Origin of the sequence: Paenibacillus sacheonensis, assembly GCF_009909195.1 — a bacterium.
Lineage (GTDB): Bacteria > Bacillota > Bacilli > Paenibacillales > Paenibacillaceae > Paenibacillus_Z > Paenibacillus_Z sacheonensis.
Window position 1 is genome coordinate 1 of record NZ_JAAAMU010000028.1, and the last position, 57,671, is coordinate 57,671.

At 51.9% G+C, this 57,671-nt stretch carries 49 protein-coding genes and 1 pseudogene (1 of these 50 running past the window's edge); 39 read left to right on the forward strand and 11 right to left on the reverse strand.

Going from position 1 to position 57,671, the window contains the following annotated elements; genetic code table 11:
- The first annotated feature begins 320 nt into the window (after positions 1-320).
- The 3 genes from GT003_RS29760 to GT003_RS29770 all read left to right on the forward strand — a co-directional run bounded on the left by GT003_RS29760 (position 321) and on the right by GT003_RS29770 (position 4,022).
- Positions 321-1,451, forward strand: a complete 1,131-nt coding sequence (locus GT003_RS29760) for a substrate-binding domain-containing protein (protein WP_161704894.1) — start codon at positions 321-323, stop codon at positions 1,449-1,451.
- Positions 1,452-1,587: 136 nt separating this feature from the next.
- Complete coding sequence (gene araD / locus GT003_RS29765) at positions 1,588-2,283, forward strand: L-ribulose-5-phosphate 4-epimerase (RefSeq protein ID WP_161704896.1); 696 nt, start codon at positions 1,588-1,590, stop codon at positions 2,281-2,283.
- Between the two features lie 62 nt (positions 2,284-2,345).
- Entirely contained in the window at positions 2,346-4,022 is a 1,677-nt protein-coding gene (locus tag GT003_RS29770; protein ID WP_161704899.1) for a ribulokinase, read from the forward strand.
- 207 nt (positions 4,023-4,229) lie between these two features.
- Here the strand turns inward: GT003_RS29770 and GT003_RS29775 are convergent, their stop codons facing one another.
- Positions 4,230-4,592 carry a hypothetical protein gene (locus GT003_RS29775; protein WP_170312386.1) on the reverse strand — a complete coding sequence of 121 codons (363 nt, stop codon included), beginning with the start codon at positions 4,590-4,592 and terminating at the stop codon, positions 4,230-4,232.
- Between the two features lie 602 nt (positions 4,593-5,194).
- On the opposite strand from GT003_RS29775, the gene GT003_RS29785 reads away from it, so the two are divergent.
- Entirely contained in the window at positions 5,195-6,049 is an 855-nt protein-coding gene (locus GT003_RS29785; RefSeq protein WP_161704905.1) for an alpha/beta fold hydrolase, read from the forward strand.
- 189 nt (positions 6,050-6,238) lie between these two features.
- On the opposite strand, the gene GT003_RS29790 is transcribed toward GT003_RS29785, so the two are convergent.
- From GT003_RS29790 to GT003_RS29800, 3 genes are all read right to left on the reverse strand, one after another.
- Positions 6,239-6,700 carry a hypothetical protein gene (locus tag GT003_RS29790; protein ID WP_161704907.1) on the reverse strand — a complete coding sequence of 154 codons (462 nt, stop codon included), beginning with the start codon at positions 6,698-6,700 and terminating at the stop codon, positions 6,239-6,241.
- Positions 6,701-6,910: 210 nt separating this feature from the next.
- Entirely contained in the window at positions 6,911-9,124 is a 2,214-nt protein-coding gene (locus GT003_RS29795) for a methyl-accepting chemotaxis protein (RefSeq protein ID WP_161704909.1), read from the reverse strand.
- Between the two features lie 201 nt (positions 9,125-9,325).
- The gene (locus tag GT003_RS29800) at positions 9,326-9,934 is read right to left on the reverse strand and encodes a superoxide dismutase (RefSeq protein ID WP_161704911.1); all 609 of its coding nucleotides are present in this window, start codon (positions 9,932-9,934) and stop codon (positions 9,326-9,328) included.
- Positions 9,935-10,162: 228 nt separating this feature from the next.
- Here GT003_RS29800 and rfbC point away from each other — a divergent pair, with 228 nt between their 5' ends.
- The 3 genes from rfbC to rfbD are packed head-to-tail and all read left to right on the forward strand — an operon-like array spanning position 10,163 to position 12,620.
- Positions 10,163-10,720 (forward strand): dTDP-4-dehydrorhamnose 3,5-epimerase, encoded by a 558-nt coding sequence (rfbC, locus tag GT003_RS29805; RefSeq protein ID WP_161704913.1) that lies wholly within the window; start codon positions 10,163-10,165, stop codon positions 10,718-10,720.
- Between the two features lie 8 nt (positions 10,721-10,728).
- Positions 10,729-11,763, forward strand: coding sequence for a dTDP-glucose 4,6-dehydratase (gene rfbB, locus GT003_RS29810; RefSeq protein WP_161704915.1), 1,035 nt, complete (start codon positions 10,729-10,731; stop codon positions 11,761-11,763).
- Positions 11,760-12,620 (forward strand): dTDP-4-dehydrorhamnose reductase, encoded by an 861-nt coding sequence (gene rfbD, locus GT003_RS29815; RefSeq protein ID WP_239566048.1) that lies wholly within the window; start codon positions 11,760-11,762, stop codon positions 12,618-12,620. The genes rfbB and rfbD overlap by 4 nt, the downstream gene beginning before the upstream one ends.
- 162 nt (positions 12,621-12,782) lie before the next feature.
- Here rfbD and GT003_RS29820 read toward each other — a convergent pair whose 3' ends face one another.
- Positions 12,783-14,309 (reverse strand): S-layer homology domain-containing protein, encoded by a 1,527-nt coding sequence (locus GT003_RS29820; RefSeq protein WP_161704917.1) that lies wholly within the window; start codon positions 14,307-14,309, stop codon positions 12,783-12,785.
- A gap of 181 nt (positions 14,310-14,490) precedes the next feature.
- Positions 14,491-16,923 carry an O-antigen ligase family protein gene (locus GT003_RS29825; RefSeq protein ID WP_161704919.1) on the reverse strand — a complete coding sequence of 811 codons (2,433 nt, stop codon included), beginning with the start codon at positions 16,921-16,923 and terminating at the stop codon, positions 14,491-14,493.
- A gap of 367 nt (positions 16,924-17,290) precedes the next feature.
- On the opposite strand from GT003_RS29825, the gene GT003_RS29830 reads away from it, so the two are divergent.
- The 18 genes from GT003_RS29830 to folE all read left to right on the forward strand — a co-directional run bounded on the left by GT003_RS29830 (position 17,291) and on the right by folE (position 36,629).
- The gene (locus tag GT003_RS29830; protein WP_161704921.1) at positions 17,291-18,067 is read left to right on the forward strand and encodes an ABC transporter permease; all 777 of its coding nucleotides are present in this window, start codon (positions 17,291-17,293) and stop codon (positions 18,065-18,067) included.
- A 17-nt stretch (positions 18,068-18,084) separates the two neighbouring features.
- Positions 18,085-18,822 (forward strand): ABC transporter ATP-binding protein, encoded by a 738-nt coding sequence (locus tag GT003_RS29835; protein WP_338046004.1) that lies wholly within the window; start codon positions 18,085-18,087, stop codon positions 18,820-18,822.
- Positions 18,823-18,864: 42 nt separating this feature from the next.
- Entirely contained in the window at positions 18,865-20,907 is a 2,043-nt protein-coding gene (locus tag GT003_RS29840; protein WP_161704923.1) for an HAD family hydrolase, read from the forward strand.
- A 20-nt stretch (positions 20,908-20,927) separates the two neighbouring features.
- Positions 20,928-23,039 (forward strand): hypothetical protein, encoded by a 2,112-nt coding sequence (locus tag GT003_RS29845; protein WP_161704925.1) that lies wholly within the window; start codon positions 20,928-20,930, stop codon positions 23,037-23,039.
- A gap of 20 nt (positions 23,040-23,059) precedes the next feature.
- Positions 23,060-24,766, forward strand: a complete 1,707-nt coding sequence (locus GT003_RS29850; RefSeq protein WP_161704927.1) for a polysialyltransferase family glycosyltransferase — start codon at positions 23,060-23,062, stop codon at positions 24,764-24,766.
- Between the two features lie 26 nt (positions 24,767-24,792).
- Positions 24,793-25,542 (forward strand): 3-deoxy-manno-octulosonate cytidylyltransferase, encoded by a 750-nt coding sequence (kdsB, locus tag GT003_RS29855; RefSeq protein ID WP_161704929.1) that lies wholly within the window; start codon positions 24,793-24,795, stop codon positions 25,540-25,542.
- Positions 25,539-27,134: an aldolase catalytic domain-containing protein gene (locus GT003_RS29860; protein WP_161704931.1), complete on the forward strand. Its 1,596-nt coding sequence runs from the start codon at positions 25,539-25,541 to the stop codon at positions 27,132-27,134. The genes kdsB and GT003_RS29860 overlap by 4 nt, the downstream gene beginning before the upstream one ends.
- A 27-nt stretch (positions 27,135-27,161) precedes the next feature.
- Positions 27,162-27,854: an inositol monophosphatase family protein gene (locus GT003_RS29865; RefSeq protein WP_161704933.1), complete on the forward strand. Its 693-nt coding sequence runs from the start codon at positions 27,162-27,164 to the stop codon at positions 27,852-27,854.
- 246 nt (positions 27,855-28,100) lie between these two features.
- Positions 28,101-29,039: a glycosyltransferase gene (locus tag GT003_RS29870; protein WP_161704935.1), complete on the forward strand. Its 939-nt coding sequence runs from the start codon at positions 28,101-28,103 to the stop codon at positions 29,037-29,039.
- Positions 29,040-29,135: 96 nt separating this feature from the next.
- Positions 29,136-30,542, forward strand: coding sequence for an undecaprenyl-phosphate glucose phosphotransferase (locus GT003_RS29875; RefSeq protein WP_161704937.1), 1,407 nt, complete (start codon positions 29,136-29,138; stop codon positions 30,540-30,542).
- On the forward strand, positions 30,532-31,509 hold the full coding sequence (locus GT003_RS29880) for a glycosyltransferase family 2 protein (RefSeq protein WP_161704939.1): 978 nt from the start codon (positions 30,532-30,534) through the stop codon (positions 31,507-31,509). Before GT003_RS29875 ends, GT003_RS29880 begins: the two co-directional genes overlap by 11 nt.
- A gap of 112 nt (positions 31,510-31,621) precedes the next feature.
- Positions 31,622-32,113 carry a hypothetical protein gene (locus GT003_RS29885; protein WP_161704941.1) on the forward strand — a complete coding sequence of 164 codons (492 nt, stop codon included), beginning with the start codon at positions 31,622-31,624 and terminating at the stop codon, positions 32,111-32,113.
- A gap of 236 nt (positions 32,114-32,349) precedes the next feature.
- On the forward strand, positions 32,350-32,883 hold the full coding sequence (locus tag GT003_RS29890) for a GNAT family N-acetyltransferase (RefSeq protein WP_420831472.1): 534 nt from the start codon (positions 32,350-32,352) through the stop codon (positions 32,881-32,883).
- Positions 32,884-33,077: 194 nt separating this feature from the next.
- The gene (locus GT003_RS29895; protein WP_161704943.1) at positions 33,078-33,629 is read left to right on the forward strand and encodes a DUF402 domain-containing protein; all 552 of its coding nucleotides are present in this window, start codon (positions 33,078-33,080) and stop codon (positions 33,627-33,629) included.
- A gap of 7 nt (positions 33,630-33,636) precedes the next feature.
- On the forward strand, positions 33,637-34,431 hold the full coding sequence (gene lepB / locus GT003_RS29900; RefSeq protein ID WP_239566049.1) for a signal peptidase I: 795 nt from the start codon (positions 33,637-33,639) through the stop codon (positions 34,429-34,431).
- A gap of 39 nt (positions 34,432-34,470) precedes the next feature.
- Positions 34,471-35,655, forward strand: a complete 1,185-nt coding sequence (queG, locus tag GT003_RS29905; RefSeq protein ID WP_161705011.1) for a tRNA epoxyqueuosine(34) reductase QueG — start codon at positions 34,471-34,473, stop codon at positions 35,653-35,655.
- Positions 35,656-35,766: 111 nt separating this feature from the next.
- On the forward strand, positions 35,767-35,991 hold the full coding sequence (locus GT003_RS29910; RefSeq protein ID WP_161704945.1) for a YneF family protein: 225 nt from the start codon (positions 35,767-35,769) through the stop codon (positions 35,989-35,991).
- 44 nt (positions 35,992-36,035) lie between these two features.
- Positions 36,036-36,629 (forward strand): GTP cyclohydrolase I FolE, encoded by a 594-nt coding sequence (gene folE / locus GT003_RS29915; RefSeq protein WP_161704947.1) that lies wholly within the window; start codon positions 36,036-36,038, stop codon positions 36,627-36,629.
- Positions 36,630-36,724: 95 nt separating this feature from the next.
- Here the strand turns inward: folE and GT003_RS29920 are convergent, their stop codons facing one another.
- Positions 36,725-37,891, reverse strand: coding sequence for an alpha/beta hydrolase (locus GT003_RS29920; protein WP_161704949.1), 1,167 nt, complete (start codon positions 37,889-37,891; stop codon positions 36,725-36,727).
- Positions 37,892-38,139: 248 nt separating this feature from the next.
- Between GT003_RS29920 and GT003_RS29925 the strand changes: the two genes are divergently transcribed.
- Complete coding sequence (locus tag GT003_RS29925) at positions 38,140-38,886, forward strand: IclR family transcriptional regulator (RefSeq protein ID WP_161704951.1); 747 nt, start codon at positions 38,140-38,142, stop codon at positions 38,884-38,886.
- A gap of 1,166 nt (positions 38,887-40,052) precedes the next feature.
- Here the strand turns inward: GT003_RS29925 and acnA are convergent.
- A complete protein-coding gene (acnA, locus tag GT003_RS29930) occupies positions 40,053-42,770 on the reverse strand; it encodes an aconitate hydratase AcnA (protein ID WP_161704953.1) in 2,718 nt (905 codons plus the stop codon).
- Positions 42,771-43,018: 248 nt separating this feature from the next.
- Between acnA and GT003_RS29935 the strand changes: the two genes are divergently transcribed.
- From GT003_RS29935 to GT003_RS29960, 6 genes are all read left to right on the forward strand, one after another.
- Complete coding sequence (locus GT003_RS29935) at positions 43,019-44,227, forward strand: amidase domain-containing protein (protein WP_338046005.1); 1,209 nt, start codon at positions 43,019-43,021, stop codon at positions 44,225-44,227.
- Between the two features lie 72 nt (positions 44,228-44,299).
- Positions 44,300-45,499, forward strand: a complete 1,200-nt coding sequence (locus GT003_RS29940; RefSeq protein ID WP_161704955.1) for a D-alanine--D-alanine ligase family protein — start codon at positions 44,300-44,302, stop codon at positions 45,497-45,499.
- Between the two features lie 109 nt (positions 45,500-45,608).
- Positions 45,609-45,926: a hypothetical protein gene (locus GT003_RS29945; RefSeq protein WP_161704957.1), complete on the forward strand. Its 318-nt coding sequence runs from the start codon at positions 45,609-45,611 to the stop codon at positions 45,924-45,926.
- Positions 45,923-46,927 (forward strand): UV DNA damage repair endonuclease UvsE, encoded by a 1,005-nt coding sequence (gene uvsE / locus GT003_RS29950; RefSeq protein WP_161704959.1) that lies wholly within the window; start codon positions 45,923-45,925, stop codon positions 46,925-46,927. Before GT003_RS29945 ends, uvsE begins: the two co-directional genes overlap by 4 nt.
- A gap of 160 nt (positions 46,928-47,087) precedes the next feature.
- Positions 47,088-47,858: an enoyl-ACP reductase FabI gene (fabI, locus tag GT003_RS29955; protein ID WP_161704961.1), complete on the forward strand. Its 771-nt coding sequence runs from the start codon at positions 47,088-47,090 to the stop codon at positions 47,856-47,858.
- 357 nt (positions 47,859-48,215) lie between these two features.
- A complete protein-coding gene (locus GT003_RS29960; RefSeq protein ID WP_161705015.1) occupies positions 48,216-48,365 on the forward strand; it encodes an anti-repressor SinI family protein in 150 nt (49 codons plus the stop codon).
- A 5-nt stretch (positions 48,366-48,370) separates the two neighbouring features.
- On the opposite strand, the gene GT003_RS29965 is transcribed toward GT003_RS29960, so the two are convergent.
- Positions 48,371-48,715, reverse strand: a complete 345-nt coding sequence (locus tag GT003_RS29965) for a helix-turn-helix domain-containing protein (RefSeq protein ID WP_161704963.1) — start codon at positions 48,713-48,715, stop codon at positions 48,371-48,373.
- Positions 48,716-49,257: 542 nt separating this feature from the next.
- On the opposite strand from GT003_RS29965, the gene GT003_RS29970 reads away from it, so the two are divergent.
- The 6 genes from GT003_RS29970 (at position 49,258) to GT003_RS29995 (ending at position 54,001) form a co-directional block, all read left to right on the forward strand.
- Positions 49,258-50,436 carry a hypothetical protein gene (locus GT003_RS29970; RefSeq protein ID WP_161704965.1) on the forward strand — a complete coding sequence of 393 codons (1,179 nt, stop codon included), beginning with the start codon at positions 49,258-49,260 and terminating at the stop codon, positions 50,434-50,436.
- Positions 50,411-50,992, forward strand: coding sequence for a signal peptidase I SipW (sipW, locus tag GT003_RS29975; RefSeq protein ID WP_161704967.1), 582 nt, complete (start codon positions 50,411-50,413; stop codon positions 50,990-50,992). Before GT003_RS29970 ends, sipW begins: the two co-directional genes overlap by 26 nt.
- Positions 50,993-51,082: 90 nt before the next feature.
- Complete coding sequence (locus GT003_RS29980; protein ID WP_161704969.1) at positions 51,083-51,691, forward strand: TasA family protein; 609 nt, start codon at positions 51,083-51,085, stop codon at positions 51,689-51,691.
- Between the two features lie 253 nt (positions 51,692-51,944).
- Positions 51,945-52,787, forward strand: coding sequence for an inositol monophosphatase family protein (locus GT003_RS29985; RefSeq protein WP_161704971.1), 843 nt, complete (start codon positions 51,945-51,947; stop codon positions 52,785-52,787).
- Between the two features lie 99 nt (positions 52,788-52,886).
- Positions 52,887-53,297, forward strand: a complete 411-nt coding sequence (locus GT003_RS29990) for a GntR family transcriptional regulator (protein WP_161704973.1) — start codon at positions 52,887-52,889, stop codon at positions 53,295-53,297.
- Positions 53,294-54,001: a DUF5808 domain-containing protein gene (locus tag GT003_RS29995; protein WP_161704976.1), complete on the forward strand. Its 708-nt coding sequence runs from the start codon at positions 53,294-53,296 to the stop codon at positions 53,999-54,001. The genes GT003_RS29990 and GT003_RS29995 overlap by 4 nt, the downstream gene beginning before the upstream one ends.
- A gap of 125 nt (positions 54,002-54,126) precedes the next feature.
- Here the strand turns inward: GT003_RS29995 and GT003_RS30000 are convergent, their stop codons facing one another.
- A complete protein-coding gene (locus GT003_RS30000; protein ID WP_161704978.1) occupies positions 54,127-55,446 on the reverse strand; it encodes a glutamate-1-semialdehyde 2,1-aminomutase in 1,320 nt (439 codons plus the stop codon).
- Positions 55,447-55,696: 250 nt separating this feature from the next.
- Complete coding sequence (locus GT003_RS30005) at positions 55,697-56,797, reverse strand: LCP family protein (RefSeq protein WP_161704980.1); 1,101 nt, start codon at positions 56,795-56,797, stop codon at positions 55,697-55,699.
- A 253-nt stretch (positions 56,798-57,050) separates the two neighbouring features.
- Between GT003_RS30005 and GT003_RS30010 the strand changes: the two are divergent.
- Positions 57,051-57,671 (forward strand): annotated as a pseudogene (locus GT003_RS30010) (ABC transporter ATP-binding protein) (its annotated part continues 408 nt past the right edge of the window); the annotation flags it as partial.

A 57,671-nucleotide genomic window follows, 5' to 3' on the forward strand; every position in this document is an offset into this window, starting at 1 on the left:
CTGCCAGAAAACCAATTTCCCCATTTGATACTTCTTCGAGAATAGCAAGTTTCTCCAAAGCACTATACTTTCCTAGAGACATAAAAAACTCCCCTAACGATAACAGGTTTTATTATTTCACCTGTCTACCGTATGGGGAGCATATCAGCTCATCCAGGGCTGCCGCTTTTTTGCATGCCGAATGTGCTTTCATTCGTGAACAAGGTGCAGTGCCGCTGCAGGCTGTACTCGCGATGGCGCCCGTATGTACGTACAAGTTGGGCGTGTGCTATACTACTTCCATACAAGTTAACGGAAAGCAAGAGAGAACGAGGTGCCGAGTGAAGGAACAGCCAACGCCCAAATATCAACAGTTGAAAGAAGAAATTATCTCCTGGATCGCCAAGGCGGAGTTCAAGCCCCATGACAAGCTTCCATCGGAGAACGAGATCGCCGGCCGATTCGGCTTCAGCCGCCAAACCGTCCGCCAGGCGCTCGGAGAATTGGAGTCGGAGGGCTGGCTGTATCGCTCCCAGGGCAAAGGGACGTTCGTCGCCGAAGCCGAGCGCAGCCCAAGCATGACGGAATCCCAGCAGAAGCTGACGGTCGGCGTGATGACGACGCACATCTCGGATTATATTTTCCCGAAAATCCTGCGCGGCGTCGAGTCCGCGCTGCGGCTTCGCGGTGCCAGAATGCTGCTCGCAAGCACGGATAACGAGAAGGAGCGCGAGCGGGAAAGCCTGGCTTCCATGCTGCTGCAGCAGCAGCTCGGCGGACTGATCATCGAGCCGACGAAGAGCGCGGAGGGGAATCCGAACCTGGACTATTTTCTGGCGCTCGAAGCGAGGAAAATTCCGTTCGTGATGCTCAACGGACGTTATAGCGATCTGGATGCGCCGTGCGTACGGGTGGACGACGAGCTGGGCGGTTACCGCGCGGCGGAGCATCTCGCGAAGCTGGGCCATCGGCGAATCGCCGGCTTCTTCAAGACGGATGATTTTCAAGGCGTCGACCGGATGCGCGGCTTCATGCGCTGCCTGCGGGAGCGGAAGCTGACGCTGCAGCCGGATTTTCTCGTCCGTTACGCGACGGAGGAGAAGCGGACGAAGCCGGCCGATGCGCTCGCGGAGCTGCTGCGGCGGGATTCGGCGGAGCGGCCGACGGCGATCGTCTGCTATAACGACGAGCTGGCCGTCCGTCTGCTGGACGTCGTCCGGTTGAATGGCATGGCGGTGCCGGCGGACCTGTCGATGGTCGGCTTTGACGACGCGAATTTGGCGACGGCGACGGAAGTGAAGCTGACGACGCTGGAGCATCCCAAGACAAGGATGGGCGAGGATGCCGTGGCGCTGCTCATGAAGCTGATGAACGAGCGGGGCGCCCGCGAGACGGCAGGAGACATCGTGTACGATCCGAAGATCATCGTTCGCCAATCGACGGCTCCGGTCGCGGAGACGGCGGTAAATTAAGGCGTGACACACTTGTACGTACAAGTTATAATGAAGACGAATATGAGGTTGCAACGGGGTTGCGGCGAGGGCTAGCGAGGGATGGAATCATTCCCGGCAGCGCCGGATCCCATGGATCGCGGAGAGGAGAATGCTTATGCTGGAATCGTTGAAGCAAGCCGTGTGGGAAGCCAATATGGACTTGCCCAAGCACGGCCTTGTTACTTTTACGTGGGGAAACGTAAGCGGGATCGACCGCGAAAGCGGCCTTGTCGCGATTAAGCCGAGCGGCGTGCCGTACGAGGAGCTTCAGGCGGAGCAAATCGTCATCGTCGATTTGGATGGGAATGTCGTGGAGGGCAGTTTGCGGCCGTCCTCGGATACGCCGACGCATGTCGCGCTGTACCGGGCATTCGAAGGCATCGGCGGCATCGTACACACGCACTCGCCATGGGCGACGAGCTGGGCGCAGGCCGGCCGGGCCATTCCGGCGCTGGGCACGACGCACGGGGACTATTTTTACGGTGAAATCCCCTGTACGCGTCCGATGACGGAGAGCGAGATCACGGGGGCTTACGAGCTCGAGACGGGGAACGTGCTCATCGAGACGTTCCGGGAGAGAGGCATCGATCCGAATCAAGTGCCTGCCGCGCTCGTCTACAGCCACGCGCCGTTCTGCTGGGGCAAGGATGCGCATAATGCGGTCCACAATGCCGTCGTGGTGGAAGAGGTGGCCAAAATGGCGCTTCATACGTTTCAATTGAATCCGAACGTGCAGCCGATGGACCAGCATCTGTTGGACCGTCACTACCTGCGCAAGCACGGGAAGAACGCCTATTACGGGCAAAAGTAAGCGATTGCAGGCAGAGCCGGCTGGCGCCGGTTCACGAATTCAAACTTGGAAGGAGCCTATTCATGACGCATAAATATGCGATTGGCGTGGATTACGGAACGGAATCCGGACGTGCGGTGCTGGTGCGCTTGTCCGACGGGGCGGAGATTGCGGAGCATGTGACGCCATACCGCCATAACGTCATCGACGAGCGTTTGCCCGAAAGCGGCTTGAAGCTGGAGCACGATTGGGCGCTGCAGCATCCGCGCGATTATATCGAGGTGCTGGAGCAGTCCGTTCCGGCCGTCGTACGGGAGTCCGGCATCGATCCGGTGGAGATCATCGGCCTAGGCATCGATTTCACGGCGTGCACGATGCTGCCGATCGACGAAGCGGGTCTGCCGCTTTGCTTCGATCCCGCCTATCGGGAGAACCCGCACAGCTGGGTAAAGTTATGGAAGCACCATGCGGCGCAGGACGAGGCCAATCGGATCAACGAAACGGCGGCGGCGCGCGGCGAAAGCTTCCTTCCCCGCTACGGCGGCAAAATCTCCTCCGAGTGGATGCTGGCGAAAGCGTGGCAGATTCTGAACGAGGCGCCGGACATCTATGAGACGGCCGATCAATTCGTCGAGGCGACGGATTGGGTCGTCAGCCAGATGACGGGCAACATCGTGCGCAATAGCTGCACGGCGGGCTACAAAGCCGTATGGCATAAACAGGACGGCTATCCGAACCGCGAATTCCTGAAGGCGCTCGATCCGAAGCTTGAAGATCTGGCGGAAACGAAGCTTCGCGGCGACGTGCTGCCGCTGGGAACCAAAGCCGGCGAGCTGACGACCGAGATGGCTGCCCGCATGGGGCTGGTTGCAGGGACGGCGATCGCCGTCGGCAACGTCGACGCGCATGCGGCCGTTCCGGCCGTCGGCGTCGTTACGCCGGGCAAGCTCGTCATGGCGATGGGCACGTCGATCTGCCATATGCTGCTTGGCTCAGAGGAGAAGCAGGTCGAAGGCATGTGCGGCGTCGTAGAGGACGGCATCATCCCGGGGTATTACGGTTATGAAGCGGGGCAATCGGCCGTTGGCGATATTTTCGCCTGGTACGTCGACGAAGCGGTTCCGGCGTACGCGGTCGAGGCCGCGAAGAGCGAAGGCCTCAACATTCATGAATGGCTGGAGAAGCATGCGTCGGAGCTGAACGTCGGCGAGTCCGGCCTGCTCGCGCTCGATTGGTGGAACGGCAACCGTTCCGTGCTCGTGGATACCGACTTGACGGGCATGATGCTCGGCTTGACGCTGCTCTCGAAGCCGCAGGAAGTGTACCGCGCCCTGCTGGAAGCGACGGCGTTCGGGACGCGCAAAATCGTCGATGCCTTCCATGGCAACGGCGTCGAGGTGAACGAGCTGTATGCCTGCGGCGGCTTGCCGCAGAAGAATCGCCTGCTGATGCAGATCTACGCCGACGTCACGAACCGCGAGATCAAAGTCGCTGCCTCCAAGCAGACGCCGGCGCTTGGCGCGGCCATGTTCGGCGCGGTTGCGGCCGGAGCTGCCAAAGGCGGTTATGACAACGTCGTGGACGCGGCCGCCGCAATGGGGCGCGTTCGCGAGGAGACGTTCAAGCCGATCCCGGCGAACGTTGCGGTCTACGAGAAGCTGTACGCGGAATACAATCTGCTTCACGATTATTTCGGCCGCGGCGCGAACGACGTGATGAAGCGCCTGAAAGCGATCAAGGAAGAAGCGAGCGCGCACTAGCGGCGAGGCTGGTTATGGAGCCGGAGCTGGGCTAATGAGCCGAAGCCGTGCTTAATTACCAAAGCGGTGATTAACAGACAAAGCAATGCTCTTATTGTCTTCATACCTGCTCCAATACAAATCGCCCGCAGCCATAATGGCTGCGGGCGATTTTTCATGCTTGATTAACGTGCTTGCGTCCGATATTGTTTCGGCATCGCGTGGACGTTATTGTTGCTCCTCTGCCTCAAGGCGCTGCAGCTGTTCGAAGTTGTTCTCGACCTGACCGGAGAGCGGAAGCGCGTCCTGCTCCTCGCCGCGCAGCACGCGCACGATCAGCTCCAAGCCGACGGAGTCGCCGTTTTGAATCGGCAGATTCAGCAGCGTGTGCGGAATCGGACGTCCGTTCAGGCGGAGAATGGCTTCCACGCTGCCTGTAACCGCGACGCCGCTCACGGAAATGATGCGGCCGTTATTGCTGATGCGGACGACGCCGGTAGAAATCAGCGCCTGGCCGACGCTCATGCCCGGGAAATGACGGACCGTGTACACATTCGTGACCCACGGGAAGAAGTTGCCGCCGTTGATCACGACCCTTACGAATCCGAAGCCAGGGAACGGCCCCGGACCGGGAATTGGGATCGGAATCGGAATCGGGAACGGACCTGGGAATGGTCCAGGGAACGGCGGAGGCGGTGGCGGGAAGCCGCCGGGACCGCCGGGGAAGCCAGGGCCGCCAGGGAAGCCAGGGCCGCCAGGGCCACCAGGGAAGCCAGGGCCGCCGGGGCTGCCAGGGAAGCCAGGGCCGCCGGGACCGCCAGGGAAGCCGGGACCGCCAGGGAAGCCAGGGCCGCCGGGACCGCCAGGGAAGCCGGGGCCACCGGGACCGCCAGGGGAGCCGGGACCACCGGGGGAGCCAGGGCCGCCGCCTGGTCCTCCAGGCATGCCGGGGAATAATCCCCGCGGTCCGTTGCAGCCGCAGTTTGCCTGCCGCTTATACCCAGCGGGCGCACCGGAAACATACGTGTAACGAGTCATGGATCGATCTCCTTTATTGACTTTCAAGGATAGGTGAATATCTCGGTTCAGCTTATGCGGCAGGAGCCTATCCGGTGTATCGTTTTCACAACTTCGAGGGCTATCCGTGCGGGAGGCGGTATACAAATAGGTATGGGCGAAAGGAGGCCGAAACGGTGGGCTTTTATATCGAAGTGGAACCGGGCGTGAAGCTGTTCGTCGAGGATACCGGCCAAGGAAGGCCGGTCGTCTTCATTCATGGCTGGCCGGTGAACCGCCGCATGTGGGAATATCAGATGAACGTCGTGCCCGTGGAAGGTTATCGCTGCATTCGGATCGATCTTCGAGGCTTCGGCGATTCCGACGCGCCGCTTCATGGGTTTACGTACAATCGAATGTCCGATGATATCCGCATCGTCGTGGAGGCGCTCGGCTTGCAAAACGCGACGCTTGTCGGCTTCTCGATGGGCGGCGCGGTCAGCATCCGGTACATGACGCGGCATGCCGGGCGCAGGATGCGAGGACTCGTTCTGGCGGCCGCCGCGGCACCGTCGATGACCAGGCATCCGGGCTACCCGCACGGCAAGCCTGCTGCTGAATATGATTCACTCCTACAAGGACTTCGCACCGACCGGCCGAAGACGACGGCGGATTTCGGCGCAGGCTTCTTCCATAACCCCGTCAGCGAACCGTTTCGCGATTGGTTTAACGGGCTTGGCTTCGAAGCGTCTTCTCAAGGCGCCATTCATGGCATGGAAGCGCTGCGCGACGAGGATTTGCGCGGCGACTTGGCGCTTATCCGCGTGCCGACGACGATATTGCACGGCAAGCTGGATATGATCGTCCCCTTCGAACTGGGAAAGCTGCAGCAGCAAGGGATCAAGAACTCCGTGCTGATCCCGTTTGAAGAAAGCAGCCACGGCTTGTTCTACGACGAGCGGGAAAAGTTCGACCGCGAGCTGCTGAAGGCGTTGAAGGCGCATGAGCCGCCGCCGACCTCACTTCCGCCAGCTCCCCTAACTAGCGGGTGATGCACGCTGGAAGAGGTAATCGTCCCAACGCTAAGTGGAGGGGCTTCTGAGGGGTTTTAACTACTTAGGAATGGATCAATTAGCGGTGCCTTGCATTAACAGGCTAGCACAGATTAGAGGAACCGACTTTAGACGGTTCCTCTTGTTGCATGCATTTGAATGTACTGTTCGTCGGCGATGATGCTCCTTTCACGGTCGATAGATGATGCCTCTTAAAATTTCCGCTCCCTTATTGGGAATGACGTAACCTTGTTCGCTGTTGGACGAATCGACCAGCAGTCCTTGCCTGCCATCCTCGTCGTCGATGTTCAGGACGAATTCCCGTTCATTTCCGCTTGCATAGTGGATGATCATCATGAAGTAGGCCCCGTAATCTAATACCCCAGGCATCTTTTTGCCCATATCAAGCGCAGATGTGAATGTCAGGATGACATCCGGCGATGTGAAGACCCTTTCTTCAAACGGCGGCTCACCCAACTGCATGCACAGCGGCGTGCAGGTCAGCTTAATGCTCGTGATGGAATCGGAAGCAACATGGATCCCTGCGGAACCGTTTTCCTTGTGTCCACAGCCGGCCATTCCGAAAACGAACAACATGACCGGTAATAAAAATAACGATTTGCGCCAAATACGCTCTATCTGCCAACTCACATTTATCTCATCCTTCTCTAAAATCCGACTATGAGGTCTTTGCATGCTTAGACGGCATAAACCGCCGCAAAGTTCCAAATAGGATGATCTTCCAAGCTTTGTCACCACATGCCCGGGCAGAACGCAAAAGACCGCAGAGCCTTTGCCCGGCGGTCTTCGGCATTGCCATATTTCACGAGTCTTGCAGGTCTGCCGACTCGCGTCTCCTTCCTACCGCCGCCGTGCCTCGCTCAGCCTGAACTGCCCGACGAGCTGCTGCAGGAATGCCGTAATCGCCTCGACATGGTTGGAGGTATGGCGGACATGATTGAAGTCGCCGAGCAGCTCCTGCACGTTGCCTTCCACCTCCGTGGAAATTCGGCGGTTTTGCTTGCTTACGAGGGCGATCTTCTCCATGATGGCGACGACCTCGTCGATGATCTGCGATTTCAGCGAGTCATCCTCGTGCGTGCCCCGCAGAATCTCCGATGCCGCCGAGACGAGCGCCGTACCTTCGGCTACGACTCGCGTGCCCTCGGCCATCGTAGCCGTTGCCCGCTGTGCGTTCACGTAGATATGCTGGACGATCCCATGCACCTCTTCCGTCGATCTGCGGGTGGAATCCGCCAGCTTCTTGATCTCGGAAGCGACGACGGCGAAGCCTTTACCCTGCTCGCCGACACGCGCCGCCTCGATGGAGGCATTGAGCGCCAGCAGATGGGTCTGCGACGAGATCTCTTCGATGACGCCCAGCACGCTGCGAATCTCACCCGTCGTTACCATGAACGCCTCGATGGATCGGTTCGTTTCGGATACGCGGTCCGCGATCTGCTCCATCTTGTCCCCGATGCGGACAAGCTCTCCCTGCGCGACGCCGATGTTTGCCGAGGCCTTGTCCTCCAGCTGCCGCAGCGTCTCCCGCATTTCGCCGGCGACGTCCTTCGCGATGTCGATATCTTTCAGCTGGCTGCGAATGCTGAGGATCATATCGTTGATTTTGCCGCTTACCCGTTCCGTCGTGCCCGCGGTGGCTCCGGTCGTCTCCAGCAGCACTCGCTGGTTGGTCAGCACGTCCGCGGAGGCCAGCTTCACCTGCAGCATGACGCCTTCCAAGGAATCGATCATGTTATTGATCCATTTGGCCAGCTCGCGCGTCTCGTCATTCGCGAACGATCCCGTGTCTAATCGCTGCGTCAGATCGCCTTTGCCTTCCGCATTGATCCGGATAAACCGATTCAGCCGCCGCATCTGGCGCGCCGTCTCGCGATTGCCGCCGCGGTCCAGCGACCAGACCATGGCGAGGCCGAACAGCAGATTGAAGACGCCGACGATCACGGCCCCGAGGACGGGCATGTCGTTCGTGAACATGAAATACGCCAAGAGGGTGCCGATCGCGCCCAAACCGGCCAGCCAGCCAAGCGAATGACGGAACTGCGTCCACCGGATGCTGCGGATCCGGTAAACTTCCTCCAAGTCGCCCTCGCACATCATGCCCCACACGTCCGGGCAATGCGGCAGCTGGAACGTAACGCCTTTGCCGATGACGGGGATGTGCCGGTAGTCGGAATAACCGGGGAAGGCGACGAAGAGGTTGCTGCCATTACGGATCGTGTTCGCTACGCCGGGATGCAGTTCTCCGGTCGCGGGATCGGTGAACATCAGCTCAAGCTCCGTATGCTCCTTGACGGATACCGTGCCCCAGTCCGTGGAGACGCCGTCCTTCAAATTCTCGCCGTGCGTGAAGGTACGGTCCTCGAACCGGCTGCGCGACAATGCGGTTCCGGGCGCGATCTCCATATGGAGCCGCGGCTTCGCCATGAATAAGTAATTGTCGCCGGAATCGGGATACACATGCCCGGATTCCCGTTGAATCAGATCGCCGATGACATCGTTCGGGACGCGTCCGCAGAGCGCGCCCTGCCACTCGCCGCCACGTACGATGGGAGAGATGAAGAGCAGCGTCATTTTGTCGTGAAAGGAAGACGTGCTGGGTCCGAGCTTCAGCGTCCAGGGATCGGCGTACGGGCCGAACAAGCATTTGCGAGCGTCTGCCGTGCCTTTCGCATAGGCAAGTCCAGAAGCAATCAAGCTGCCGGAGCCGTACTTCTCGCCTGTGTGGCGCATGTCAGTCGAGCAAGCTACTTTGCCTTCGCGGTCTAAAAGAAAGACTTCCGAGAAATCCGAAGCGCGTGCCCGCGTCTCGGCGAACATCTGAGCGAGCAGGGCACTCTCCGGCGTTTCGGCACCTGGACCGTTTTCCTGTGACATTTGCGTCAGCAGGCGGTCGAGATGATCCCAATATTCCGTCGTCCATGCGTGAAGCAGATCCATCCGCGTATCCGCGATTCCCTCGAAAATATCCGCGACATCCGCTTCCGTATCGGCATTGAGCTTATGCGACCACCAAAGCGGCAGCCCTTTCCGAAATCCGAGCCAATCAAACATCAGGCATCCCCCACCTTTAGTTATCCGTTATATGGAAGGAATTATAACATGAAAAGTTGGTGAAATGGAGACTTTTGTCGGATATATCGAGAATATAAGAAATAATGTTAGGTAATTAGACATAGATATGAAGAAAACAGCAAGCACAGCGCAAAAAAAGACCTCCGCGCCGCAGCGCGAAGGTCCTCTTCTCATTCATGCTTATTTAGCAGCGTCGTAGCGTTTGCCGACTTCTGCCCAGTTTACTACGTTCCAGAACGCCGCGATGTAGTCAGGGCGTTTGTTTTGGTATTTCAGGTAGTAAGCGTGCTCCCATACGTCCAGACCAAGAAGCGGCGTGTCGCCTTCCATGATCGGGCTGTCTTGGTTAGGCAGGCTGTATACTTTCAGTTTGCCGTTGCTGAGAGCAAGGAAAGCCCAGCCGCTGCCGAAGCGAGTAGTCGCTGCTTTAGCGAAGTCGGCTTTGAATTGCTCCAAACCGCCAAGCTCGCTCGCGATCGCGTCTGCAAGTGCGCCCGTAGGCTCGCCGCCGGCGTTTGGTCCGATCGTTTCCCAGAACAGGGAGTGGTTCGCGTGGCCGCCGCCGTTGTTGCGGACAGCCGTGCGGATCGCTTCAGGTACGCTGCCCAGATCGGCAATCAGATCTTGAACGGATTTGCTTTGCAGCTCGGGAGCGGATTCCAGAGCGGCATTCAGGTTCGTGACGTACGTGTTATGGTGACGGTCGTGGTGAATCATCATCGTCGTTTCGTCGATATGCGGTTCAAGAGCATTGTTTGCGTAAGGCAAAGCGGGCAGTTGGTGTGCCATTAGTCAAAAACCTCCTAAATAATATGTAGTCGAGATCATGTCCATTATCTCCGTTCCTGACCAATAAATCAACATTAATGTTTGTAAAGTCGGAATTGACATGGACTGTCTTCTAGCATGAACCATTCCACGGCTTCCCATACGGTAAAAATAGACTGGGCCAAGCTCGAAGCAAAGCGGCTCTCGTCGGAATATACATAAGTACTATCGTTGAAATGGGTGAGTCATGTGATTGTGTCCGATACGGGATTGCCCGGCGTGAAGGTGATCGAGCCCGCTTGCTTTCAGGATGAACGCGGATTTTTCATGGAGAGCTATAACCGCGATCAGCTGCTCGGGCATGGGATCGCGAACCTGTTCATTCAGGATAACCATTCCTTATCCGTGCTGCCCGGCACGCTGAGAGGGCTGCACTATCAGCTGGATCCGAGCGCGCAGACGAAGCTGGTCAGGGTCGTGGCAGGAAGCATCTTCGACGTCGCCGTCGATATTCGCCGCGGATCGCCGACATTCGGCCGTTGGGAAGGCTTCGCGCTGTCCGCATCTAATAAGAAGCAGCTGCTTGTCCCGCGAGGCTTCGCGCACGGTTTCGTTACGCTGGAGGCCAATACGGAAGTCTGCTATAAAGTCGACGCCGGTTATTCCCAATCGGATGATCGCGGCATCGCGTGGAACGATCCGGAGATCGGCATCGCGTGGCCGCTGGATCCGACGGTTTTATCGGCGAAGGATGCGAAGCATCCGCTGCTCCGCGATGCGGAGAACCATTTTACTTACTCGAGGTGAAGACAGCCGTGAAATTGTTGATTACGGGCGGAGCGGGCTTTATCGGAAGCAATTTCTTGCATTACATGCGAAAGGCGCATCCGGCCTATACGCTCCTGAACGCGGACGCGTTAACGTACGCAGGTAATTTAACCAATTTGGAAGGAATTGAATCCGTTCCGGACGGGAGCTATCGGTTCGTTCAGGGAGATATTCGGGACCGGGCTGCGATGGAGCCGCTCTTTCAAGCGGGCGTTGACGCCGTGATTAATTTCGCCGCGGAGTCTCATGTGGACCGGAGCATTGTGCAGCCGGATATCTTCGTGACGACGAACATCGTCGGTACGCAGACGCTGCTGGAGCTGGCAAGGGCGTACAAGGTCGATAAATTCGTTCAAATTTCGACCGACGAAGTGTACGGCACGCTTGGCGCTGCGGGTCTCTTCAGCGAGACGACGCCGTTGTCGCCGAACAGTCCGTATTCTGCGAGCAAGGCTTCGGCGGATCTGCTCGTGCGGGCGTATCACGAGACGTACGGCATGAACGTCAACATTACCCGCTGCTCCAACAATTACGGCCCGTATCAGTTTCCGGAAAAGCTGATTCCGCTTATGATCGCGCAGGCGCTGCAGGATAAGCCGCTGCCCGTATATGGCGACGGGCTGAACGTCCGCGACTGGCTTTATGTAGAAGATCATTGCAGTGCGATCGATCTAGTGCTGCACGGCGGAGCGCCAGGAGAAATCTACAACATCGGCGGGCGCAACGAACGGACGAATCTACAGGTTGTCGCGACGATTCTGGAAGCGCTCGGCAAGCCGGCTTCGCTTATTCGTCATGTGCCGGATCGGCTCGGGCATGACCGCCGTTACGCGATCGACGCGGACAAAATCCGCAAGGAGCTGGGCTGGCAGCCGCAATTTCCTTATGAGCGCGGAATCCGCGCGACGATCGAATGGTATGCGGGTCATGCCGAATGGATGGAGCGAATCGCGACAGGCACCTATCGGAGCATGAGCGCCGGCGGCGGTTCGAACGACAACAAGGAGTTGGAACAAACATGACAACAAGACCGATGCGTATCATTGTCACGGGAGCCGACGGTCAACTCGGCCGGGAGTTGGTACAATTGCCTGGACTGGCGGAGAAGAACATCCAAATCCTCGGATTCGGGCGGGGCGGCTTGGACGTGACGAGCCTGCAGAGCTGCCGCGAGGCCGTCAAGCGCTACCAGGCGGATGCCGTCATTCACTGCGCGGCTTATACGGCCGTCGACAAGGCGGAGGCGGAGCCGGATCTCGCGTACCGCATTAATGCGGAGGGCACGCGGAATATCGCGCTTGCAGCGCGAGAATTCGGCGCCAAGCTGATCTGCGTCAGCACGGATTACGTATTCGAAGGAACGGCTTCCCGGCCCTATAAAGAAAACGACGAGACGAATCCGCGTACGGTGTACGGCCGCACCAAGCTTGCCGGAGAGCAGGAAGCGCTGAAGGCGGGCGGCAAAGTATTCATCGTCCGCACGTCCTGGGTTTACGGCCGGTATGGTCGCAATTTCGTGCAAACCATCTCCGAGCTCATAAAGACAAAGGATGAAATCCAAGTCGTCATGGACCAAATCGGTTCGCCGACGTACACGCTGGACTTGGCGGAATTCCTCATTCAGCTCGCGCGGACGGAGGAATACGGCATCTATCATGCCTCCGGCAGCGGCGTATGCTCCTGGTTCCAGTTCGCGCAGGCTATAGTAGAAGAGATCGGCGCAAAGAACGTGAAGCTGCTTCCCTGCACGACGGCCGAGTTCCCTCGCCCTGCGCCGCGTCCAGCGTATTCGGTGCTGCAGCATGGCGAGATCCAGCGGAAGGGGCTGAAGGATCTACGTCATTGGCGAGCGGCATTGGCGGCGTATATGCAGGGGTAAACAGCTACTGGGGAGTGCGCTGTCCCGGAGCAGGAGAGAACGTCATGTCTATGGGCTGTATTTTCTTGCTTTAATATGAAAGCGTTTTAAATAACGGGTATAAAAAAAGCCCCCACCGAAGTGGAGGCTTTTTACTGGTTGTCGGGATTCAATAATGCAAGATTATTGAATGAAACCAACGTTACCGAGGAAGCGAGCGATCATTGTAGCTGCTTCAGCGCGGTTCGCATTAGCGTTACCCACTACCATAGTAGCGGTTTGGCCTTTAACGATACCTTCGCTTACGACAACTGCAACTTCGCCTTTCGCCCAGCCCAGGCTGTCAGCATCTTTAAAGCTTGCCAGTGCAGCGGATACTTGCGCATCCGTCAGCGTGACATCTTTACCCGCGAATTTGATAGCGCGAGCTACGATAGCAGACAGTTCTTTACGAGTGATGTTCGCGTTTGGTTTGAAAGTACCGTCTTCATAACCCGTGATCAGACCTGCGTTGACCGCCGTAGCGACCGTAGCAGCGTACCATTTGTTAGAAGCGACGTCTTTGAATTTAGAAGTCGAACCGGAGACTTCAAGTCCAAGTGCACGAACGACCAAAGCTGCAAACTCAGCGCGCGTAATGTTACGTTTCGGTTCGAATGCAGTAGCAGACGTACCTTTCACGATAAACTTACTTGCGAGAGCTTCAACATCTTTCTGTGCCCAGCTTCCAGCCAGATCCGCGAAGGATACGGCTTTCGTTTGGATAACAGTGTAGATGCTGTTGCCGTTACGCTTCAGCGTTGCAGTCGTTTTGTTATTCTCCGTTTTGAAAGTGGATGGCACGAATGTCACCTCACCCGTCGTCGGGTTGTACAAAACGCCTACAAGGCCTGTCGTATCGGCTGCAGCTTCATTCAGACCGATTGTACGCGTTACGTACTGGCCGAATGTCGTGATCTCTTGTTCTTTGGTTCCTGCCACTGCTACGACTTTGAAGTCGACAGCAGGTGCAACCTGAGTACCGCCAGCCTTCGTAACGGCTGCTGCGATTTTGTCGGCAGCGTCACCAGTTACTTTTTTCAATTCTACGCGAATGACTAGATCCTTCAGCTCAACCCCGAGGGATTTAGCCAGTTCTTCCAGTTTCAACGCAGCGATTGGCAGCGTGTAGGAAGTTCCATTTTCCAAAACGATGGTCAGGGACTTACCTTTCAGCAGGGCATCAGCAGGCAGCAAGACAACTTCGGATTTGGAATTCACCGTAGCGTCTGCGTTAGCATTGAACAAATTGATGAGAGCATCGCGGTTTACAGTACCGTCAGCGTTGATGACATCGATAGGGAAGAATCCACCACCGCCGCCATAGTAACCGGAAGAGTAATCATACGTCTCCGAAGTTACTGTGCCGTATTGCAGGTAGGTATCTTCAGAAATCGTAACTGGTGCGAAAGTGAAGATGCCGTCTTTGCCGGAGTATGTAGCTTGTACGTTCGAAAGAAGTCCCTTTGCACCGTAGACCCCGATCGTGATCGTATTAGCGCCGTTCAGAGCGTTATACTCATCATCCGTCAAAGTTACCGAACCCGAAATCGTATTCGACGAGAACGAAGTGTTAATCGTTGCAGCGAACGCGATAATAGGCGTGAATACGGAAACCAACATTGCAAAAACGAGAACTGCCGCTGTTTTGTTCTTGAGAAGCTTTTTCATGTTATGTTTTCACCTCCTTTCATTAGTAGATGATAACAATAGATGATAACGAAGTATGAAGAAATTAATAAGGTTAGTATATAATAGCTTATAATGACATGGTAGGTCAATAATTGTAAAAAAGAAGGTAAATTCCATTTAATTTGTCACAAATTAATGTTATTTCGTTCGAAAAACTTTATCATTTCTTTAACTTAGACTCGTAAACTTCTAATTTATCTCTCAATGCATGATCATCTTTTCCTTGCGCTTGCAGCGAATCCAAATAGATTCTCAGTGCTTGAGGTACAAATTGTTCCTTAAGTTCATGAGTAGTTAACGGTTTGATCAGATTGATAGCATCCGCATATTTTTTCTGTTCGTAATCGATTTGACCGATTGCTAAACGAATAAGAGGCGTCACACTGAAGTTTCTTCCTTGCAGCTGCTCTTTCGGCAAATCCTTCAAAAGATCAATGCCGTATAGGATTTTCTCATAGATTTCGCGCGCATGATTCCATTTGGCCAAAGCATCAGAAGCATTCGAACGTTGTTGAAGATTGCCGGCTTGCGAATATTCCACGATGGCCCGCTCGTAGAAATCGATATCCCACGGTCGGTTCTGAATGCCGGTATCGAGTATGGACAATGCCTTTTCCAATTCGCCTTGGTTTTTTTGGTAGGTAAAATCCGCTAGCAGTAAGTCGCGATTATAAGGCTCCGATTTTCGGAGTTGATTAATCAACATGGCAATGTTTTGCTCGTAGCGAGCATCTTTAGTCTGGTTATAAGCTTGATTTAACCAATCGATTTTGCGAATCATGAATTCCGGATTGCTCGGCGAGTATCGAATGGCAGAATCGAGTCGCACCAATAGATCGCTTACTGAATGCTTCTTCTCCGAGGCAAGCGTCAACGCATTACGGTAATAACCGTCCGCCATGTAAGCACGGCAGGTGCCGACAAGCAATACGGCGGCAAGCAAGGCGATGCCTGTCGGAAATCCAATATTCCACAGTTTTCCGACGGCTTCGTCATTACTGATCTTAGCGGGAAGCGGGATATGGTTGCTGTAAACGGCTCCCATGAGCCCAAGCGAGACGAAGACGATGGCAGCCAGATAGATGTAGCTCATATCGAAGTCGATTGCGCTATGGACCAATAGAGAGACGGCGAGAATATAGAACACGAAGTGCGATTTGTCCCCGTCTTTATCTCGGATAAAACCTCTTATATATGTATAGAAGACGCAAATTAGAAATCCAATTAATACGACTAATCCCGTCCAACCTGTCTCTACCAATGTCTGCAAGTAATAGCTGTGCACCTGTTTGCTACTATATGGATTATGCTGATATTTCTCGTAGAGCGCGTTCCATCCGCCGCCGCCTGCTCCGAAGATCGGATAATCCGCGGAGATCTTCATCGCGTCCTTATAGAAGGTGGCGCGTTCAAGTACGCTGTGCTGGTTGAAGTTGATGTTCTCGAGCCGATCTGCGACTTCGCCCGGAAAAAGATGCCTTACGGCGCTGCTGCCCAATAGGAGGGCGGCGCCGGTGATCGTGACGATAATCAATGCTGCCGGAACGACGGCGTATGAGAGCTTCGTATTGGAAAAAGAAGCAAACTTCTTTTCAAGCCGTTCCTGCATCAAGTGATGCAGCAGGGATACGATTGAAGCTGTAACAAGGGCTGCGACGATAAGTATTGACCAGCCTTCGAGCGGCAGTTTGGACCATAACGACATGAGGTCTGCTGGTCCGCCCTTCACTTTGGGAAGGACAGCCCGTGCGATGGCATTCATGGTGGAAGTCATTTTGCCCAAGATCGCAAATGAGACGATGATGGATAGACACGCATAGAGCAAAAACAAAAGCTGCTGTTTGAAACGCAGGAACGGCAGCACAAGAAGAATCAGTACCGGTACGATGACCAGGGCGCCTCGCGACAAGGTAAGCATGAACGATACCCAGATCGGGACAAGCATGAACGCGTGCAAGAATCGCCAGTACGGACGTCGGACTTGTATGACAAGGTACAATCCCGCCAGGAATAATGCAGATAACAATGCCGCATAAGCATTCGGGTATTGGAATACCGACGAGACCCGGTAAACTTCCTGCTGATACCAAAGCGCATCCGGATAATAAATTTGTCCCATCATATTAGCAAGTCCATAGAACACAATTCCATAGCCAGAAAGGAGCATTCCGTATAGGAGAACGAGTCTAGCATTCAAGGAATCTCCGTAATAGAGCCCGAGTAAGAAGATGGCGGAGAACATGAATGAAACGAAAATCATGATATGCGATTGATGGGCGGATGCGGCGCCGATGTTAGAAATCAAGTATGTAAGAGGCATTAGCCAGACAATTGCGGAAAGCAGCGACTTCCAGCTATTCAGCTTGGCCGTTTTAAAGAGATAGATGGTTCCTGCCAGCAGCAGGACGGTAAACGCGATTTCTGCACCCAATAAAGATCGCTCGTACGAGAATAAGTAACCCGTGAATAAGTATCTGCTGTTGTAGGGGTAGACGATTAACAGTAAAGTAATGATGGTTATGCCAGTCCATTTAATGAGAGATATGTCAGATTGCGGTTCAGTTGGGATTTCTTGAGAAGGCTTTTTTTTCATTCCAATACTCCTAGCAACTTTTTCGGAAATGACAAGTATGTAATTGTGAGAATATATGATATTAAGTTTAACGTCAAACAAACAAGAAAAGTTGCGGAAGAAATTATGTTTTATTTTACTCCAGATCTAATTCTCTATTTTTCGGCACGTTAGGAGCAAAAGTTAATTATAAATCAATAGTTTTTTTATTTTAATGTTTGAGTGGAGCTTATACGAGGGATTTGTTATAATTACTGTTATTTCTGGGAAAGGAAAGTGGGAAGGCCGATTTAGAATGATCTTTAAGTGCTACCATTTGGAGATTAATGAGGAATTTAACTGTCGAATTCATTGAATTGTTGGAATTCAGAGGTGGTTTGTTAAACTTATGAAAACGCATGTAAGCAACTTAGTGAAGTATAAAGATTTGTTTTTAGAGTTGATTATAAAAGATATTAAATTGAAATATAGAAACTCCTTATTAGGTGTTCTTTGGAGCATGTTGAATCCGCTCCTGATGATGGTAGTTCTAAGTATTGTGTTTATGGAATTTTTTAAAAATAACATTGCTAATTTCCCTGTCTATGTATTAACTGGGAGAATAGTCTATCAATACTTTGCCGATGCGACAAACTTTGCAATGGATTCGATTCATGCGAATGGTCAATTGATAAGAAAAGTATATGTTCCAAAATACTTTTTTCCGCTATCGCGCGTATTTTCCACTTTGTTTACTGCGGTTCTCTCTCTCGTTCCGCTAGCGTTAACAATGATGGTTACGGGCTTGTCTCTGAGGTGGATGAATCTCCTCGTTATTGTTCCTATTTTCTATTTACTAGTCATTACTGCAGGGATCGCACTGATACTTGCCGCCATCACGGTTTTCTTTAACGACTTGAAGCATATGTACTCTATTGTTCTAATGATCCTCATGTATATGACGCCGATATTTTACCCGATCAGCATTATTCCGGAAAAGTATTTAACCATAATCAAGTTGAATCCGATTTATCCAATCGTAGATATGTTTCGGGATGTATTGTTATACGGAACATTGCCTAGTCTGACTTTGCATCTCATTTGCGTGGGGTATATGGTCGTTTACGCAGGAGTAGGGCTGCTCGTGTTTTACAAGTCGCAGGATCGATTCATATATCACTTATAAAGTCGAGGTGTGAAACGGTGAATGATGATATTGCCATAGAAATATCGGACGTAACGATGAAATATCGCCTCATGACAGAAAAGATTGATTCGCTTAAAAACTTTTTCATCAAAAAAGTCAGGAACGAAATCAAATACGAAGAATTCTTTGCCTTGAAGCAAGTTAACTTTTCGATAAGGAAGGGAGAGGTTTATGGAATCATCGGTATGAATGGTGCAGGCAAGAGTACCTTGTTGAAGATCATAGCGGGTGTTTTGAAGCCAACATCTGGTAGGGTGTTGAAGCGAGGCAGTGTAGCTCCATTGATTGAATTAGGCGCAGGTTTTAATGGGGAATTGTCGGGATATGAAAACATTTTTTTGAATGGCCTACTGATGGGATACTCGAAGAAATTTATTAAAAGCAAAATGGAGGAAATTATTGATTTCTCGGAATTGGGAAAATTCATCCATACACCGTTAAAAAATTATTCCTCCGGCATGAGGGCCAGGCTTGGGTTCTCAATAGCGACAGTCGTTAAGCCTGATATCCTTATTGTGGATGAGGTTTTGTCTGTAGGCGATTTCAAGTTTAAGGAGAAATCCGAAATGAAAATTCGTTCTATGATGAAGGAAGGTACGACAGTGCTATTCGTGTCGCATTCATTAGGGCAAGTAGAGAGTATTTGCGATAAGGTCATTTGGCTTGAAAGTGGGTTTGTTAAGGAAATAGGAGCTGCCAAAGAAATCATTGCTCATTTTAAACAGCACGCATGATGTCACTCCTGGAATCTATAACTCATAAAATGGAGAACTGAAATGGTATCCCTAAATGAAAATGATTTAAAAGATAAAATAGTGTATTCAGAGATCGTTTCATTTGATGTTTTTGATACGCTGCTATTGCGGAATGTAATGCGACCTACCGATGTGTTCAAAGCCGTAGAACAAGAGATTAATGAATATTCAGTGGAACCCGTGAATTTTTCTCGAATCCGTGTTGCTGCGGAAGAAAAGGCCAGAAGGGTTTCCGGTAGAGAAGAAATAACATTTGAGGAGATTTACGCTCAAATTGAATATGCAGTGGGCCGAATGAAAGCAAATGAATTTAAACAGCTTGAATTGAAGTTGGAGAGTCAATTTCTAATTGCTAATCGAGATCTGATGGAAATTTTTAATTTTGCTCGTTCACTAAAAAAGAAGATTTATTTGATAAGCGATATGTATCTGGCCAGTCAAGATGTAAGCAGGTTTTTAATGGAGAATGGCTGCGAAGGTTACGATCAATTATTCATTTCTTCCGAATTAAATGTTACGAAAGCTAGCGGTTCAATGTATCAATATATAAGAGTGGCTGAAAAAATCAATTCGAATGAAAAGTGGATTCATATCGGTGACAACTATACATCCGACTATTTAAATGCCCGGAAAAATAACATCGAGGGGTATTACTATAAAAAAATTAGCGAAAGAGAATCAATTCCCTCTGATAGAACGTTAGGAGAATCGATTATCAGTGCTATTCAATTAAATCATAAGTATACGAACAATGAACAGGATTACTGGTATAAATTCGGTTCCGATATCGTTGCTCCGATATATATTGGGCTTATGAGGTGGATTGCAAAAAAAATCAAAGACCAGGACAATTTATACTTCTTGGCTAGAGACGGTTTCATGCCGCATAAATTATATCAGATTATGAGAACCCATATAGCAGATCTTCCAGAGGGGAAATATTTATATGCTTCAAGAAGAGCCTACATATACCCACAACTAATCCATGCCGATGTTGACCATGCCATCGAAACGCTAATGCTTCACAATGAAGGGTTTAAGCAGAAACTAACATTAATAGAAATCATTGAAAACGTCGGGCTTGAAGGCGAAAATTATCAGCGTCAACTCGGTCGATTTAACATTGGAACTCTTGACGAAGTAGTAAATGAAAAAAATGCATTAAATATTAAAGCATTTCTAACTTCAATTTGGAGTGACATTCAAGAAGTCCTTGAAAAAGAATTAACGTTATTAGAGGCTTATTTAAAACAAAACGATGTATATCAACAAAGTTCTATTAATATTTTTGACGTGGGATGGAGAGGATCGACGCATCTTGCTTTGCAAGATATAGTAGGAGGAACGGTAAAAGGAATGTACTTTGGAACATTGGATAATATTTATTACAAAATAAAGGCCGATTCGTGTGGCTATGCCTTCAATGAAGGGGCGCCTTTTAAAAATAAAAAGATGATCATGAAAAACGTGATGATGTATGAGTTTCTCTTCTCCTCTCCAGAAGGCTCGGTTTTTAACTTTACTTTTGATCATGACAATAAAGTGATTCCAGTATTGAATAATAGTGAACTTCAAACATCAACAAATGAAGCTACTCAACGCTTTCAACAAGGAGCAACCGATGTTTTTATCAAAAGCATGGCTTACTACAAGTTTACGGAGGAAGTCGGCTCTGATTATGCTCTTAGCCGAATGCAAAAATTCATAAACGAACAAAATGCCTTAGATATGTTGCATTTCTCCAAACTATCAAATTCCGTCGGATTAGGAAAAGCCTTAGACGCTCAAAAATATGCTACCGAGGTTGACTTGATTGATTATTTAATGAATAGAAACATGCACAATGCCAGTGCAAATTGTAACCTTTGGAAAATGGCTATCGTTATTAAAGATAGTCAAGGAAGGCATTTTAATAGGAATGAAATCGAGAAATTATATAATATCCGTTATGGAAATTTTAAAACAATAGTTAATCATTACGTTTCGGTCTTCAAAAAAGCTGTTCGTAACCCTCGTAAAACAATGAAACGCATGAGCATGATAATAAAAAAATTTTTTCGATAACATTATAGGAGGATGGTCGTGTGGGAAGGCCGATAAAATCAGTTAAGGACAAATTATTTACCGCAATAGTCGAAAAAAACCCGAATATACTTAGAGATTATCAATTATATAAGTGGTCGCATATCTCAAAAAATGAGAATAAACTGAAGTCTTGGAATTATCTTTTGCTATTGAATATTAAATATCGGCTATTAAACATTCAAACCTCAACAGCCAATCAAACTAAGTCTGATTCGCAGAAACAAAAGAGGGCTCCCAAACCATATATGGGAGGAGCGGAATCTCGAATTAATAAGAGGGAAGACGTGCAACATTTCGTAAAAAAACTAATGCATCATGATATTGTATCCTTTGATATCCTTGATACGCTTGTTTTGAGACCTTTTGCAGCACCGACCGATATGTTTTATTTGCTAGAAGTCAAACACAATTATCTTAATTTTGCAAATATTCGAAAGCAGTCGGAGCAAGAAGCGCGTAAGATCAAATTCGAGCAATGCGGTACATACGAAATTACAATTGTCGATATCTATAACCAAGTTGCGTATCATACAGGTCTTGATCGTGACTATTGCATCAAGCTGGAGTTTGAATTGGAGTTAGAAATGTGTACTTCAAACCCATACATGAAAGAAGTTTATGAAATTCTCAAAGCGAATCATAAAAGAATGATTGCGGTTTCGGATATGTATTTACCGAAAGGTTTAATGAAACAGATCCTAGAAAAATGCGGGTATAACGAACTTGAAGATGTTTTCATGTCTTGTGAGTTTGAGGCGAGTAAGAGGCATCAAGATTTATATGCAGTCGTGGATGAAGTACTTCAAAAAAATGGACCGAAGAGTGTCGTTCATGTTGGTGACAATTACGTATCCGATATTGAACAAGCCACTAAATTTGGATGGAATGCTGTATATTACCGAAACGTGAATGTAATTGGCAGCGAGTTTAGAACGATAAATATGTCTCGGATGGTTTCAAGTGGATATCGGGGAATAGTAAATGCGCATCTCCATAATGGAATAAAAAAGTATAGTCCGTACTATGAATATGGTTTCGTTTACGGCGGAATTCTTGCTTTAGGATTCTGTACGTGGATTCATAGATATTGCAAAGAAAATGAAATCGATAAAATTTTATTTCTCTCCCGTGATGGAGATATTCTTCGGAAAATATATAACCTTCTTTATAACGATGAAAATGCCGTTAACAATGAATACGTTCTTTGGTCAAGGAACCCTGGGAAAATCCTTACTTCGAATATTTCTCGTTTCGATTATTTCAGGCAATATATTGATTATAAGGTTGGCAACGTCCAGACATTTATTATGGAAGATATTTTGGGAAGCATGGATATTGGATTTTTAAGCTCAAAATTAGAAGCGTTCGGTTTGAAAAAAGAAGATACACTGAACCTTGAAAATAAAGAGTCACTTAAAACGATGATTTTGGAAAATTGGAATCTCGTACAATCCCATTACGATAATAACAGGAAGGCAGCTAAACTGTATTTTGAGCCTATTTTAAAGGGCAGTAAACGGGCCGTGGCAGTTGATATCGGCTGGCAAGGAACAGGCGTCCTCGACTTGAAAAAAACAATCGAAAACGTATTGGGGTTTCCGTGTAAAGTGGACGGATTAATGATGGCTTATTCAAATAAGGACACTGAATATACAACTTCATTTTTTATGAATAAAGACATTAATGTCTACTTGTGGTCCTCTCAACATAATAAGGAATTATTCTATAAACACCGCAAGAGGCCGCAAAATAATATTTTGATGGAGTTGTTCACCACAGCTACGCATCCTTCGTTTAAGAACTTTAAATTAACTGATTCTGACTATGAATTTATATTTGATTCGCCGGAAGTCGAAAACTATCAGATTATTAAAGAGGTTCAGGAGGGTATGTTTGATTTTTCGAAGGCATACCTTAATTCCTTTAATAATCATGAAATGATGTTAAATATATCAGGATATGACGCATATGCTCCATTTACCCATATTACGGACGATTTGACTTTCTTGAAGAGGTTTTTTGGGAAATATTCCTTTAACCGCTTTATCGGCGGTGTCAGAGGGAACGAGTTTTATAACTTAGACGCTGTATTCAAGGAATTTAAGCTTTAAGTAATTGATTGGAGGACGCTATGGTTATTTATTCTGCAATAACTACTTACCACACCTTGTGCTGTATATTGCATAAATTGAAATCTAATGCTGATAAAGAGGCCGTTTTATATTTGTCGAATATTAATTACTATGCTACAAACCTGGAGAGTGGAATTAAGTTAAGCGGTATTTTCAAAGAAGTCATTTTATTCGATGATGCTTATATTTTAAAAGAGGCAAGTGCTCCTAAGCTGGAAGATGGAATAAAAAGGATTAAAGGTGCTGTGGAGAAATCGATCGAGGCGAATATGTGGGACTCGGAAATTTATATAGCGGGGGACCATTTCCCTTTTGGTCTCTATTGTATTAGCAATAATATTGAATACAATTTCTTTGAAGATGGAGCAGGTATTTATACTCGATCTGAATTATTGTTTGATTCTGTAAAGAGCAGCAATGAACGATTGCATGAGTTGATGGTGCATTTAAAGGTAAACGGTAAAAACGAAAACGTCCAGATGAAGTACTTGAATAAAAACGCTCAAATTGATGCGCTACTAATCGCCGACCAAGAAAATGTGGTCGATTTCAACGCGGATGCGATTTTAACGAGCTTAAGCCATGCTGCCATTGAACAACTCATGATAATATTCAGCGCTAAAGAAATGAATATTACTGATGCGCCGAAAGCGCTTATCTTGACGCAGCATTTTGCTAATTTAAATATGATGTCTCTTCGAGAACAAGAACATCTATATGCGCTGCTTGCCGATTATTTTATCAGGGAAGGTAACGAAGTAATTATTAAACCGCATCCGTCAGATATTCAAGGCCGTTATAGTCAAGTCATCAGCGGATCCTATATAATACCCGGATATTTTCCTTCTGAATTAATACCGTATTGCGTGAAAAATAAATATGCCATAGGCGTTACGGTTTCCTCAACTGCAATTTTTAACTTAGATCAATCGATAGACGATAAAATTGTATTTTCTAAGAAGACGGAAAAAGAATTTATTCATATGCATAGATACTATGCGGTATCTAGAATCGTTGAACTGTTGGATAGTGATGAAACATGTATTCATACATTAGGTGCGGATGACACTCAACTCTTCAATTTTTTTAAAGTAAACGATGCGATTAACAATATAAATATTGTTTCTCACAATACCATAAGCGAGCTGGAGCTCCCCGAAAGAAAAGTAATCATTATCGATAAGGTCTCGAATAGTGAAAGAAAGCAGCATGAAACGGCAAATGAAATTAGTCGTTTTCTTCAATCTTTAACTGAAAATGATATTTCTATATTCATTAATTCAGAAGAAAACAATCTGTTTTACGATTACGGGTATGAAGATATCTTTAATAATATGGCTCATGTAATAATTCAAAAAGAACTCGTTAATGATGCATATAAAACTGATACAGAACCTGAAAACATTTTTGTATATTCCAAAAATAAAGGCTTCATGAATAAGCTATTGAATTTGAACGTAGAGCGCGAACTAAAAAACAATCAAACGAAAATCAGGATTAGCCTTGTACAGCCATTCGACTCTTCCGTGGAGGAAAAAATCTCAAAAGGCATTTTAAAATCTACAATTGAACGGCTAAAACTTTATGCGACTCAAGACTCTGTAATTTTTGATGACCCAACCAAATTTATTGATCGTTTGACATCGAAATCCATTAAAACGACGTTGCAAACGTTGGAGAGAAGACTGTTGTCTTATATCGAATAGCTCGAAGACAATTTAAGGAGGATAAGATGAAGATTGTAGCTGTTATTCCTGCTCGTTATAACTCATCCCGGTTTCTTGCAAAACCGCTTGCTGATATCTTCGGCAAACCAATGATCTGGTGGGTCTATGAGCAAGTCAAGAAGGTAAATGAATTTAATGAAGTATACGTAGCAACGGACGATGACCGAATAGCAGAAATATGCACCAAGTATAACTTGAATTACATAATGACATCCACTGCCCATGGGACAAGCACGGAACGCCTATTTGAAGTTGCACAATCGATAGGGGCAGACTATTATGTATGCATTAATGGCGACGAACCTTTAATTGACCCGGAAATAATCAGGAGGATACTTCCGATTAATAAAACGGAGAACGAGATTTATGTTGCGAATCTTATGTCGGAAATAAAGAACCCGGTTGAAGCAGTTGATAGTACGAATATTAAAGTCGTTGTGAATTCTAAAGGCTATGCAATGTTTATGTCAAGAAGCCCTATACCATACCCTAAATCTAGTATGGACTTTTCATATAAAAAACATTTAGGTGTATTAGTATATAACTATCTTGCGCTTGAATTTTTTAATAACACGCAGCGGAATGCCGTTGAAAAAGTTGAAGATATTAACGAACTGAGGTTCATTGAAAACGGAGAGAAAATCAAAATGATTGAAGTGGTTGCAGACACCCTTTCAGTTGATACCCCAAAAGACTTGGAGAAAGTAATTGCAATAATTGAGGAGCGACTTCAAATAGGGGGAGGAAAACAATGACGAACATAAAAATTTTGGACTGCACCTTGAGAGACGGAGGTTATATTAACGACTGGAATTTCGGATATGACAATATTAAGAGCATGATCGCGCGACTTACTAAATCAAAAATCGATATTGTAGAGTGCGGATTTTTAGAAGACAGCAATTACAATAAAGAATGCAGCTTTTTTAGTAACGTCGATGAAATCAAGAAGATCTTACCCGAGGATAGTGGCGATGTGCAATATGTAGCCATGACGCGTTACGGATATTTAAACATTGATCATTTGAAAGAATACGATGGCAAATCTATTAACGGAATTCGTGTGACCTTCCATGAGGAAGAAGCTGAGGAAGCAATTGAATACTGCAGGCAGATTCAAGAGAAAGGGTATAAAGTTTATGTTCAGCCAGTAGGGACGACCAGCTATACAGACAGTTTTTTATTAAAAATCATTGAAATTGTAAACAAAATAAAACCTTTTGCGTTCTATATAGTGGATACATTGGGGCTAATGAGAAAGAATGATTTGCTTCGAATGTTCTATTTGATTGACAATAACCTTCAAAAAGATATAGTTGTAGGTTTTCATTCACATAATAACTTGCAGTTGTCGTTCTCAAACGCACAAGAGTTGGCTGATCTGCACACCAAAAGATCAATCATAATCGATTCATCGGTCTATGGAATGGGGAGGGGCGCAGGCAACCTAAATACGGAGTTAATCGCGCAGCATTTGAATTCCGTTAAAGATAAAGATTATAGTGCAGACTACTTGCTTGAGATCATCGATGATACGATTAATCCGATTTTGGAAAAGCATTCATGGGGTTATTCGGTACCATATTATCTAGCGGCAATTAATAACTGCCACCCTAACTATGCAACGTATTTAATGAACAGAAAAACGCTGCAAGTTAAGGCAATCAGTAATATTTTAAATACCATTACCCTGGATAAAAGGGAATTATACGATGAGAAATATATTCTTGAACTGTATTCTCTTTATCAAAAGCACAACATTGACGATCACAATGATCTTGAGGCGTTATCAGAGGAGTTTAAAGGAAAGAGGGTATTGGTTCTTGCGCCGGGAGCCAGCATAAGAGAACAGTACGAAGAGATCAAACAGTATTTGACTTTCAACGAAGTGAAAATTATTTCGGTTAATTTTAGTGGCGATGAAATAAAACCTGATTTTTATTTCTTTAGCAATGACAAAAGATTTCAAAAATCTAAAGAATCGTTGGTAGATAAAGAAAATCGGGCGATAATAAGCTCAAATGTAGAAGGCAATACCGAATACTATAAATATAAAATCAATTATAGCGACTACTTGAATTCTCAACCGCTAGTTAATGATAATGCAACCTTAATGTTGTTTGCGCTCTTAATAAAACTAAAAGTAAAACAGATTGATATAGCAGGATTCGACGGGTTTATCTATAACGCGAATGATAATTACGCGATTGAAACACTTGAAACGCATTTGGAGGAAAGTGTCGTGCTGGAATTAAATGCTCAAATCGCTAATGTCGTACGTGACTTCGAACAAAAAGTGCGATTGAACTTTATTACGGACTCCTTGTATAACCCCGTACTGGTTTAAACAATGCGCACCAATGGAGTGGAAATGTTGAGAACTGAAAGCATTCGAGCGTTGTTGAATGAAATATGCGATTTACTCACGGATAATCTCGAATTAATAGAAGAAACGCGTTATGAGATTAAGATAAAGCCTGATGGGACGCCAGTTACGAATTCGGATGTGCTTATTGAAAGGCTTGTAAGGGAACATATTTCAAAGGTCATTCCCGATGCCGTCTTTATTGGTGAAGAGTCATACGATTCATCTTCTGTCGACTTAAAAGGTTATTTGGTATTATTGGATCCCATCGATGGAACCGAAAATTTTTGTTCCGGGTTGAAAGAATGGGGTATTTCTTTCGGACTCTGGCAGGGAGAGAATCACCTGGGGAGTTTATTGTTCCTACCGGAAATGGGAATAAAATTAATGACTGGCGACGAGATTCACCCCGTGCGTTCTAGAATTATCGGCGTGTCATCTTCAATGTCGGATACCTTAATTAATAGTCTCCGAGAACCTGGAGAATTCAGGATTATGGGATGTGCCGTTTATAATCTTTATAATGTAATTCGAGGATCATTTCGGAGATTTAAAAATCCCAAGGGTGCTTACATCTGGGATATACTCCCGGGCGTGATGCTTGCTCTCGAACATGGTTGTCAGGTAATGATAAATGATGAAGTGTTCTCTGGTAAGTTCTTGGATCCAAGAGAGTTATATCGAGTAGATATTACACGTTGAAGGATGTAGATAGCTCCGGCTGCTGCGGGGTTTTCTTTGTAAGGTTGCTCTTAGCTAGATTTGCAGAAGGTACATACCAAAAGCATCATACTGGCGACGGTATGTCCTGTTCGATCGCGCATTTCCGTGACCGGTAGCGAGACCCGCGTGTCCCGTCATGGGCCACGCAGCGATGAAGACGCACGACTTTAAGGTGTTGAGACCATGGCGCGAGGCACTATTACACTATTCAAAGGATGAAGAAGCGTGAAATCAGCCCCGACAGCCAGCGTATGCATTGTCACTTATAACAGCGAATCAGACATAGCCGCTTGCCTGGAGGCCGTGTTATCGCTCTCTTATCCGCTCGAGCGAATCGTCATCGTGGACAATGCTTCCTCCGACAACAGCTGCGGCGTCGTGCGCCGCTTTCTGGACAACGTTCATTTGGTCGAAAATAAAGCAAACGTCGGCTTCGCCCAAGGGCAGAACCAGGCCATCGCGCTCACGTCGACGGATTACGTGCTGACACTGAATCCGGATGTCAGGCTGGATCCGAACTATCTTGGGAAGCTAATCGAAGTCATGGAAAGCGATCGGCGCATCGGCAGCGCTACCGGCCAGCTGGTGCTGGGCAGCGATCCGAACATTATCGATAGCACCGGTATCGTGATGGGGAAGACAAGAAGGGTGTGGGACCGCGGCGGCGGCGATCCCTCGTCGAAATGGCAGGAATCAGGTGAATTATTCGGCGTGTCGGCGGCGGCAGCCGTCTATGCGAGAAGAATGATCGACGATATCAAGTTGGACGGACAGTTTTTCGACGAGACGTATTTTGCGTACAAGGAAGACGTGGATGTCGCTTGGCGGGCCAAGCTGCTGGGGTGGAAGGCGTATTATGCCGCCGAAGCCAAAGCGTCTCATGGTCGCGGATGGAAATACGAGGGCAGAAAGAGCCGCAAATCGGTTCCTCTGTTTATCCGCAGGCACTCCTACCAGAATCGTATTTTTACGATTATCAAAAATGAACCCGCGAATTGGACGCTGCTTCTGACGATTCCCAGACTGCTAGGCTTGGAGCTGCTCCAAGTCGGTTATATGCTCGTATTCGAACCGGGGTTGTTGAAGTGCTGGCTTACGATCGCAAGAGCGTTGCCAAGGTTACTGGGTCAAAGAAAATCGATTCAACGGCGCGTTTTCCGTTAATTGGGATCTAGTATCGAATTGCTATTGTTGGTCGAATAGCCATTTATTGATATAATGCAAATAGAATCGCCAAAATAAGTGATTGGGAGTGATGCTATGATCCGACAAAACCAGCGTTTCTTGACTCAAATCTATGTGTTTGCGGATTTATTGTGCACACTCCTTACCTTTCTAGTAGCTTATTGGTTGAAGTTCAAAAGCGAATTTCTTCCGCATGAGCCTACGCTGCCCTTCAGAACGTATCTCATGTGGGCGACGGTCTACTCGTTGGCCGCTGTCTTGATCGGCTTCTACGTCCGCTTCTATGCACCTAGACGTCGGAAGAGCGTATCCTACGAAACCATGAAAATCATCCAGGTACAGGGACTAAGCTTCCTAGGTTTGCTAAGCCTGCTCTATATCGTCAAGGAAGTTCACATTTCCCGCGAGTTTCTAGCACTCTACTTGGTCGCGAACATCATATGCTTATGCATCTATCGGTCCTCTGTGAAATTTGTCCTGTCCCGCTTCAGGCGAAGAGGGTTCAACAAACGTTACATACTCATCTTGGGAGCGGGCTCTTTGGGTCGCAGTTTTCATGACAGCATCGCGCAGCATCCGGGTCTTGGCTATGACGTCTTCGGCTATCTGGACGATTATCAGACCGAACATGACGACGAGCATAGGCAGCATAAACCGATTCTCGGCAAAATCGACGATCTGGATACGATCTTAACGCGGCATACGATCGACGAGGTCATCATCGCCCTCCCGCTGAAAGCCTATAAGAAATATGCGTTCATCATCGACAAATGCGAACGCGCCGGCGTTAAAACGCTCATTATTCCGGATTTCTTCGACGTCCTTCCCGCCAGGCCGTTTTTTGATAACTTCGCCGGCATTCCGCTCATTAACGTGAGAGATGTTCCGCTGGACGAACTTAGCAACCAAATTCTCAAACGGGTGTTCGACATCGCCTTCTCCTTGATTATGATCATCCTGACTTCGCCGGTGATGCTGCTTGCCTGCGTCGGGACCAAGCTCACGTCTCCCGGACCGGTGATCTTCAAACAAGAGCGGGTTGGGTTGGATCGACGGAATTTCAATATGTACAAGTTCCGTTCGATGCACGTCTTCAACCAGACGGTAGCCGATACGCAGTGGACGGTGGAGAATGATCCCCGCAGAACTCGGTTCGGCACGTTTTTGCGGAAAACGAGCATTGACGAACTTCCGCAATTTTTCAACGTGCTGGCAGGCCATATGAGCGTAGTCGGCCCTCGGCCGGAACGTCCTTTCTTCGTGGAGCAATTTAAAGAAGATATTCCGAAATACATGGTCAAGCATCATATTCGTCCGGGAATCACCGGCTGGGCGCAGACGAACGGTCTCCGCGGGGACACGTCGATCGAAGAGCGAATCGTGCATGATCTCTTCTATATCGAGAATTGGACGTTCTTCTTCGACCTCCGAATTATCGTGCGAACGGTAACGAAAGGTTTGCTGAATAAAAATGCCTATTAATCCGAATCATGCTGTTTCCGTTATCATTCCGACATATAATGCGGGTTCCGAGTTTGCATTGCTGCTTAGAAGGCTTCAAAGCCAGTCCAGGCCCCCTGAAGAAATCATAGTGATAGATTCCGACTCAACGGATGGAACCGCTGAGTGGGCCCGTAAGGAAGGTGTACATGTGCTTCCGATCAAGAAGTCACATTTCGACCATGGGGGAACGCGCAACCTTGGGGCGCAGCAGGCACGGGGGGATACGCTGATCTTCATGACGCAGGATGCATGCCCGGAGGATGATTATCTAATAGAGCGTCTCCTTGAAGCGCTGTATGCCGACGAGGATACGGCATGTGCCTATGGACGCCAGCTGGCCAGAGCGGACGCGGATGCCCTCGAGCGCATGGCTAGGGAAAGCAATTACCCGCCGGTGTCGGCCAAGAAGCTGAAATCCGATTTGCCGGAGCTTGGCATTAAGACGTTCTTCTGCTCCAATGTGTGCGCGGCCTACCGCAAGTCCGTATTCTACGAAATGGGACAGTTCGACGCGCCCGTGATCTTCAATGAAGACCTCTTCTTCGCGGCGCGCTGCGTGTTGAACGGGTATGCGGTCCGATATGCTGCCGAAGCGCGGGTCGTTCATTCGCATCATTACTCCGTCATGCAGCAATTCCGGCGCTTTTTCGACAACGGGGTATCCATGAGGAATAATGAATGGGTTTATCCTTACGCTGCCGTAGGGAAGGCCGGATCGCGTCTAGTACGGCATCAACTGCGCTACCTGATCCGCAACCGGAAATGGTTCTGGATTCCGAAGCTTGCGGCAGATGCTGCTGCCAAGTTTCTCGGATTTCAATTGGGGAAGCGGTATCGAAAACTCCCGGCAAGGCTTTGCGTTCGTTTCAGCATGCATCGGGACATCTGGGCTAAGCTGAACATGACGGGCCCGCAGCGGAATTCGGGCTTCGAAATCATGAAATAAACCTATCGGCCTCGAACGTTATGTTCGAGGTCTTTTTTTGTCATAAACTGTCGAAGAAGTTATAATGGAAGACGAGATAGCCGCTCGGATTTCATAGACGCGGGAGGGCCAAATGAAAAAGTGGATCGTGATGCTGCTTCTAATCGCCGGTATCGGATTTGTCGGATACAGGTATGCCTACCATATGATCGGCAATAAAATCATGGATCAAGTGGCCGACGAGATTCTTCACTCCAAGGAAGCAGACGAGCTGATGGCGGATCCCGAGGTAAAACAAATGATCCAAAGCAGCTTGAGCTCTAAAGAGGCCGGGAGGCTGCTAGGCAGCTTAGGGAACCAGGGAGCCTCCTCGGGGGAAAACGGGGAAGCTGCGGGCGCTAAAACAATGGTCGTCAAGAATAAAGACGAGGCAATCAAGCTCGTCATGAGCAAGTTCTCGATCGGCGAGTTGAAAGGCATGGCCGCGAAGGTGAAAGGCGGCATGACGGCAGAGGAGAAAGAAGAAATGAAACAGCGGCTGGAAGACCGATTCAGCAAGGACGAAATGGACTCGCTGAAGATTATCGCGCTTATGGAAGCTGAGAAACGGAATTCGGACGGATGACATCCTTCAAGTTTAATAGGGAACAAGAGCTTGACCGCATAGTCTAGCTACGACGAGTTTCGCGCTTTCTTTTGCGTCGAGGTTCGTCGTTTTGCGTCTAATAAGGTTGATGATACCTAACTAAGGTCGCTATAGCGTTTACCAAATAGAAGAAAGCGAGGTAAACAAAAACGTTGAAAGCGCTTAAATTTAAGCGCTTTCAACAGCAAACGGGTGAATTCGCAACTTTTTTAAGGATTTTTAAAGGTTTTAGAAGGAATTCGCATGAATTTGTCGTATTATTAATTTTACATAAAGAAACCGTTAGTCTATCATTCCATACTGCGTTTGAAGAGGAGCTTAAAGTTATGGACGTTCGATCCTTCCAATTAGCCGATTATCAACCTGTTACTGAGCTGCTGGAAACCGTCTTGTCGGAAGAGTGCTATGAGCAGACCATGGAAGCTTTTGCCCGCCAACTGTCGTGGGACAGCGAATTGGTGCTGGTCGCCGCGGTCGGAGATGAAATCGCGGGCATCATGATCGGCACGATCGACAATGGCAGAGGGTACTATTACCGGATTGCCGTGCATCCCGATTATCAACGTCAGGGCATCGGCAAGAAGCTGATTGCGTCGCTGCGCCAGCGTTTCGTACAACGTGGCGTTTCCAAGATCATGATTACGGCGGACGAGCACAACGAACCGATCCTTTCTCTTTATGAATCGCTTGGCTATGTCACGGCGGATTTTTTCCGTTCGTTCCAGAAACTGAGCATTGTCGCAGGGTAACCAATCCGGCTTCATTCCTCTCTATACTGCTTTAATGAAGGACAAGCATATCTGCCGTCATTGCTTTTGGCGTACAGATATGCTTTTCTTATCTTATAGGTAAGTAAAGCGCTTCATTAAATGGAATAATAAATCGATCTCGTATTCGCATGCCACGACTCACAAGAAATCCAGTTTGCGTAGGAGTATTGCTTATGACAACCTATCGGCCCTGCGTCATTAAGAGCTTCAAAAACAACGGGCATTTGCACCGCATGTGGCTGGAAAATTGGCTGATTCCCGCCGATCTGCTGGCACCTGAACATACCGCGGAATCGATGCTCGTTTTCATCAACCGTCAGACTCCGATACAGGAAGCGGACGGCAAGCAGTGGATCAGCCGCGTGCCTGCCGTGTCCTTCTTCATCCCGGGCGAGTGGTTCAACGTCGTTGGGCTGTTGGAGGAGCATGGCGTGCGGTATTACTGCAACGTCGCCTCGCCGTTATTCTTCCAAAACGACGTATTGACGTACATCGACTACGATCTCGACGTCATCGTTCCCCGCGGCGGCAAGGCGCAGGTCGTGGATCAGGAAGAGTATGAAATGCACAAAATCGCCTATCACTATTCAGAGGAAGTCAACCGAAAAGTAATGGAGGGGCTGGAAGCATTGCTTCACCGCGCGAAAAGCGGACAGCCGCCGTTCAACGACCAATTGATCATGTCGTACTACGAGGCTTGGCATAAACAAATGGGCGAGGTGTAGCTGACAAATGAATACGGGTCCGGGTCCGGGAAGCGAAACACCGCAGGGAATCGAACAAACGGCCTTGGGACCGCGCAAGAGCAGGATGGCGCCCGCCAAGGCAGCCAAAGGGCGTCCCGAATCGAAGCGGTCGGAATCGATTCGATCCGAATCGATCCAATCCGAATCAAACCGATCCGAAACACGGCGTCCGGAAGCGAACGGCACAGAACCGAGTCGTTCAGAAACCAGAAGTCCGGAAGCAAGCAGGAGATCCGCTTCTACCAAGACGACACCGCTCTGGCTGATCGAATTGCGGAATTGGGTTTCGACGCTGGTCATCGCCGTTCTGGTCGTGCTCGGTTTGCATTATTTCGTATTCAGCCTGTCGACGGTAAAGGGACAATCGATGCAGCCGACGCTGTACGAGAAAGAATGGCTGTTCGTCAATAAGGTCGGCTATCGACTTGGTTCGCCCGAAATCGGCGACGTCGTTATTCTCGACGAATCTTCGTTCGAGGAAGCAAGCAAGGAATACCTCGTCAAACGAATCGTGGCCGGTCCCGGCGATCGGATCGAGGTCCGCCAGGGTGAGCTGTACCGCAATGGCGAGCTCGTCGTCGAGCCGTACACGGACGTGCTCATCGAGGATGACGATTACGGCCCGGTTACCGTTGCCGCCGATCATTATTTCGTGATTGGCGACAACCGGCATGCGGGAGCAAGCCGCGACAGCCGGGTCTTTCAGGCCGTGCCGCGCAGCGCCATACTTGGACGTGCGGATCTGGTTCTATGGCCGATCACCAAATGGGCGCATTTATAGCTTAAGCAGAATGGAGGTGCCGAGTTGGACAGCGGCAGCATGGATTGGCAGCAATTGAAGAACGACATGAAGGCCGCAGCGGTAGAACTCGGCATCGACAAGATCGGTATCGCTCCCGCGGCGCCCTTTACGGAATTGCGGGTTAGGCTTGAACGTCATCGGGAGCTCGGCTATGAATCCGGCTTCGAGGAACCCGATCTGAATAAACGGACGGAGCCGTCGCTGCTGTTCGAAGACCCGCAGTCCATCATTGCGATCGCGATCGCTTATCCGTCCAAGCTGCAGGATCCGCCGAAATCGGCCCCCGGCGCCAGGCGCGGCATATTATCCCGTTCGGCTTGGGGCGAGGATTACCATGCGGTGCTGCGCGAGCGGCTGCGGCGGCTGGAGGCTTGGCTGCAGGAGCGGGTTCCGGAAGGACGCTTCCTAAGCATGGTGGACACGGGCGCGCTGTCGGACCGTGCGGTGGCACAGCGCGCAGGCATCGGCTGGTCCGGCAGCAATTGCGCCATCATCACGCCGGAGTGGGGCTCCTGGGTGTACTTGGGCGAGATGATCACGAACCTGCCGCTGCCGCCGGACCAGCCGGTAACGGAGAGCTGCGGTAACTGCACGGCCTGCATCGACGCTTGTCCGACGGACGCGCTCGTCGCCCCGGGCCAGCTGAATTCGCAGCGCTGCATCTCGTACGTTACGCAGACGAAGGGGCTCGTTACGGACGAGCTCATGCGCAAGATCGGTAACCGGCTGTACGGATGCGATACCTGTCAGACCGTTTGCCCGGAGAACAAAGGGAAGCATGCCGCGCATCATGCGGAGCTGGTCCCCGACAACGAGAAAGTAAAACCGCTGCTGGTGCCGCTCCTGACGATGGGGAACCGCGAATTCAAGGAGCGTTACGGCGCCAGCGCGTCCGCTTGGCGGGGCCGCAAGCCGATTCAGCGCAATGCCGTCATCGCGTTAGGCAACTTCAAAGATACGGCATCCGTTCCGGCGCTTGAAGAGGTGCTGCGCGGCGATCCGCGCTTCGAGCTTCGCGCGACGGCCGCTTGGGCGCTTGGCCGAATCGGCGGGGACTCTGCCAAGGCAGCTCTCGTGAAGAGCAGAGATAGCGAGAAGGACATCGCGGTTCAGGAGGCGCTCGGCGCGGCGCTCGCGGCTTGGGGCGACGAGTCGGGACAATCCGCGCAAGCCCCTGAACGCGGTGCGGGCCGCGGAGAATAAGAAGCAGCAATCGGGCGAGACGAGGGCTGCTTCTTCGTTTGCGAATGCAGGTCTCGCATGCTATTATAGAGGGCAATATGACTAAATAGAGATAAGGCAAGGTGAACGAATATGTGGACGGTCATTATTTCGATCATTACGCTCATCGTCGGTGCTGTCGGCGGCTTCTTCGTTGGCGTGTACTATCTCCGCAAACAGCTGGAGAAGATGCAGAACGATCCGGAAATGCTGAAGAAGATGGCGAAGCAGATGGGCTACAACATGAACAACCAACAGCTGCAAAAAGCGCAGACGATGATGAAAAATCAACAGCCGCGCCCGGGCAAACGGAGATAATCGCTCCAGCCGCATGACGGTGCAGGGGAAAGGAGACGATACGTATGGCAGGGATGAAAGACTACGTCAATTCGGTCGTTTCGGATAATCGCGAGAAAATGGAATATCACATCGGCCAAATCTTAAGCCTCATCGGCGAAGACGTCAACCGCGAAGGACTGCTCGAGACGCCTGCGCGCGTGACGCGCATGTACGAGGAGATCTTCGCCGGTTACGCGGTCGATCCGCGGGACGTGCTCGGCGTAACCTTCGACGAGCAGCACGAAGAGCTCGTCATCGTACGGGATATCGTCTATTACAGCCAATGCGAGCATCATATGGCGCCGTTCTTTGGCAGAGCGCATATCGGATATATTCCGAGCGGCAAGATCGCCGGACTTAGCAAGCTGGCACGGCTTGTGGACGCCGTGACGCGGCGTCTGCAGGTCCAGGAGCGGATTACGACGCAAATCGCGGACATTATGGACGAGGTGCTTCAGCCTCACGGCGTCATGGTCGTGGTGGAAGGCGAGCATCTGTGCATGTGCGCGCGCGGCGTGAAGAAATCGGGCAGCAAGACGGTCACGTCGGCCGTGCGCGGCGAATTCCGCACGAGCGCGGCGCTCCGTTCGGAGTTCCTGTCGCTGCTCAAGCAATAAGCATAGGACGGTCAAATAAGGGCTCTGCTTCGCAGGCCGCCTGAACGGCGGACGGCAAAGCAGAGCCCTTGATGTTTCTAGCGGAGCTTACTTGGTTAAGCAGTCTTATAAGCCGCGTCTACTTGGCTGAGGAACAGCGCCGCGCGCTGGATGTATTCCTTCGGGTGCGTCTTGAACAGCAGCTCGTGAATGCCGCCGGATACGACCCAGCTTCGCGACAAGCTGTTCTTTTGCATGGACGCAATCTGCTCCGCGGTGGATACCGATGCGATAGCGTCATTCGTCCCGTGCATGATGAAGAGCGGCATCGAATACGTCGTCTGCATGACCTGTTTGACGGGCAGTTTATCCATATGGACGCCGGTAAAGAACGGCAGCATCCATTTGATAAGCGGTATCGACGGATTGCGCGGCAGGTCTTTCATATATTGATGCATATTATTGTACATAGAGTCGGAGCTTGGCAGAAACAAGCTGTCGAGGAGCATGGCGTCGATCCGGTCGGAATCGTCCGTCTGCAGCGCCGCTTGCAGCGCGGTTCCGGCGCCCATGGAGAAGCCCCAGACGACGACCTCGCCTGCGCCCTGCGATCGGGCGTACTGTACGGCGGCCAGCAGCTGCTGGGATTCTTCCTGTCCGCCCGTGGCAGGCGTACGCTTGCCGGAGGAGGCATACCCGTAATCAAACATGAAGACGTTGTAATGCAGGCCGTGCAGTAGCTCGGCCAAGTCATACATCGGCACCCATGTTTCTTCGCGGTTCGCGCCGTATCCGTGACTGAAGACGACGGTACGGTCGGAACTCACGGCCGCCGTTGCTGCTGCGGCAGAAGCCGCGGTCGATACGCCGGCTTTGGTTCCGGAGGGCTTGCCTGCCGCGGCCGCCGCCAGCTTGGTTCCGTCGGCTCCTTTTCCTTTCGGAGCGGAGAACGATCCGCCTGCGGGAATATACCAGCCGTGCACGGTCGTTTGACCGCTTTTGCTCGGGAAAGCTACGTCGCCGTACGCTAGCCCTTTGGCGTCGAACGGATTGGTCGTGAGGGCGGGCACGTAGGGATGCGCGATGACCCAGGCCACATACCCATGGAAGGCAAGCCCGAGAAACAACAGCAGCGCAGTGAACGCGGATAGCACCGCAAGCGCGGCATGTCTGCGGCGGCTGCCGGCAGCGGTCTTCTCCGCGGGCGAAGGCGCGAGGGGAGGGAGCAGGCCGGGCGTAAAGCCGCCCGCGGCCGGATGCATCGGTGTCATTGTCGTACTCATGATAGTTACCCCCTCAAACTGTCCTATTTCCCGCATTTATTGAAAGCGCTTTCTAATAGTTCTGTATTCCTATACTATGGCGAGCGGGACCTGCCTGTCAATGTATGTCGACGATTTGTTAACGTCCTGTAATCATGCTGTAAAAGAAGGCGGAAAATCGCGCCGCGCTTTACCTCGCGTACCGATTTGGGTTATACTGAGTATAATTGAGTTTCACAGAATGAAACCGGGACGGGGGGAGAGGGCCGATGGCGGAGGATGGCAAATCGACGGTTCGTGCCGTCGAACGCGCGCTTGATTTATTGCTTTGTTTCACGACGCGGCGGGAGTGGGCGATGACGGAGCTGGCCGAGCAGGTGGGCCTGCATAAGAGCACCGTCCACCGCATGCTGGCAACGCTCGAACAGCGCGGTTTCGTGGCGCGGGATTCGGCATCGGACCGTTATCGGCTGGGCCTGCGGATCTGGGAGCTGTCGGCGAATATGTCGGGGGCGGACGATCCGGCGGTTATCGGGCTGCCGGAGATGGAGCGGCTGCGGGATCTGCTTGGCGAAACGGTCAGTCTCTATTTGCGCGACGGCAACGAGCGGATTCGCATCCAGGCCGTGCAAAGCATCCAAGCCATCCGCCGGGTGGCGCCGATCGGCGCTCGGCTGCCTCTGTACGTGGGGGCCTCCAGCAAAGTGCTGATTGCCTTCGAGGAGCCGGCAGTGGTCGAGGAATTGCTGCAGGACGAATCGTGGCCGCCTGCCTTCGACCGGAAGCAGTACCGCGAGCAGTTCGGGGAATGGCGCCGGCTCGGGTACGCGACGAGCGTGGAAGAGCGCGAGCAGGGCGCAGCCGCCGTGGCCGCTCCGATCTTCTCCCGCATGGGCAAGCTGGTCGCGGCGCTGTCCGTATCCGGACCGGCAAACAGGCTCACGCCGGAGAAAATGCGCGAGCAGGCACCGGCCGTCATGGAAGCGGCGAACCGGCTCGGTTCGATGTTGAAATAGAAGTAAGTAATGGGGCGCATCCGAAGCTTGGCTTTCGGTGCGCCTTATTTGTTTAGGTGCCGCTGGCAGATTGCGCGTTGCTCATGGTGGCAGCGCTGGACAGCAGGCTGGCTCCATTTGGCGGTAAGGAAACTGCCAGAGGGAACTAAGAGAGGCTGCGGTGCGAAGGGGCTATGAGCGCTGTAGAGGGCTGCAAAGGACGCAGAGACTATCTTAGTTCTATGGGTGCTGTAGAGGCTGCAGAGGGCTATATAAGGCTGCAGAGATCTACAGCAATCTACAGAGATCTACAGAAATTTACGGAGGGCTACAGAGATCTACAGCGCTACAAAGAACTGAGGGGGTACAGTGGACTACAGAAATCTACAGCGCCACAGATCTGAGATATTGGGGACTATAGTGGACGTGGGCTACAGTTGGATCGAGCAAGACAACACGAGTCCTCACAGGCGGCGCGGCCAAGACCTATATGTTGCTGATGTTGAGCGAATGCCGCAGACCACATTGCTCTAAGCCGTCCGCCTGCTGCTGACCGCAGCAATGGACGATAGGGCAGCGCCTGGCAGGACAACCGCACAAGCGAATGCACATCGTGCGCCATATGATGTACCAAGACGATAAGGAACGCACCGGGCAGCTTCCAGCGACGGCGAAGCTCCGCAAGCGGTACGGCATCCGGCATCGTCTGTATGAAACCCCAACGAGCAGGGAGTTAATGCCGTCACTGACGATGCTTATTCCGCTTGAAGATTCCGTTCCACGGGCTTCCGCACGCCACGGAAGCCTGCCGGGAAACGAACCTTCGGTTTGAGAATATAGAAGTTTGGATTTGCAGCCTCGCCTTGATTTAGTAACATCGGCTCTGGCTACATCGCAGATTCCCCAGCTGCGGATATAACCGGGTCGACAATATGCAAGATCATCGGGATGTTGTCATCCCGGCAGCGCACTACCATGCGCAAAGACTCCCTGCGCAGTTCCACGCGAGACCAAGCGGAGAGAAGCAATCGGAACCCCATTCTCCGCCCGGAATTACCCCGCTGACTCCACGAGCAAGCCGAGGAGCGCGCCGAGGCGAAGGCACGCAGGCCGGATGGCTCTGCAATAAACAAAAAATCGGGCCCGCTCTCTTAGAGAGCGGGCCCGTTTTGATAAGTCCGGCCGGTTTAGTTGCCGTTTGCGGCAATCATTTGACGGAGGACGGTTTGCAGAATACCGCTGTTGCGGTAGTAATCCACGTCGACCAGGGAATCCAAGCGGACGATGGCAGGGAATTCGAACGTCGTGCCGTCTTCGCGCGTAGCGATGACCGTGACCGTTTGACCCGGCTGCACGTCGTTGCTCAGGCCGACGATGTCGAACGTTTCGCGTCCCGTGATGCTCAGCGTTTTCCAGCCGTGGCCTTCTTGGAATTGCAGCGGCAGAACGCCCATGCCGACCAAGTTGGAACGGTGAATCCGCTCGAAGCTTTCGGCGATGACGGCTTTGACGCCGAGCAGGAACGTACCTTTTGCCGCCCAGTCGCGGGAGCTTCCCGTACCGTATTCTTTACCGGCGATGACGACGAGGTTCTTGCCGTTCTTCTGATACAGCATCGATGCGTCGTAGATGGACATCACTTCGTCCGTAGGGAGGTAAGTCGTAACGCCGCCTTCCGTACCTGGAGCGACCTGGTTGCGGATCCGGATGTTCGCGAACGTACCGCGCATCATGACTTCGTGATTGCCGCGGCGCGATCCGTAGGAGTTGAAGTCCACTTTGTCTACGCCGTGTTTGATCAAGTATTCGCCGGCAGGGCTGTCGGTCTTGATGTTGCCCGCAGGAGAGATATGGTCCGTCGTGACGGAATCGCTAAGCAATGCCAGCACGCTCGAGCCTTTGATGTCTTGGATGTCGCCGATATCCGCGCCCAGGTTCTCGAAGAACGGCGGGTTTTGGATGTACGTCGATTTGGCATCCCACTCGTAGCTTTCGCCAGTCGGCACGTCGATCGCGTTCCAACGCTCGTTTTGCGTAAATACGTTCTCGTATTTCGCGCGGAACATCGCAGGGTTGATTGCCGTAGACAGCGCGTCGGAAATTTCCTTGGACGTCGGCCAGATGTCTTTCAGGTAAACAGGCTGATTGTTGCCGTCGAAGCCGATCGGATCCGAAGACAAGTCGATGTTCACCGTGCCTGCAAGCGCATAAGCGACGACAAGCGGCGGCGATGCCAGGTAGTTGGCTTTGACCTGCGCATGGACGCGGCCTTCGAAGTTCCGGTTACCGGACAGTACGGCAGCAACCGTCATGTCGTTGTCCGCGATCGCTTTGCTTACTTCGTCCGGCAATGGACCGGAGTTGCCGATGCAAGTCGCGCAGCCGTAGCCGGCAACGTAGAAGCCAAGCGCTTCAAGCGGCTCGAGCAGGTTGGCGTTCTTGAGGTAGTCCGTAACGACCAGGGAACCAGGCGTCAGGGAGCTCTTCACGTAAGCCGGTTTCTTCAAACCGCGCTCGACGGCTTTCTTCGCCACGAGTCCGGCGCCGAGCATAACGCTCGGGTTCGAGGTGTTCGTGCAGCTCGTGATAGCCGCGATAACGACTGCGCCCGTGCCCATTTTGCTCACTTGGCCGTTCATGTGCTTCACTTCGACCGTTTCTTCGATCTTGTTATCGGAGAGGCCGTAGCCGCCCTTCTCGACCGGCGTACGCATGATGCCGTTGAACGATTCTTTCATCGCCGTCAGCTCGACGCGGTCTTGCGGACGCTTAGGACCTGCAAGGGATGGCACGATCGTGGACAAGTCAAGCTCGACGATGTCCGAGAACGTCGGTTCAGGCGTATCGTCCGTGCGGAACATGCCTTGGGCCGTATAGTAAGCTTCGACAAGCGCGATTTGCTCTTCCGTACGGCCCGTGGCGCGAAGGAAGTGCAGGGACACGTCGTCGACCGGGAAATAGCCGATGGTTGCGCCGTATTCGGGAGCCATGTTGGCTACCGTTGCGCGGTCTTCCAGGCTGATGTTGGACAAACCGGGGCCGAAGAACTCGACGAATTTGCCGACGACGCCTTTTTTACGAAGGATTTGCGTAACCGTCAGCGCAAGGTCGGTCGCCGTAGCGCCTTCTGACAGGCTGCCCGTCAGGCGGAAGCCGATAACCTCAGGCGTTACGAAGTACAGCGGTTGGCCAAGCATGCCGGCCTCCGCCTCGATGCCGCCTACGCCCCAGCCGACGACGCCGAGACCGTTGATCATCGTCGTGTGGGAGTCGGTACCTACGAGGGAATCCGGGTAAACGACCGTTTCGCCGTCAATGGTTTTGGTAGCGGCAACGGATGCCAGGTACTCCAGATTGACTTGGTGAACGATACCCGTGCCCGGCGGTACGGCGCGGAAGTTATCGAATGCCGTTTGCGCCCAGCGAAGGAAACGGTAACGCTCCTCGTTGCGTTTGAATTCGATGTCCATATTGTATTCGAGCGCTTCCGGCGTTCCGAAAGCGTCGACCATAACGGAGTGGTCGATAACGAGATCAACCGGCACGAGCGGGTTGATTTGTTTCGGGTCTCCGCCCGATTTCTTCACGGTGTCGCGCATCGCTGCCAGATCGACGACGACCGGTACGCCGGTGAAGTCCTGCAGGACGATACGCGCGGGAATGAACGGGATTTCTTTGTCTTCGCGTCCGTCAGCCCAAGTCGCGAGCTGCTTGACATGTTCCTTCGTGATGCCGCGGCCGTCGAATTGACGAACGGCTGCTTCGAGCAGCACCTTGATGGAGAAAGGGAGCTTCGAAATTTTACCCAGGCCTTGCTCTTCCAATCCGTCCAGACGGTAGTAAGCGTACTGCTTGCCGCCGACCGACAGCGATTCGCGGACGGAGTACTCGTTTTGCTTTGTCATTGCGCGTCGCGCCTCCTTGACTTTGTGTGTTCCGGTTTCATTCTGTGAAACACGATTTCAAAAAAATAATTCCTGCTCTAAGTATAGCGGTTTTCGAGCAAATAAGAAAGACCAAATATCACCTGCGGCGGCAGATCTTCCGCCTGTTTTTACATGAATCGGTTCCCGCGCTCATATAATGAACCAGCGTTATTCCGCCTGCTGGCGGAGGTTTGTCCAAACTAACGGACGTGCGGGAGGGATTACAGGTGCCGCGATCGCGAATACGGACCGGAACAGGCAAAACGGGAACGAATAAAAGCGCAACCGGCAAGTCGAAGCCGAGCCGCGTTTCCGCTCAGGCCGTGCGGCTGCACGGGGCGGGAAGATCGGGCAGCGCCGTGCTTGCGCAGGAAGCCGGTGAACCGCCGGACACGGCCAAATCGGAAGGCTGGAAGGCGGCCGTCCACCGGTATGTGAAGCTGTACAATCAAGCCGAGATCGATCGTTATGCGGCTCCTTTCGACGAAGTGATTGCCGACGAGGACCACCTGTACCGCTTCGGCCAGCGATTGGGCAGGCTGCGCGAGCAAGAGCTGCTTCGCGGCATTCTGCCCGCCCGCAGCGAGACGAGCGCCGAGCTGCTGCGCGTCAGCGAATCCGGTTCGCTTTCCGAGGTGTCCGTGCTGATCGAGCTGCGCGTCAAGCGGACGATCGAGCAGCAGGGACGGACGTATTCGGAGGAGCGCTTCGGCCGCGAACGGCTGTGGCTGACCGCGGACGGAGGCGAGTACGTCATTTCCCGGATCGAGCCGATCGTGTCCGAGCGCAGGCCGAGGTACGGCACGTCTTCTTCCGGCAGCGCCAGCGAATCCGGCCTGGAGCATGCCTTGGCCGCGGAGAGCAAGCCGCAATCCATACCTTATATAAATTATGATGTTTTGCCGTTTTTCAAACATGGGCGCGCTGGGATTCGTTACAGGCGGGATCTGGCGGCGGCTTATGCCGATCGCTGGTGGAACGAGGCGAACCCGGCCTACGAGAATTTCGAGGTGAATTGCACCAATTACATCTCCCAATGTCTCTTTGCAGGCAGCGCACCGATGAACTATACTGGAAAAAGGGCTTCGGGCTGGTGGTACCGCGGCTACAGCGGGGGCCGGGAGAATTGGAGCTACAGTTGGGCCGTCGCGAACGCGCTGCAGCTTTATTTATCGGCGCCGCACAATTCTTCGCTGCGGGCAACGGTCGTCGATTCGGCGGATCAGCTCGCTCTGGGCGATGTCATTATTTATGACTGGGGCGGAGACAACCGGTTTCAGCACAGCACGATCGTGACCGCGTTCGACGCGGCCGGCATGCCGCTCGTGAACGCGAATACGGTGCCGAGCCGCCACCGCTACTGGGATTATCAAGATTCCTACGCCTGGACGGAGAACACCAAGTACCGTTTTTTTCATATCGCGGATGAGTTTTAACGTGCGCTTCCAGCCCGATTGAATGACAACCCGCCTGTGTGGGAAATTTATACGTAACCGGAGGATTGAATCATGGGGGAGAAAGTGCGCGTAGGTCTAATCTACGGGGGACGTTCCGGCGAGCATGAGGTGTCGCTGCAAACGGCTTTGGCAGTTATGAAAGCATTCGACTACAGCAAATACGAAATCAAACCTTTCTATATTTCAAAATCAGGCGAGTGGCGTTCGGGGGACACCTTGCTGGCACCGCCTTCGGATCTGGCCGTGCTGCGGCTCGCGGACGGGGACGCCATCGTCGGCATGGACGCGCTCATGCCGGTCTTCGGCGGCGTCGCCGACCAGGAGCCTGACGAGGCTGCTTCCATATCTGCCGTCCCGGCAGAGGTGAAGATTGCCGCGGTGTCTTCCGCGGCGAACGGCGTCGTGCCTGCTTCCCGCGGGGACAACGGACTCGACGTCGTTTTTCCGCTGCTCCACGGCACGTTCGGCGAAGACGGCACGATTCAGGGCTTGTTCGAGATGGCGGACATTCCGTATGTCGGCGCTGGCGTGCTCGCATCTGCGGTCGGCATGGATAAAATCACGATGAAGAAGGTATTCGCCCAAGACGGGCTGCCGCAGTGCATCTACCGCTACTTCAACCGGACGCAATGGGAGAAGGATGAGTCCTACTATATTATGGAGATCGAAACGGCGCTCGGTTATCCTTGCTTCATCAAGCCGGCGAATCTTGGCTCCAGCGTCGGCATATCCAAAGCGCGGAACCGCGAGGAATTGATCGCTGCCGTCAATTACGCGCTCCGCTTCGACCGCAAGGTTATCGTCGAGGAGTTCGTCGATGCGCGCGAGATCGAGGTAAGCGTGCTCGGCAACGACGAGCCGCAGGCTTCCGTCGTCGGCGAGATCACCTCGTCGAGCGAGTTCTACGATTATAAAGCGAAGTACATCGACGGCAAGTCGATGATGCATATTCCGGCCAATCTTCCTGCGGAAGTGTCGGAATCGGTCCGCGAGATGGCGGTTCGCGCCTTCCAGGCGATCGACGGCTCCGGCCTGTCGCGCGTGGATTTCTTCCTGCGCAAGGAAGACGGCCAGCTGTTCATCAACGAAGTGAACACGATGCCTGGCTTTACGCCGTACAGCATGTATCCGCTGATGTGGAAGGAAAGCGGCGTCTCGTACGCGGAGCTGCTCGATACGCTGATCGCGCTTGCGATTTCGCGTCATGCCGAGAAGCAGCGCATCGACTACAGCGGAGGAAGTCCGGCTTAGGATAAAGCCGAATCGGGTGCCGCGGCTGCGGCGCCCGCGTCTGCGAAGCCGGGCTCGGTGCCCGGCTGCGAGGCTAGCCTTTAGCTTTTAACTTTCAGGAGGTTCGCCCATGGGATTCCAAACGGAGTTTAATTCGGTCTGCAAGTTCAAGTCCAAGCAGGAAGTGTACGAGCTCTTGGAATACGGCCGCGGCAAAATGGTCAAGAGCGGCTTCCGCGTGTATCCGACCGGCCAAAAGGTCATCGCTTATACGCCGGATAACGAAGCGATCGCGATCGTGCGCATTCTCGTGTCCATTGCCGAAATCAATTTTCAAGGCGAGGAAATCACGCAGGTCGAAATGGAGCTCGTCCGCAAGCTGACGGAGGAAGAAGCGCGCGTGCAGACGGCGCTGGCGGACGAGATGTTTTTCGGGGAACAAGCATGATCGTGCGCTTCGGGTTCGTGGCGATGAGCGTGCTGCTGGGGAAGGATACGTCGCCGTCGCGGACGATGACGTATGCGACGTTCTCGAAGCTGGACGACCGGGAGGCGGGAATTCGCCGATTGGAGCGGATCGCGGAGGACAACTTGCGGACGACGCTGCGAATCATGAAGCACTGCGTCGGCCATGATGTCTACGTCTATCGGATGACGTCCAAGCTTATTCCGCTCGCGACGCATGACGCGCTGAAGGACTGGAACCCCTACCCGGCGCTCGAAGGAGCGTTCGCGGATATCGGCCGGTATGCGAAGGAGAAAGGCATGCGGCTGTCGTTTCATCCCGATCATTTCTGCGTATTCAGTACGCCGCGTCCCGAAGTGCTGGCCAAGTCGGCCGAGGATTTGAATTACCACGTCACGATGCTGGAGCATATGGGGCTGGACCCCGATACGAAATGCAACATTCACGTCGGCGGCGCCTACGGGGACAAGCCTGTCGCGCTGGAGCGGTTCATCCGCCAATTCGGCGCGCTGGACGGCCGGCTCCGCAGCAGAGTGACGCTGGAGAACGACGACAAGACGTTCACCGTCCGCGAGACGCTCGAAGCGGCGGAGGCCGTCGGCACGCCGATGGTGCTGGACATTCATCATCATGCGGTCAATGACGGCGGAGAGAGCGACGCGTCCCTGCATGACGAATTATGGCCGCGCATCGTTCGCACGTGGAACGGCCCGGACGGGCTGCCGTTGGCCGTCGTGCCGAAGCTGCATGTCTCGAGTCCCAAGAGCGAGAAGGATCCGCGAGGCCACGCCGATAACGTCGAGGTTGGCCCGCTGCTGCGATTCCTGCGGGGCGTGAACGGTTCGGTTCCGCGGCTGGACGTCATGATCGAGGCGAAGCAGAAGGACGCTGCGCTGCTGCAGTTGATGGACGACATGCGCCAGCTGCAGCAAGAAGGCGAGCGCATTCGCGTCATCGACGGCGGAAGTATCGAGATCCTGTAAGAAGGAATAGGACGGAGGCGCGAAAGAAGCTGGATTAGAGGCTTGATCTTTCGCGCCTCTTGCGGTATTTTTGGTAAAGGAAGCGCTCTCATTCTCGGTATCATACACCCTGGTCCTACTTCCGCATTCGCACGACCACTACGGAGAGGATTGTGATTCAATGAACGGATTATTAGCAGGGAAGAACATGCTCGTCATGGGCGTTGCGAATGACCGCAGCATCGCATGGGCGATTGCCCAGTCGCTGGCTGCGCAGGGTGCGCGTCTCGCGTTCACCTATGAGAATGAGCGGGTGGAGGAACGGGTGCGCAAGCTGGCGGATACGATTCCGGGCTCGATATTGCTGCCGTGCAACGTTACGGCGGATGAAGAGATCGAAGGGCTGGCGGACCACATTCGCGAGAGCTTCGGCGTCCTGCACGGCCTTGTACATAGCATCGCTTTCGCGAAAACGGAAGAACTCGAAGGGATGTTCGTCGACACTTCCCGCGCCGGATTTGCGCTTGCGCACGACATCAGCGCCTACTCGTTGACGGCAGTCGCGCAGCGGCTTTATCCGCTCATGACGGAAGGCGGCAGCATCATGACGATGACCTATTTGGGAGCGGAACGCGCGCTGCGCAATTATAACGTCATGGGCGTGGCCAAAGCCGCGCTGGAAGCGTCCGTCCGCTACTTGGCGGCCGACCTCGGTCCGCACGGCGTGCGGGTCAATGCCGTCTCCGCCGGTCCGATTCGGACGCTCGCCGCCAAGGGCATCAAGGACTTTAATTCGATTCTCCGGCAGGTGGAGGAGAAGTCTCCGCTGCGCAAGACGACGGACGCCTCCGAAGTCGGCGACACGGCCATGTTCCTGCTCAGCAATCTCTCGCGCGGGATTACGGGTGAAATCATATATTGCGATAACGGCTATCATATTGTCGGGGTTTAGGCATTAAAGTTATTGAAGTGTTGGGTTTAGGAAGAGAACAGGCGATTTCTGACCAGGCCGATGTCGGCAATGGTACGGAGGTCGCCTTTTTGGTTCATAACGTTAAGCGACAGCGAGATTCGAGCATTTTCGACAATGGAGGCGAGGAAGGAAGCCTGAGAATGCGGTTCTTATGCCGAATAGTAAGAAATACAAAAAAAAGTTGCGATCGGGCGCGATTCGACATTGTTTTTACGATACGTATTGTATCATCTAAGTGGGACTAACACGTCGAAAAACGGGACAATAGTCCTGCGGTAGACCTTATGGCGTACAGGCTATTGGAACTCATTTGACAAGTTGGAGGGTTACACGGTGATGCTTATTCCTGATAAGGACGAGGTTGCTGATCGAGAATGGATTTCTTTGCTGCTGCAAGCCCGGGCGATGGGCGTGACGGTTGAAGAGATCAGAGCTTTTATTCGGGCATGCAAGCATGTAAACGATTCCAATTCAGTTACCGTATAGCGGAGCTAGCTGGAGGAGTCGTTATTCTTCTTCCATTTTTGAAATTCCAGAAACTCTTTGAACTGGACTTTGCTGATGCCGGACGACATCGCTTCATGAAGCAGCTGCTGCCAGTCCGAATCAAGCTGTTGTTCATTCTCCGCTGCGTCTCCGTATAAGATGGCATGAATCGTCACGTCCAGCGCGGTGGAAACCTTCTCGAGAAATTGGATCGAAGGATTGGACTGCAGCCCTCGTTCGACATTGCTGACATAGGACTTAGCGACCTCTGCCCGCTCAGCAAGCTCGGAGAGGGACATTCCTTTGTTCATGCGCAGCTGTTGGATTCGTCTGCCGATATCTTCAATCATGCTCATGCATCCTTTGTTTCGTGGATTATACGGACCGTAGCCTAGTCTCTTAGAACCTTCTAGGCTTAAACACATCTTAAGGGGTGCCAATTGATTTGTAAAGTTGTGCGTCAGGTATATAAAAAAAGGCCAATAGCGAAGGTCAAGGCGTCGAGAAACCCGCGTTTGCAAAACGTTGGGTTTCTTTTGTTTTTTAGAATACCGCTCGAACGGCCGATTCTTCGATACGTGCCGCACCATTCCAGATGGAGATTGGCAGCTAGATGATCGGGCTCACTAGCGGACGAGAACTTGAACCAAGGTGTTGTTCGGGAAAAGGACGAGCTAGTCGTTCTTTATAGGGAACATTTATTTGGAAATTAGAGATAATGAAAGATATATTGAGTAAAACTTAGAAATATATAAATATTTGTTCGTTATAAAGAATATTTGCCGTTATTTCAGACTATTCAAAAACGGAAAAATAGCATATATTGATGTTGCAAGACGTTCTTAATAGAGAACAAAGTTGTTCTTCAAAAGGGTGTGGAGGCCTCATGCAGATGAGATCCGAAAGAGCTAAAAGGAGACGAAAGGATCGCAATCGCAAAATTCTCTTACTCTCCATGAATTCTTTCTCGATTCTGTTTTTATTATTCGTTACCGTTTCAAGCCGTGCGGGAATGACATACGGACATTTTACATCCAAGGCTGCGATAGACGGGGAAATCGGTATTTGTTCGGTGTATCCGAATCAGGTCGAGCAGCTGCTGGAGCAATTCGTTCAGCACGTAACCAGGGGAGAGGCCGATTATGGAAGCTTATCCCTGTATAACGGCTCAAATGAAGAAGCAATCGGAATTCCGGACGCAGCTGCCGCCTCGGATGAAGAGCTGCAGCAATTCGCGAGTTCAATAAACGCGCGAATAGACGTACTTGAGATTCAGCAGCAAGCCATCGATGGTCTAACCGGCGCAAATGACTCCGAGTGGGCAAGCGCGCAATCCGAAATTGTTTCGGCCGCTTCGATCCTGACTCAACTGTCCGACTACATAGGAAGCGTTAATTTGCACTGTCTTGCACCTGAAGATCCCTCGATGTTGGATCAATTTCTCGCTTTAATTAACGGAAGCCGCGTCGCGTCCGAAGCCTTCCAAGAACAGGGCCGATCGATTTATGGCGCATTATCCGGAAGCCCATCGGGAATGAACGCCACGCCATTACTTGTCAATGAGCCGGCCGTAATCAGCGCTGCCGCGGCAGCAAGCTATCAAGCGGCACAGCGTTCGTTAAGCGATGCCCGCAGTGCCGCCGTACAGCAGCATTCGAACTTGCAGCAGCAGCTGGCACAGATCAACGCGGAGATTGCCGCACGGGAGCAAGCAAAAGCCGATGCGGAGGCTAATGCGAAAGATGGAGAATCGACGAAAGAGCAAGCGGACGGAGAAACGGTGAACGGGCAGGCAGCGGACGAAACGACCAGCGAACGGGCGGCCGGCGAACCAGCGGAAGAGAAAGCCGATGAATCGCGCTCCGAATCGGTTCCATCCGTTCGGGATGAATCGGCAGAGCAGGATCCTGCGGTGCCCGAAAACCCTTCGGTCAATCCAGCCACGCCATCTTCCGATTCTGCGAAGGAGCAAACGGAGACTGCCGATCATCCTGCAATTCCGATAACGACGCAACCCAACTCCAATGAATCAGGTGGTGTTTCAAATGAAATTGAAATCGATCATGAGTAAAGCTGCGACGTTATTGCTGATCGTCGTATTCCTCATCGTTGCTTTCTCCGTCGTGGTCTCGAAAGCATCCGGCGGGGCGCCGAAAATGCTGGGCTACGAGATCAAAATCGTATTATCCGGCTCCATGGAGCCAGGCATTAAAACAGGATCGATCGTGGCCATTAAGCCCGGCGGGGATATGAACCGGTTCAAAGTCGGCGACGTCGTCACGTTCAAAGATATGGAAAACAGGCTGATTACCCACAGGATCGTAGAAGTCGGCACGAAAGACAGGCAGCAGCTGTACACCACCAAGGGGGACAACAACCCTACTGCGGACGTCAATCGCGTTCCGGCCGATCGCATCGTCGGGCAGTATTCCGGCTTCACGATTCCTTACCTAGGCTATGGCATGGATTTTGCGAATTCCAAGCAAGGCAGCCTGCTGCTGCTCGTGCCGGGACTTCTATTTCTCCTCTACTCGATCGTGACGATTTGGAAAGCAATCTCCGACCTTGAGAAGAAGAAAGCAGAACCGCTAACGCCGCAGAATCCGAATCCGGATACATTGGCGTAGCTAGAATTGATTGTCCTCCTTGCGAGAATTCGCAAGGATACAATAAATAAAAACCACCTCGGTAAGAGGACGATAAGGGAGGAAATAAAAATGAGTCTCAAAGTAAAGCTGGGTCTTGGTTTGGCAACTGCAGTAATGGGGATTTCCTTGATTGGCGGAGGTACATATGCCTATTTTACATCCACTGAAAGCACAACGGGTACATTTGCTGCCGGTTATATCGACTTGACCGCAAGCCCGACAACGGTAATTAGCGTAAGCGATATTAAACCGGGCGATACTTGGGAAAAATCCTTCTCCCTGAAAAATACGGGCACGGTCGATATCGCAAAAGTTCTTCTGCACACTACCTATGAGGTTGGTGACTACGGCAGCAATAACCAACTGGATTTGGGCAAATACATTCGCGTTGATTTCTTGCGGAACGCGACAAACGACTTGCCGGGACAAAACATCATCGGCTCGAAAACGCTTTATGAATTGCAGCAAATGACGAACTCTCAAGATCCGGACGTCGTCAAAGATATCCTTGGCCTTCTCACCGATTGGATCGACAATAGCGGTCTGGACAAAATCAACAACGGCGAAACGAACGATTTCAAAGTGAAGTTCACGTTCGTCAATGACGGCGACCAATCCCAGTTCCAAAGAGACAGCCTGACGCTGCACTGGGATTTTGAAGCACAAACGCAAAACTAATAAGCATGAACATGAACGCCTCGGATCGACGGGGCGTTCTTTTTTATCTTCTTTTTAGACTAAACGGAACTGAAAATCTTTCAAGGCGGCCTTTTCCTTGGCTTCTTTTGCACGCTTACTGGCAATAGAGATACCATTTGGAGTAATATAGGTATTGGTGTCTTTCAGTGAATTCGGGCGAAACTTTGTCCGCCCGCTGACGTATTGTTACAAAGAAGTAATTGAACTCATAGGAAAGTAGCGTGGTCTAACCATGAGTGAACCGATTATCGGGGGCAAGAGTTTCACAGCTGTCGCGATCAATTGCGCAGCGAAAGCCGGAGAATGGATAAAGACGAAACTTGGCAACCATACAAGCCTATCGTTAAAATATTCCGCGCAGGACCTAGTCACGGAAGTAGATAAAGGCGCGGAGACGATGATCCGCAACTTGGTGGGAACGCACTTCCCGGATCATTCCTTCCTCGGCGAGGAAGGCGTGCAGCCTGGACCTGAGGCGTCGACGAAGGCGCTGCAAAGCGTGCAAGACGCAGAATACCTTTGGATCGTGGATCCGATCGACGGCACGACGAATTTCGTGCACGGCTTCCCGTTCTTCTCGGTGTCCATCGCGCTCGCGTACCGCGGAGAAGTCATCGTCGGCGTCGTATACGATCCGATGCGGGACGAGCTGTTCGTCGCGGAGAAAGGCAAGGGCGCTTACGTCCGCGGCCGCCGCATGGCGGTCTCCGGCGAGACTACGCTCGGCGAAAGCTTGCTGGCGACGGGCTTCCCAGCGGATCCGAATTACGCCCAGCCGCTCAATATGAAGCAGCTGCAAGCGCTCGCCCCGCAGGTGCGCAATATCCGTTCGGCGGGCTCGGCGGCGCTGCATATGGCTTATGTCGCCTCGGGGCGGTTGACCGGCTTCTGGGAGATCGGATTGAACTCCTGGGATTTGGCGGCAGGAGCGCTGCTCGTGAAGGAATCGGGAGGGACCGTTACGGACATGCAAGGGAACGACTACCATCTCGGCGTTCGCCACGTTGCAGCCTCCAACGGCCGCGTGCACGGCGAATTCGTGAACGCCCTGCAGCAGGCAGAGGCCGGCGGCTGACAAACGAAGAACGTCTCTCATTCCGTCCGCATATGACGGGAGAAGAGGCGTTCTTTTGCATAGAATAGCGTAAGACGCTATGGGATGGGGGCTGGCCGGATGTTTATCGAGCTTGACGTACAGGGCGATGTGCCGCTTCACGAGCAGATCGCGCAGCAAATTATCGCGGGCATTGCTTCGGGGACGCTGAAGCCGGGCAAGACGCTGCCTTCGGCCAAACGGCTGGCGGCGGACCTGCGCATTAAATCGACGACGGTGCATAAAGCGTACCGGAGCTTATTCGACGAAGGCTTTCTCGTGGAACGCTATGACGGACGGCTTGGCATGCTCGTGCCGCCGACGGAGGAAATGCCGCGGCTGACGGAGCGATTTATGGAACGGATGCAGAACCAGCTGCGCGCGCTGGCGGTCGAAGGCCGGGCGAGAGGCATGACGGAGACCGAATTCAGTAAAGCCTGCGTGAAAATTTACCGCAGCGATTTATCAAGGATGGGAGATTCACTCGAATGAACAAAGGATCAAACAACCATGAAGGCGTGCTGTCGATGCACTGGTATTGGGTGCAGGGGCTGCTGATCGCAGGCTCCGCGCTGGCCGCGGCATGGCTGTGGAAGGACATTCCGCCGACGTTGACGACGCATTACAATATCCGCTTCGAGGCGGACGGTTACAGCGGCAAAAGCTGGGGGACCGTGTTTCTGTTCAATTTCGTGCAGCTTTGCTTGCTCGCGACGATCTTGGGCACGAACGCGGTCATCGCCCAGGCGAAGCCGGGCGGGAGCTCGGACAGCGGGACAAGCGAGAACAAGCAGCGAAGGTTTCGGTACGTGAACAGCGTATTTCTCTATGGCCTGTCGCTGTTGTTGACGGCGTTCTTCAGTTATATTCAAGCCACGATGCTGTACGGTTGGCCGACCAAGGCGCTGTCCATCGTGACGATTGCGGTGATGGCGCTGATCGTCCTTGGCGTTATCGGGCTCATCGTGACGGTGAGGCGGCTCGGTCTGCGGGAGGGGTCTGCCCAGGACGAGGAACACTGGCTTGCCGGCGGCGGCGTGTATTACAACCCGAGCGATCCCGCCATATTCGTGCCGAAGAAACTGGGGATCGGCTGGACCGTTAACTTCGGCCGTCCGATGGGCTGGGTCGTGATTGCGACGCTTATTCTTATTCCGTTCGCGATCGTCATGCTGGTCGCGCTGATGGTCGAATAGCAAGGGGCAAGCTGGCGCGGAAAGAGTTCTCCGGCATCAGGGGGCGAAAATCAGAAAAACCTCGATTCCCGCCTGATAAGCGGTGATCGAGGTTTTTGGCGTTGTTCGGTATGGATGCGAGCGGATTAGCGCTTCATGGCAGCAAAAGCGTTCTCCGCGGCCGCGATCGTGGCTGCGATGTCCTCGTCCGTGTGGGCCGTGGTCAGGAACCAGGCTTCATACTTGGAAGGAGCGAGACAGATGCCCTGATCCAGCATCAACCGGAAAAACTGCGCGAACGCTTCGCCGTCGGTATCCTGCGCTTCATCGTAGTTCGTGATGGGATGGCTGCAGAAATGGGCGGAGAACGAGCCGCGGATACGGTTGATCGTCAGCGGGATGCCATGCTTGTCCGCCGATGCTTGAAGCGCTTCGGCCAGCCGGGCTGCCTGGGCATCCATGCGGTCGTAGACACCCGGCTGCATCAGCACCTCGAGGCAGGCGATGCCGGCCGAGATGGAAGCCGGGTTGCCGGCCATCGTGCCCGCCTGGTAGGCCGGGCCGAGCGGCGCAACCTGCTCCATGACCGCCTTGCGGCCGCCGTAAGCGCCGATCGGCAGGCCGCCGCCGATGATCTTGCCGAGCGCCGTGAGATCCGGCTCGATGGCAGCGCGATCCGGGAACGCGGCATAGGTTTGCGCGCTGCCGTAATGGAAGCGGAAGGCGCTGATGACTTCATCGTAGATAACGAGGGCGCCTGCCTCGCGGGTCATTTTGCAGAGACCTTCGAGGAAGCCCGGCTCCGGCATGACCATGCCGAAGTTGCCGACGATGGGCTCGACCATCACGGCCGCGACGTCGTCGCCGAACGTATCCAGCGCCGTGCGCAGGCCGTCCAGGTCGTTGAACGGGACGGTGATGACTTCGCTAGCGATGCTGACCGGAACGCCGGCGCTGTCGGGGATGCCGAGCGTCGACGGACCGGAGCCGGCTGCTACGAGCACGAGATCGGAATGGCCGTGGTAGCAGCCGGCGAATTTGATGATTTTGCTTCGTTTCGTATAGGCTCTGGCGACGCGGATCGTCGTCATGACGGCCTCCGTGCCGGAGTTGACGAAACGGACCTTGTCGAGCGAGGGAATGGCTTCCTTGAGCATCCGCGCGAGCGTGATTTCAAGCTCAGTCGGCGTGCCGTAGAGGGTGCCGTTCGCGGCTGCCGTCGTGATCGCTTCGGTAATATGCGGGTGCGCATGGCCGGTTATGATAGGTCCGTAGGCGCACAGATAGTCGATGTAGCGATTGTCGTCGACGTCCCAGAAATGCGCGCCCTGCGCGTGCTTCATGAAGACGGGCGCCCCGCCCCCGACGGCCTTGAACGAACGCGAGGGACTGTTGACGCCCCCGACGATATGTTGAAGCGCTTCGGCATATAAAGCCTCCGAGCGCGGTCGATGATTGTTGGACATGGATAGTGCCTCCTTGAGTCTTCATGCAATGCTTGATATAGGAAACCGAAACGCAATGCCCTTATTGTACCTCTGCCATGCCGACAAGCACAACAAAAGAGAGCGGCCGATTGCATCGGCGCGCTCCCTTGGCGATTCTATTGGCTGACTTTGATTGTTCTAATAGCTGTACTCTAATTGTTTTAATAGCTGAACCTTAATTGTGCTAATAGCTGAACATGGATTGTTCTGTTCGCTGCTCGCGATCGCTCTATCGGCTGCCTTCATTGGCGGTATTCCCGCTGCCTGCAGTCGAGGAGTTCGATTCCGTATTGGTTACCGTTCCGTTACCGCTTTGAACCGACGTATCGGTCGAGGCCGGAATCGTGGAATCCTTGGTCAGCTCATCCTGCACGAATTCCAGTACTTTGTCCTCGTCCGAAATCGCGAGCACGGAAGCGCCGTTTACTTTCTCGCCGCTGATCAGGTCCATCGGAGGCACTTGAGCCTGGCCGGCGATATGGCTGTTCACGCCAAGCTGGCCGAGCTTGATCATATCGGATACTTCGATATTCGTTTTGACGTAACCGTCCACGCTGTCGACGATCTTCTTCATCTTCAGCAGGTTCCAGCCGTTCTTCATCTTGTCGGCTACGGCGCCGAGCAGCTTGCGCTGACGCTCGGTGCGCGTGAAGTCGCTCATCGCGTCATGACGGAAGCGCACGTATTGCAGGGCTTTCGTGCCGTCAAGGTCCTGAACGCCTTTCTTAAGATGAATGTCGTAGCGGTTGCCGTCGGCGTTGTCGACGTAGTTCATGTCCTTCTCGACCTCGAAGTTTTGGATGCCGCCGATCGCGTCGATGACCGACTTGAATCCTTCGAAGTCCGTGTACACATAATACTGGATATCGAGTCCAAGCACGTTGCCGATCGTCTGCATGGCAAGCTCGGAACCGCCGAGCGCGAACGCCGTGTTGATGCGGTCGTCTCCATGGCCCGGAATGTCCACCCAAGTGTCGCGAAGAACGGAGAACAAGTGAATGTCTTTCTTGACCGGATCCAAGGATACGACCATCATGGAGTCGGAGCGGGCTTTATCGTTCTCGGCCAAGCCGCGGTTGTCGCCGCCCATGATGAGGATGTTGACGCGTTCCTTGCCTTCCCATTCCGGTGGTTTCTCGGTTGCAACGACCTGGTAATCGGTGAATTTCGGATCATTCGTCGGATCGCTCAGCTTATCGAGCCCGTTATAAGTGCCGTAAAGTTCATAGAAGATGTAACCGCCGACCGCCAAAATCACGACGGCAGCGCCGAGCAGCGCCCATCTCCAGGGTCTTTTTCGTTTTGGTTGCTTCGCTTTCGCACGCGCCATGTTCGTTTCAGTTCCTCCTTGGAATAGGTCCGAATCGGACGAGGAGTAAACCCCGCTTCGGAACAATAAAGTATGACGTCCAATAGATTGCTATCAGGTCGAGCAGGTTGACCAAACTTTTGTAAACAGTATAGCATTACATATCATAAAATTATAAAATGGATTGTCATAGAGAAGCAAGTTTTATCTGATTGGAACGAATATGGTGGATATTTCCCAGGAAATGTCGAAAAAGAGAGGAGCCGGACGCAGCATGCTGGCGATCGACGTACAAGATTTAAGGAAGCAATTCCAGGTTCAGAAGAACCGCGAAGGTCTCGGAGGCGCGCTCAAGGACTTGTTCAAGCGCGAATACAATTCGATTACCGCGGTCAAAGATATAAGCTTTCAAATTCCGCAGGGCGAAATTTGCGGCTACATAGGAGAGAACGGGGCGGGCAAATCGACCACGATCAAGATGCTGACGGGCATCCTCGTTCCAACCTCGGGACACCTCATGGTAAATGGCTTCGTGCCTTATAAAGACAGGGAAAAATTCGTCCGCGGCATCGGCGTCGTGTTCGGTCAGCGCAGCCAATTATGGTGGGATATCGGCGTTATCGAATCCTTCCAGCTGCTTCGCAAGGTCTATCGGGTGTCCGAAGCCGACTACCGCCAGCGGCTGGACGAATTGGTGGAACGGCTGCAGCTGGGCGACCTGCTCAACCGTCCCGTAAGGAAGCTCAGCCTGGGTCAACGGATGCGCTGCGAGCTCGTCGCGTCGCTGCTGCATAACCCTTCGATTCTATTTCTGGACGAGCCGACGATCGGTTTGGATATCATCGTCAAGACGGAAATCCGCGAATTCTTAAAAAAAATTAATCGGGAGCAAGGC

Bases quoted from the DNA above. Each gene is read 5' to 3' on its own strand.
- araD (WP_161704896.1), top strand. From the start codon at position 1,588: ATGCTGGAATCGTTGAAGCAAGCCGTGTGGGAAGCCAATATGGACTTG.
- GT003_RS29770 (WP_161704899.1), top strand. From the start codon at position 2,346: ATGACGCATAAATATGCGATTGGCGTGGATTACGGAACGGAATCCGGA.
- GT003_RS29795 (WP_161704909.1), bottom strand. From the start codon at position 9,124: ATGTTTGATTGGCTCGGATTTCGGAAAGGGCTGCCGCTTTGGTGGTCG.
- GT003_RS29800 (WP_161704911.1), bottom strand. From the start codon at position 9,934: ATGGCACACCAACTGCCCGCTTTGCCTTACGCAAACAATGCTCTTGAA.
- rfbD (WP_239566048.1), top strand. From the start codon at position 11,760: ATGACAACAAGACCGATGCGTATCATTGTCACGGGAGCCGACGGTCAA.
- GT003_RS29820 (WP_161704917.1), bottom strand. From the start codon at position 14,309: ATGAAAAAGCTTCTCAAGAACAAAACAGCGGCAGTTCTCGTTTTTGCA.
- GT003_RS29825 (WP_161704919.1), bottom strand. From the start codon at position 16,923: ATGAAAAAAAAGCCTTCTCAAGAAATCCCAACTGAACCGCAATCTGAC.
- GT003_RS29830 (WP_161704921.1), top strand. From the start codon at position 17,291: ATGAAAACGCATGTAAGCAACTTAGTGAAGTATAAAGATTTGTTTTTA.
- GT003_RS29840 (WP_161704923.1), top strand. From the start codon at position 18,865: ATGGTATCCCTAAATGAAAATGATTTAAAAGATAAAATAGTGTATTCA.
- GT003_RS29850 (WP_161704927.1), top strand. From the start codon at position 23,060: ATGGTTATTTATTCTGCAATAACTACTTACCACACCTTGTGCTGTATA.
- kdsB (WP_161704929.1), top strand. From the start codon at position 24,793: ATGAAGATTGTAGCTGTTATTCCTGCTCGTTATAACTCATCCCGGTTT.
- GT003_RS29860 (WP_161704931.1), top strand. From the start codon at position 25,539: ATGACGAACATAAAAATTTTGGACTGCACCTTGAGAGACGGAGGTTAT.
- GT003_RS29875 (WP_161704937.1), top strand. From the start codon at position 29,136: ATGATCCGACAAAACCAGCGTTTCTTGACTCAAATCTATGTGTTTGCG.
- GT003_RS29880 (WP_161704939.1), top strand. From the start codon at position 30,532: ATGCCTATTAATCCGAATCATGCTGTTTCCGTTATCATTCCGACATAT.
- GT003_RS29885 (WP_161704941.1), top strand. From the start codon at position 31,622: ATGAAAAAGTGGATCGTGATGCTGCTTCTAATCGCCGGTATCGGATTT.
- GT003_RS29895 (WP_161704943.1), top strand. From the start codon at position 33,078: ATGACAACCTATCGGCCCTGCGTCATTAAGAGCTTCAAAAACAACGGG.
- lepB (WP_239566049.1), top strand. From the start codon at position 33,637: ATGAATACGGGTCCGGGTCCGGGAAGCGAAACACCGCAGGGAATCGAA.
- queG (WP_161705011.1), top strand. From the start codon at position 34,471: ATGGATTGGCAGCAATTGAAGAACGACATGAAGGCCGCAGCGGTAGAA.
- GT003_RS29910 (WP_161704945.1), top strand. From the start codon at position 35,767: ATGTGGACGGTCATTATTTCGATCATTACGCTCATCGTCGGTGCTGTC.
- folE (WP_161704947.1), top strand. From the start codon at position 36,036: ATGGCAGGGATGAAAGACTACGTCAATTCGGTCGTTTCGGATAATCGC.
- GT003_RS29920 (WP_161704949.1), bottom strand. From the start codon at position 37,891: ATGAGTACGACAATGACACCGATGCATCCGGCCGCGGGCGGCTTTACG.
- GT003_RS29925 (WP_161704951.1), top strand. From the start codon at position 38,140: ATGGCGGAGGATGGCAAATCGACGGTTCGTGCCGTCGAACGCGCGCTT.
- acnA (WP_161704953.1), bottom strand. From the start codon at position 42,770: ATGACAAAGCAAAACGAGTACTCCGTCCGCGAATCGCTGTCGGTCGGC.
- GT003_RS29940 (WP_161704955.1), top strand. From the start codon at position 44,300: ATGGGGGAGAAAGTGCGCGTAGGTCTAATCTACGGGGGACGTTCCGGC.
- GT003_RS29945 (WP_161704957.1), top strand. From the start codon at position 45,609: ATGGGATTCCAAACGGAGTTTAATTCGGTCTGCAAGTTCAAGTCCAAG.
- uvsE (WP_161704959.1), top strand. From the start codon at position 45,923: ATGATCGTGCGCTTCGGGTTCGTGGCGATGAGCGTGCTGCTGGGGAAG.
- fabI (WP_161704961.1), top strand. From the start codon at position 47,088: ATGAACGGATTATTAGCAGGGAAGAACATGCTCGTCATGGGCGTTGCG.
- GT003_RS29960 (WP_161705015.1), top strand. From the start codon at position 48,216: ATGCTTATTCCTGATAAGGACGAGGTTGCTGATCGAGAATGGATTTCT.
- GT003_RS29965 (WP_161704963.1), bottom strand. From the start codon at position 48,715: ATGATTGAAGATATCGGCAGACGAATCCAACAGCTGCGCATGAACAAA.
- GT003_RS29970 (WP_161704965.1), top strand. From the start codon at position 49,258: ATGAGATCCGAAAGAGCTAAAAGGAGACGAAAGGATCGCAATCGCAAA.
- sipW (WP_161704967.1), top strand. From the start codon at position 50,411: ATGAAATTGAAATCGATCATGAGTAAAGCTGCGACGTTATTGCTGATC.
- GT003_RS29980 (WP_161704969.1), top strand. From the start codon at position 51,083: ATGAGTCTCAAAGTAAAGCTGGGTCTTGGTTTGGCAACTGCAGTAATG.
- GT003_RS29985 (WP_161704971.1), top strand. From the start codon at position 51,945: ATGAGTGAACCGATTATCGGGGGCAAGAGTTTCACAGCTGTCGCGATC.
- GT003_RS29990 (WP_161704973.1), top strand. From the start codon at position 52,887: ATGTTTATCGAGCTTGACGTACAGGGCGATGTGCCGCTTCACGAGCAG.
- GT003_RS29995 (WP_161704976.1), top strand. From the start codon at position 53,294: ATGAACAAAGGATCAAACAACCATGAAGGCGTGCTGTCGATGCACTGG.
- GT003_RS30000 (WP_161704978.1), bottom strand. From the start codon at position 55,446: ATGTCCAACAATCATCGACCGCGCTCGGAGGCTTTATATGCCGAAGCG.
- GT003_RS30005 (WP_161704980.1), bottom strand. From the start codon at position 56,797: ATGGCGCGTGCGAAAGCGAAGCAACCAAAACGAAAAAGACCCTGGAGA.